This is a genomic window from Aeromonas sp. SrichE-2G, from assembly GCF_017939565.1.
Lineage (GTDB): Bacteria > Pseudomonadota > Gammaproteobacteria > Enterobacterales > Aeromonadaceae > Aeromonas > Aeromonas taiwanensis.
The window spans coordinates 230,687-288,357 of the sequence record NZ_JAGKRG010000049.1; the positions used below are offsets into that span (position 1 = coordinate 230,687).

38 protein-coding genes and 1 tRNA gene (2 of these 39 running past the window's edge) are annotated in these 57,671 nt (G+C 61.9%); 15 read left to right on the forward strand and 24 right to left on the reverse strand.

Annotation, left to right across the window (positions count from 1 at the left end; translation table 11 throughout):
• On the forward strand, positions 1-5,909 hold the final stretch of the coding sequence (locus J9885_RS15995; RefSeq protein WP_210550026.1) for a retention module-containing protein. 7,330 nt of this gene lie to the left of the window's left edge; 5,909 of the gene's 13,239 nt are visible here — the last part of the coding sequence; its start codon lies off the left edge, out of view; its stop codon occupies positions 5,907-5,909.
• A gap of 175 nt (positions 5,910-6,084) precedes the next feature.
• Here J9885_RS15995 and glpC read toward each other — a convergent pair whose 3' ends face one another.
• The 5 genes from glpC to J9885_RS16020 all read right to left on the reverse strand — a co-directional run bounded on the left by glpC (position 6,085) and on the right by J9885_RS16020 (position 11,803).
• Positions 6,085-7,287, reverse strand: a complete 1,203-nt coding sequence (gene glpC / locus J9885_RS16000) for an anaerobic glycerol-3-phosphate dehydrogenase subunit GlpC (RefSeq protein WP_210550027.1) — start codon at positions 7,285-7,287, stop codon at positions 6,085-6,087.
• Positions 7,288-7,338: 51 nt separating this feature from the next.
• Positions 7,339-8,619, reverse strand: a complete 1,281-nt coding sequence (glpB, locus tag J9885_RS16005; protein WP_210550028.1) for a glycerol-3-phosphate dehydrogenase subunit GlpB — start codon at positions 8,617-8,619, stop codon at positions 7,339-7,341.
• Complete coding sequence (glpA, locus tag J9885_RS16010) at positions 8,609-10,285, reverse strand: anaerobic glycerol-3-phosphate dehydrogenase subunit A (protein ID WP_210550029.1); 1,677 nt, start codon at positions 10,283-10,285, stop codon at positions 8,609-8,611. The genes glpB and glpA overlap by 11 nt, the downstream gene beginning before the upstream one ends.
• 261 nt (positions 10,286-10,546) lie before the next feature.
• The gene (locus J9885_RS16015; protein WP_210550030.1) at positions 10,547-11,296 is read right to left on the reverse strand and encodes a PilZ domain-containing protein; all 750 of its coding nucleotides are present in this window, start codon (positions 11,294-11,296) and stop codon (positions 10,547-10,549) included.
• Between the two features lie 48 nt (positions 11,297-11,344).
• Entirely contained in the window at positions 11,345-11,803 is a 459-nt protein-coding gene (locus tag J9885_RS16020; protein ID WP_210550031.1) for a YchJ family protein, read from the reverse strand.
• A gap of 125 nt (positions 11,804-11,928) precedes the next feature.
• On the opposite strand from J9885_RS16020, the gene J9885_RS16025 reads away from it, so the two are divergent.
• From J9885_RS16025 to J9885_RS16040, 4 genes are all read left to right on the forward strand, one after another.
• Entirely contained in the window at positions 11,929-13,596 is a 1,668-nt protein-coding gene (locus J9885_RS16025; RefSeq protein ID WP_134696756.1) for a methyl-accepting chemotaxis protein, read from the forward strand.
• Positions 13,597-13,700: 104 nt separating this feature from the next.
• A complete protein-coding gene (locus tag J9885_RS16030; RefSeq protein ID WP_043760095.1) occupies positions 13,701-14,912 on the forward strand; it encodes an ROK family protein in 1,212 nt (403 codons plus the stop codon).
• Positions 14,909-16,492 (forward strand): sensor histidine kinase, encoded by a 1,584-nt coding sequence (locus J9885_RS16035; protein WP_210550032.1) that lies wholly within the window; start codon positions 14,909-14,911, stop codon positions 16,490-16,492. The genes J9885_RS16030 and J9885_RS16035 overlap by 4 nt, the downstream gene beginning before the upstream one ends.
• The gene (locus J9885_RS16040) at positions 16,493-17,158 is read left to right on the forward strand and encodes a response regulator (protein WP_043760098.1); all 666 of its coding nucleotides are present in this window, start codon (positions 16,493-16,495) and stop codon (positions 17,156-17,158) included.
• A gap of 141 nt (positions 17,159-17,299) precedes the next feature.
• Here J9885_RS16040 and J9885_RS16045 read toward each other — a convergent pair whose 3' ends face one another.
• From J9885_RS16045 to J9885_RS16070, 6 genes are all read right to left on the reverse strand, one after another.
• Positions 17,300-18,829: a tripartite tricarboxylate transporter permease gene (locus tag J9885_RS16045; protein WP_043760099.1), complete on the reverse strand. Its 1,530-nt coding sequence runs from the start codon at positions 18,827-18,829 to the stop codon at positions 17,300-17,302.
• A 9-nt stretch (positions 18,830-18,838) separates the two neighbouring features.
• Positions 18,839-19,300 (reverse strand): tripartite tricarboxylate transporter TctB family protein, encoded by a 462-nt coding sequence (locus tag J9885_RS16050; RefSeq protein WP_210550033.1) that lies wholly within the window; start codon positions 19,298-19,300, stop codon positions 18,839-18,841.
• A 48-nt stretch (positions 19,301-19,348) separates the two neighbouring features.
• On the reverse strand, positions 19,349-20,314 hold the full coding sequence (locus J9885_RS16055) for a tripartite tricarboxylate transporter substrate-binding protein (protein ID WP_043760105.1): 966 nt from the start codon (positions 20,312-20,314) through the stop codon (positions 19,349-19,351).
• Positions 20,315-20,489: 175 nt separating this feature from the next.
• Entirely contained in the window at positions 20,490-22,022 is a 1,533-nt protein-coding gene (locus J9885_RS16060; RefSeq protein ID WP_210550034.1) for a lytic transglycosylase F, read from the reverse strand.
• Positions 22,023-22,200: 178 nt separating this feature from the next.
• Positions 22,201-23,886: an aspartate:alanine antiporter gene (locus J9885_RS16065; protein WP_029314601.1), complete on the reverse strand. Its 1,686-nt coding sequence runs from the start codon at positions 23,884-23,886 to the stop codon at positions 22,201-22,203.
• A 773-nt stretch (positions 23,887-24,659) separates the two neighbouring features.
• A tRNA-Asn gene (locus tag J9885_RS16070) sits at positions 24,660-24,735 on the reverse strand.
• 132 nt (positions 24,736-24,867) lie between these two features.
• Between J9885_RS16070 and uvrB the strand changes: the two genes are divergently transcribed.
• From uvrB to J9885_RS16085, 3 genes are all read left to right on the forward strand, one after another.
• The gene (gene uvrB, locus J9885_RS16075; protein WP_210550035.1) at positions 24,868-26,880 is read left to right on the forward strand and encodes an excinuclease ABC subunit UvrB; all 2,013 of its coding nucleotides are present in this window, start codon (positions 24,868-24,870) and stop codon (positions 26,878-26,880) included.
• Entirely contained in the window at positions 26,877-27,134 is a 258-nt protein-coding gene (locus J9885_RS16080) for a DUF1232 domain-containing protein (protein ID WP_210550036.1), read from the forward strand. Before uvrB ends, J9885_RS16080 begins: the two co-directional genes overlap by 4 nt.
• A 169-nt stretch (positions 27,135-27,303) precedes the next feature.
• Positions 27,304-27,957, forward strand: coding sequence for a DedA family protein (locus tag J9885_RS16085; protein WP_210550037.1), 654 nt, complete (start codon positions 27,304-27,306; stop codon positions 27,955-27,957).
• A gap of 221 nt (positions 27,958-28,178) precedes the next feature.
• Here J9885_RS16085 and dsbB read toward each other — a convergent pair whose 3' ends face one another.
• The gene (dsbB, locus tag J9885_RS16090) at positions 28,179-28,700 is read right to left on the reverse strand and encodes a disulfide bond formation protein DsbB (protein ID WP_210550038.1); all 522 of its coding nucleotides are present in this window, start codon (positions 28,698-28,700) and stop codon (positions 28,179-28,181) included.
• Positions 28,701-28,786: 86 nt separating this feature from the next.
• The gene (gene nhaB, locus J9885_RS16095) at positions 28,787-30,361 is read right to left on the reverse strand and encodes a Na(+)/H(+) antiporter NhaB (RefSeq protein ID WP_043760118.1); all 1,575 of its coding nucleotides are present in this window, start codon (positions 30,359-30,361) and stop codon (positions 28,787-28,789) included.
• A gap of 333 nt (positions 30,362-30,694) precedes the next feature.
• Between nhaB and fadR the strand changes: the two genes are divergently transcribed.
• Positions 30,695-31,408 (forward strand): fatty acid metabolism transcriptional regulator FadR, encoded by a 714-nt coding sequence (fadR, locus tag J9885_RS16100; RefSeq protein ID WP_043760120.1) that lies wholly within the window; start codon positions 30,695-30,697, stop codon positions 31,406-31,408.
• Positions 31,409-31,476: 68 nt separating this feature from the next.
• On the opposite strand, the gene J9885_RS16105 is transcribed toward fadR, so the two are convergent.
• From J9885_RS16105 to J9885_RS16120, 4 genes are all read right to left on the reverse strand, one after another.
• The gene (locus J9885_RS16105) at positions 31,477-32,997 is read right to left on the reverse strand and encodes a SpoVR family protein (protein WP_210550039.1); all 1,521 of its coding nucleotides are present in this window, start codon (positions 32,995-32,997) and stop codon (positions 31,477-31,479) included.
• 10 nt (positions 32,998-33,007) lie between these two features.
• Positions 33,008-34,279 carry a YeaH/YhbH family protein gene (locus J9885_RS16110; RefSeq protein WP_210550040.1) on the reverse strand — a complete coding sequence of 424 codons (1,272 nt, stop codon included), beginning with the start codon at positions 34,277-34,279 and terminating at the stop codon, positions 33,008-33,010.
• A 24-nt stretch (positions 34,280-34,303) separates the two neighbouring features.
• Positions 34,304-36,226: a PrkA family serine protein kinase gene (locus tag J9885_RS16115; protein ID WP_210550041.1), complete on the reverse strand. Its 1,923-nt coding sequence runs from the start codon at positions 36,224-36,226 to the stop codon at positions 34,304-34,306.
• Positions 36,227-36,782: 556 nt separating this feature from the next.
• On the reverse strand, positions 36,783-38,705 hold the full coding sequence (locus J9885_RS16120) for a RecQ family ATP-dependent DNA helicase (protein ID WP_210550042.1): 1,923 nt from the start codon (positions 38,703-38,705) through the stop codon (positions 36,783-36,785).
• A gap of 333 nt (positions 38,706-39,038) precedes the next feature.
• On the opposite strand from J9885_RS16120, the gene sstT reads away from it, so the two are divergent.
• Complete coding sequence (gene sstT / locus J9885_RS16125) at positions 39,039-40,289, forward strand: serine/threonine transporter SstT (RefSeq protein WP_210550043.1); 1,251 nt, start codon at positions 39,039-39,041, stop codon at positions 40,287-40,289.
• Positions 40,290-41,106: 817 nt separating this feature from the next.
• Here sstT and J9885_RS16130 read toward each other — a convergent pair.
• The 3 genes from J9885_RS16130 to pabB all read right to left on the reverse strand — a co-directional run bounded on the left by J9885_RS16130 (position 41,107) and on the right by pabB (position 44,608).
• Positions 41,107-42,405 (reverse strand): HAAAP family serine/threonine permease, encoded by a 1,299-nt coding sequence (locus J9885_RS16130; protein WP_043760131.1) that lies wholly within the window; start codon positions 42,403-42,405, stop codon positions 41,107-41,109.
• Positions 42,406-42,569: 164 nt separating this feature from the next.
• A complete protein-coding gene (locus J9885_RS16135) occupies positions 42,570-43,187 on the reverse strand; it encodes a CoA pyrophosphatase (RefSeq protein ID WP_210550044.1) in 618 nt (205 codons plus the stop codon).
• 50 nt (positions 43,188-43,237) lie between these two features.
• Positions 43,238-44,608, reverse strand: a complete 1,371-nt coding sequence (gene pabB / locus J9885_RS16140; RefSeq protein WP_210550045.1) for an aminodeoxychorismate synthase component I — start codon at positions 44,606-44,608, stop codon at positions 43,238-43,240.
• A 210-nt stretch (positions 44,609-44,818) separates the two neighbouring features.
• Between pabB and J9885_RS16145 the strand changes: the two genes are divergently transcribed.
• Positions 44,819-46,342: a fumarate hydratase gene (locus J9885_RS16145; protein WP_043760139.1), complete on the forward strand. Its 1,524-nt coding sequence runs from the start codon at positions 44,819-44,821 to the stop codon at positions 46,340-46,342.
• A gap of 206 nt (positions 46,343-46,548) precedes the next feature.
• Here the strand turns inward: J9885_RS16145 and J9885_RS16150 are convergent, their stop codons facing one another.
• A complete protein-coding gene (locus tag J9885_RS16150) occupies positions 46,549-47,028 on the reverse strand; it encodes a cell division inhibitor (RefSeq protein WP_210550046.1) in 480 nt (159 codons plus the stop codon).
• A gap of 233 nt (positions 47,029-47,261) precedes the next feature.
• Here J9885_RS16150 and J9885_RS16155 point away from each other — a divergent pair, with 233 nt between their 5' ends.
• On the forward strand, positions 47,262-47,459 hold the full coding sequence (locus J9885_RS16155; RefSeq protein WP_043760143.1) for a DUF4250 domain-containing protein: 198 nt from the start codon (positions 47,262-47,264) through the stop codon (positions 47,457-47,459).
• Between the two features lie 392 nt (positions 47,460-47,851).
• Positions 47,852-50,326 carry a glycogen/starch/alpha-glucan phosphorylase gene (locus J9885_RS16160; protein ID WP_210550047.1) on the forward strand — a complete coding sequence of 825 codons (2,475 nt, stop codon included), beginning with the start codon at positions 47,852-47,854 and terminating at the stop codon, positions 50,324-50,326.
• 67 nt (positions 50,327-50,393) lie between these two features.
• Here the strand turns inward: J9885_RS16160 and J9885_RS16165 are convergent, their stop codons facing one another.
• The 3 genes from J9885_RS16165 to trxC form a co-directional block, all read right to left on the reverse strand.
• Entirely contained in the window at positions 50,394-50,948 is a 555-nt protein-coding gene (locus J9885_RS16165; RefSeq protein ID WP_210550048.1) for a cytochrome b/b6 domain-containing protein, read from the reverse strand.
• Positions 50,949-51,178: 230 nt separating this feature from the next.
• Positions 51,179-52,564 (reverse strand): DASS family sodium-coupled anion symporter, encoded by a 1,386-nt coding sequence (locus J9885_RS16170; RefSeq protein ID WP_043760148.1) that lies wholly within the window; start codon positions 52,562-52,564, stop codon positions 51,179-51,181.
• Positions 52,565-52,718: 154 nt separating this feature from the next.
• Positions 52,719-53,159 (reverse strand): thioredoxin TrxC, encoded by a 441-nt coding sequence (trxC, locus tag J9885_RS16175; RefSeq protein ID WP_210550049.1) that lies wholly within the window; start codon positions 53,157-53,159, stop codon positions 52,719-52,721.
• Between the two features lie 154 nt (positions 53,160-53,313).
• Between trxC and J9885_RS16180 the strand changes: the two genes are divergently transcribed.
• Positions 53,314-56,112: a response regulator gene (locus J9885_RS16180; RefSeq protein ID WP_210550050.1), complete on the forward strand. Its 2,799-nt coding sequence runs from the start codon at positions 53,314-53,316 to the stop codon at positions 56,110-56,112.
• Positions 56,113-56,251: 139 nt separating this feature from the next.
• Positions 56,252-57,671 carry the 5' portion of an ABC transporter transmembrane domain-containing protein gene (locus J9885_RS16185; protein ID WP_210550051.1) on the forward strand. Its footprint extends 317 nt past the window's final position, so only the first 1,420 of its 1,737 coding nucleotides appear in the window; its start codon is at positions 56,252-56,254; its stop codon lies off the right edge, out of view.

A 57,671-nucleotide genomic window follows, 5' to 3' on the forward strand; every position in this document is an offset into this window, starting at 1 on the left:
CCCTGACCATCAGGGACGAGGCGGGCAAGCTCACCGTGAGCGCGGTCACCGGCCAGGAGGATGCGGGGGCGAGCGATCCGGGCCAGGGGATCCCCATCACCATGAACCTGGATGTGGGGGATTTCGATCGGGGCGAGCACGTGGAGCAGTTGCTTATCCAGGCACCCGCCAACGCCCAGGGCACCTTCTATTTCAACGGCGTCGCACTGACCACCATCACCCAGGGGGGCAAGACCTGGTATGAGGTGCCGCCTGCGGCCATGGTGGCGGTGGCCAACACCGATGACAAGTTCCAGCTCACCGGTGTCACCTTCGTGCCGAACCACGACTACTCGAGCTACAACAACGGCGGCACTCCGCTGCGCTTCCCGGTGCAGTTGCAGGTGGGGGTCACCGAGGGGAGCAAGCCCCCGGTGCTGACCGGCAATCTGGACATCACGGTGCAGGGCATTGCCGACAAACCCCTGTGGGAGTCCGGCAGCACGCACCAGCACTACAGCACGAGTGAGGACAGCAGCGGCATCGCCCTCAACGTCAAGGCGGGCCTCACTGACACGGACGGCTCCGAGACCCTGAGCTACCAGATAGAGTGGGCCTCCGGCCAGGGCACCCTGACCCTGAACGGCAAGGTGCTCACCCCGGGGGCGAACGGCCTCTATACGGTGGCCGGTGGCGACATCAACAAGGTGACGGTGGTGCCCGGCAAGGACTACAGCGGTGACATCAGGCTCATTGTGACCCCGGTGAGCACGGAGAAGACCCCGGTGGTGACCGGCAAGGAGACGGCCCTCGGCGATCCGCTGGAGGTGACTGTCAACGTAAACCCGCTGGCGGACGACGCCAAGCTGACGGTGCGCGAAATCCAGGGCAAGGAAGATACCCTGATCGATCTGGGCAGCAAGATTGGGCTCGCCCATCTGGGAGACACCACGGATGGCTCCGAGCAGCTGTTCGTGCGCATCAGCGGCCTGCCCGCCGGTGCCACCCTGCTGCTTGGCGGGGTGGCGGTCACCCTGGATGCCAACGGCTACTACGAGGTGCCCTATGACCGCATCAATGACCTCAAGCTGCTGCCGCCCAAAAACAGCAACGTCGATTTCGATCTCACCATCAAGGGGGTGGTGAAGGACACCGCCATCCTGACCGATGCCAGCGGCCAGACCCACACCGTGGTGAACGAGAAGGAGACCGGCAGCCAGAGCCTGCACGTGGATCTGGTGGGGGTGGTGGATGAACCCCATTTCGATCTCAATACCACCGACTGGACCCAGGATGGCAACGGCTACAGCATCACCATCCAGGAGGATGGCCGGGCACCGCTGGACTTCAAGCTCACCTCCGGGGAGTGGACGGATACCCCGCAGGATCACTCGGAAACCCTCAACCTGGTGCTGGAAGGGCTGCCGGAAGGGGCCAGGGTGTTCGACGGCAGTGGCAAGGAGCTGACCCTGACCTTCGCCGGGCTCGATGGCAAGGGCAATCCCCTCTATCAGGTGGATGTGACCAGCCTCGGCAACCTGCAGATCCAGCCGCCCCCCAACAGCACCGCCGATCTGCACCTGGTTGGCCACGTGGTGGTGACCGAGAATGACGGCGACCACAAGAGTTTCGACGTGCCCCTCACCATCAAGGTGGAGCCGGCCATCGACGCCACCGACTATGCCAAGACCAGCCATGGCCTGGAGGATCAGTTCACCGTCCTCGACTGGCAGCCTGACCTGACCGACGGCGCCGAGCAGGTGACCCACCTCAGCCTCTCCGGTATCGAGCCCGGGTATGAAGTCTGGATCCGCGTGGGCGGGGTCGAGACCCAGCTGACCGTGAGCGGCGGCGCCGTGGAGTTGAGCGACGCCGAGCTGCAAAGCCTGCTCGGCGGTGGCCAGCTGCTGGTGAAAGGGCCCGAGGACAGCGACAAGGACACCACACTCCAGAGCCATGTCACGGTGACGCAGGTGGATGTGGACTCCAGTGCCACTGCCCAGAAGGTGATCGACGGCACCCTGCATGTGGATATCCAGGCGGTGGTGGAGCCCGATGGCAACCTGGTGCAGACCGGTCAGCTGGAGAGCCCGGACGGGCACGACATCCCGCTGGACGGCGTCTTCGTGTTCGAGGATCTGGACCCCAGCAGCGTCGAAACCATCGACTACCTGGTGATCAGCGATCTGCCCCCCGGCTTCGTGGTGGTGGGGGGGATCAACGACGGCCAGGGCAACTGGACCGTGCCCCATGACGCCCTCGGCAGCTACGCCTTGCGCTCGCCGGATGGCTTCACCGGTACTGTGACCTTCAAGGTGAGTGCCCTGGTGCACGACCTCAGCGATGACGGGGATGTGAGCGCCAGCGTTCGCAAGGAATTGAATGCCAGTGCCGACTTCCATAGCGCGACCCATTCGGGCCAGATCGCCGCCGATGTCGATTTCGACAACAGCGCTCCCATCACCGGGGTGGAGGATCACGGCGTCAACTTCGGCAGCCAGCTCAAGCAGTTGGTGACCCTGGGTACGGCGGACAGCGGGGATGACGAGCTTAGCATCGTCATCACAGGCCTGCCCCCGGGTGTCAACGTGCAGGGGCTCACCTTCGACTTCGTCAACGGCGAGTACCTCATCAAGCTGCCGGGCGGCCTCGATGATCTCGACCGCCTGACCCTGACCCTGCCACAAGACTATGCCGGCGACGGTCTGCACTTCAATGTGCGCCTGGTCAACACCGACACCGTGAGCGGCGACACCAAGACGGTGGAGAAGGACGTCACCCTCTCCATCACCCCGGAGGTGGACATCAACGGCGGGGCGGACGGCCTGCCCGAGCTGCAACTGAACGTGAAGGATATGAACGGCGACGGCCAGCCTGACAACCTGGAAGACACCGAGATCCACCTCGATCTTTCGGTGAAACTCGCCGACATCAGCCCCTCGGTGGCCGATGGCGGTCTCGAGACCGTGGAGCGGGTGGTCGTGACCGTGGATCCCCAATATGGTCACTTCCTCGACAAGCACGGCCAGCCGGTCTCCACCCTCAGGGTGAACGACCCGGCGGATCTCAAGGATCTGGTGTTCGTGCCCAATGAACACTTCAGCGGCAAGGTGCCGCTGGCGGTGACGGTGGATATTCTCGATACCGCCACTACGGGCACGGATCGGGGGAGCTGGAGCGGCAACGTGAGCTTCGAGGTGCTGCCGGTGAACGATCCGGCCAACCTCACGGTCCAGGACGTCACGGGCCAGGAAGATGGCAGCGTGAGCCTGGGGGGGCTGGGGGCCAGCCTCATCGACAACGATGGCTCCGAGCAGATCGTGGGGCTGCAGATCAAGGGGGTGCCGGATGGCTTCACCCTGTCCGCCCCGGCGGTCAACAACGGCGGCGGGGTGTGGCAGGTGCCTGTGGGCACCGACTTCTCCACCCTGACCCTGATCCCGCCTGCGGACTTCAGCGGCACCGTGGATCTGACCCTGAGCGCCTTCACCCTGGACAAGGGGCTGACCCTGCCCCTTGAAACCAGTGCTGGCTTCACCGTCACCGTCAATCCGGTGGGGGATGCGGTCATCACCGACATGCAGGATCAGGCGAGCGGCACCGAAGGGGACGTCATCACCCTGCACCTGGGGGTGGAGACCCGGGACACCCATGCCACCGGTGGCAGCGCCGGCAATGTGCAGGAAAACGGGCCCGAGCAGGTGCGCGTCACCCTGGAAGGGGTGCCGGACGGGGCAGAAATCCGCCTGCCGAGCGGGGTCAGCGGTACCGTGGTGGATCTGGGGGGCGGCCGCTGGCAGGTCACCACGGATGGGGGCAAGCTCGACGGGGTGGAGCTGGTGACCCATGACGCCAACGGCGCCATGGAGATCAAGGTGACGGCCCAGAGCCTGGACAACGGCGCCCTCGGCCCCGAAGTGAACGGCACCATCCATCTCGATGTGAGCCCGGTCAACGATGCCCCCGTCAACGTGCTGCCCGGGGATCCCCAGGTAGCTCAGGAGGACGAGCCGTTCGTCATCCAGGGTCTGCAGGTCAAGGACGTGGATGCGGGCAACGGCATCATGGAAGTGCGCCTCTCGGTGGAGCACGGCACCCTGACCCTGCCGGACGGGAGCGGCGTGACCCTGACCGGCAACGGCACCGGCGATGTGGTGCTGACCGGCACCCTGGCGGATCTCAATGCCCTGCTCTCGGGCGGGGTCACCTATCAGGGCAACCCGGACTTCCACGGCAATGACGCCTTGACCATGGTGACGGACGATCGGGGCAATACCGGCAGCGGTGGCGCCCTGAGTGACACCGACGTGCTGCCCATTGAGGTACAAGCGGTCAACGATGCCCCCGTCAACCAGCTGCCGACGACGCCCCAGGTGGCGCAGGAAGACCAGCCCTTCACCATTCACGGGCTGCAGGTGAGCGATGTGGATGCGGGCAACAGCCCCCTCTCGGTCACCCTCTCCGTGCTGCACGGCACCCTGGAGCTGGCGGCGGGCAGCGGCGTGACGGTGAGTGGCAGCGGCAGCAACACCCTGGTGCTGAGCGGTTCCCAGGACGCCATCAATGCCTTGCTCTCTGGCGGCGTGACCTATCAGGGTGAGCAGGACTTCAATGGCCAGGATGCCCTGACCATGGTGACCAATGATCTTGGCAGCACCGGCAGCGGTGGCCCCCTGAGCGACACCGACGTGTTGCCCATCGAGGTCGCACCGGTCAACGATGCTCCTGTCACCCAGGTGCCGGGCACCCAGCAGGTGAGAGAGGATGGCTCCCTGTCGCTCACCGGGATCAGCGTGAAGGACGTGGATGCGGGCAGTGCGCCCATCTCCATGGTGCTGCGGGTGGAGCACGGTGTGCTGACCCTGCTGGGGGCGGCGGGCGCCGTCTCGGTGCAGGGGGCGGGGACCGGCGTGGTGACCCTGGTGGGGTCGCTCGATGATCTCAACAGCCTGCTGGCCGGCAACCTGCACTACGAGCCGGCCAGGGACTTCTGGGGTCAGGACAACCTGAGCATCACTACCTCGGATCTGGGCAACACCGGCGCCGGTAGTGTCCTGACCGACAGCGCCCAGATCGCCATCCAGGTAACGGCCGAGCCGGACGATCCCCAGCTGGGGGTCGGCACCCACGATATCCTTGCGCTGCAAGGGGCCTGGGTGCCGCTCAACCTCAGTGCCAGCGTGGTCAATCCGGCACCGGGCGAGCTGTCGGTGCGGATCCAGAATCTGGGTGGTGCCCAGGTGGTGGACGAGCACGGCCAGCGTGTCGGCCACGCGGATGGCAATGACTGGCTGCTGCCCATGGACCAGTCCGTGCCCATCTACCTCAAGGATCTGCCGGCGGGGGATCATGCCCTCACCCTGAGCGCCGAATCCAGCCTGGGTGGCAGCACCCTGAGCTCGGCTACGGAGACCATCACCATCCACAGCCAGAGCGGCCACGATCTGCTGGGCTCGGATCAGGGAGACTGGCTGTTCGGCTCCACCGGCAATGACCGCCTCCTGGGCGGCATGGGGGATGATGTGCTGCGGGGGGGTCAGGGCAACGACATCCTGAGCGGTGGCGCCGGCAGCGATCTCTTCGTGTGGGGCCGTGGTGACGAGGGGACGACGGCGCAGCCTGCCATGGACACCATCACCGACTTCCGTCCCCAGGAGGGGGACAAGATAGATCTGGCGGACCTGCTCAAGGGGGTGACTGGCAACAGCGTGGATAGCCTGCTTGGTCATCTCCAGGCGTCGGTGACCAGCGTGGGCCACGGCCTGAGCGACGTGAACCTGTCGGTGTCACCGGCGGGGGATGGCCATGTCACCCAGCAGATCACCCTGAAGGACGTGGATCTGAGCGGCTGGAGCCTGAGCGGCACCTCGTCCCACGACATCCTGCAGAGCATGCTGGATCAGCACAGCCTGATCGCCCAGCACCCCTGATGGGGCGGATGTGAATGAAAAGAGCCGGCGCTTGCCGGCTCTTTTCCCATCTGGTGTTGGCTTATCGGCCCCTTTGCAGAGCGGGCCGTCTGGCCGGGCGTGGCAAGGGGATCACGCCAGGGCTCTGGCCAGCAGGTGGCTGGGGTGTTCGCAGCGAGAGATGGACGTGCTCATCTCAAGCCAGGGCTCTGGCCAGCAGGTGGATAGGGTGTTCACAGGGGAACGGCGTGCTCATCTCGATCTGCCACTTGCAGGTCTCGCAATCGGTGATGACGAGATCAGGCTTTAGGCGGTTTATCTGATCAAACAGCCCCTGGCCTATGGTCTGACTGGTCTCGTAGTTCTCCGACTTGAAGCCGTAGGTACCGGCGATGCCGCAGCACTGGGACTCCAGCACCGTCACCTTGACCCCCGGGATGGCGCGGAGCAATTCGAGTGTGTAGATGATGCCCCCCATTTTCTCCATGTGGCAGGGGGTGTGGTAGGCGATGTGCAGCCCAAGCGGCTTCATGGCCGGCTTGTTGCCCTTGTAGAACTCGTTCCACAGGAAGCGGGTCACCAGGGAGATGCGATCCCGCACCTTGTGGTTGTCCTGCTCCAGCAGGTGGGGGTATTCGTCCCGCAGGGTGAAGCCGCAGGTGGAGGAGGTGGTGAGCAGCGGCATCTCGTTGCCAAGCAGGCTGTTTTCCAGCTGCTTGATGTTGAAGGCCGCCTGCTGTTTGGCCTTGTCCATGAAGCCGTTGGCAATCAGCGGTACGCCGCAGCACTTCTCCCGCTCGAGCAGCTGCACGCCGATGTTCATGGCGTTGAGCACCTGCACCAGCTCCTTGCCGAGCTGAGGGTGGTTGTAGTTGACGTAGCAGCCGTGGAAGTAGGCGATCTGGCGTGCAAAGCGAGCCTGACTCGCCTTCTGCTTCTTGTACCAGCCGCGGAAGGTGCCTTGTGAATATTTGGGCAGATCGCGGTGGGAGGAGACCCCCAGCGCCTTGTCCAGCACCAGCTTCATCGGCTTGAGGCCGGTAGTGAAGTTGACCACCGGGGCCATCAGGGTGGACATGCTGCCCATCAGATCGGTGTGGGAGAGCACGAATTCGCGGATCCCGGGTTTGAAGCCGCTGTACTGGTGCTTGGCCTTGGCGATGATGTCGCCGATGCGCACCCCGCTCGGGCAGGCTACCTCGCAGCGCTTGCAGTTGGTGCAGTACTTGAGGGCGCTGTCAAAGAGCTCGGGGCTCTTGATGCGCAGCCGCTCCCCGTCCGGGCCCGCCTGCTTGGGGCCGGGGTAGGCGGGATTGGCCTTGGCCACCGGACAGTAGGCGGTGCAGACGGTGCATTTGATGCACTGATCGAAAGTTTGGTTGGCGTGATCCAGTAGCATGTCAGTTCTCCTCCCGTCGAGATTGAAGGCACGGGATATGGGGCGAAATCATCATTGGGCTGAACTCAAAATGTGGCCGGCGGCCTGCCAGCCGGTGGCAACCGCGACGCCTGAGCCTGAGCCTTCTTTTATGGGGTCATAGTGGGCCAGTACGCTGCCCGCCCCATAGAGGTTGGCGAGCGGCTTGCCGCCACGCAGCACTCTGAGCTTGTCGTCGGTTTTGACCCCGAAGCCCATGAAGGGGTGGTGGTCGAACAGGCGGCGACCGGCCCAGGCATCGCGCTCGGGCAGGCTCAGGACGTCGGCATCGAAGATGGGCTCGCGAATGCCGCGCAGGCGCGACTCCAGCCCGCGGCTGAAGAAGCTGCCGGAGGAGAGCACGAAGTTGTCCGCCTCGAACAGCTGATCATCGCCGTTCTGACTGTGCACGCCGACGACACGGTTGCCTTCGTAGCGGGCGCCCAGCACCCGCTCGCTGGTGAGGAAGGTGCCGCCAAGGGCGATCAAGCGGCGTTTGAGGGCCTCTTGCATCCGCATGCCGATGAGTGAGGGCGGCATGGTCGCCACCTCCTTGATGGTGCAGCCGGTGCGTTTTTCCAGTTCCGCCAGACGGGGGCCGACCAGCCCCAGTGACAGGCAGGCGGGCAGCACGATATGGCGGCAGCCGGGTTCGCCGTACTCCATCACCATGCGGCTGATCTCCCGGGCCAGATCCGCCATCAGGGAGTGGTTGCCGCCTCCCTGCTTGTCAAACAGGCGGGCGATGTCGGCGGAGCGAAACTCGTGGGGATTGCGGCTGAACTCGGCAAGCTGGGGAATGCGAATGTCACCGGTCAGGATGCGGCAGTGGGCGAAGCGGGGGTGGGTCGCGAGATTTGCTGCCGCAAGCCGTGGGTGAAAGTCGCGAAAGCCCTCCAGGGTGGCCAGCAGCAGGGTATCCGGCACGGGGGCATCGGTGACGCAGGCGCAAGTCTCGGGGGAGATCCAGGTGGATTTCAGGGTGCCGATGGGGGTCAGGCGCTGGTGGTTCTGCTCCTGGCGAAACAGCGACAATCCCTCTTCTGCGCAGTGACGCTGCAGATCGGCGAGGCTCGCCTCGATATGGGTCATCCCCACCTTGTTGTAGGGGTGCTCGGGGTTGGCAGCCATGAAGGCGGGCAGGGCGGCGCGGGGATCTCCTTCGCTCTCCAGCAGATCCACCGAGCCGGAGGAAAAGTGCAGGGCACTCTGGCCGGAAGCCATCAGCAGGGTCTTCTGGCCCGCTTCGGCCAGGCGCAGGGCCGCCGAGAGGCCCGCCATGCCGCCGCCAATCACTATGGTGTCAAATTTCATGGGGCGTCTCCTCGTGTGTCTCTGTGGCATGGCGCTGGGAAGAGGCGGTCTCGCTCACAAGGCGGGGGGCCGTCCACTCACCCAGGCCAAACAGGCCTTCATAGATCCAGTAGGTAAATTCCGCCTCGCGCAGGGCATCACCCCAGAGCACGGGGCGGGTACCCTTGTAGCGCTCCTCCAGGAACTGGCGCAGCATGACGCAGGCCTGGCGGCCATCGGCCTTGCCGTACTCCTGCATCAGACCGGCGGCGCGATAGGCGCACAATTCTCCCTGACAGGGGCCCATGCCGAGGCGAGTGCGGCGGCGCAGATCCACCAGGTTGTCCACGTCGAGCTCGCGCAGGGCGTACTCGATTTCGCCGGCGGTCACCATCTCGCATTCGCAGATGAGGGCGTTGGCCTTGGGATTATCCCGAAAGAAGGCGATGACCCGCTCCCCGTGGCGATACTGGGCAGATCCTTCGACCGGTGCCGAGAGGCCGGGGGCGGAGACCTTCTCCGGATCCCGCGAGCCTGGCAGGCTCAGCTCGGCGGTGCGGCACGGTTTGCTGTTGCCGAGCTTCCTGGCCAGCAGATCGGTGGCCCACTCCGCCATCAGGCGATAGGTCATCAGCTTGCCGCCGGTGATGGTGTTGAAGCCCTTGAGACCGTCCCGCTCGGCGTGATCCAGCAGCACGATACCGCGGCTGATGTTGCGGCCCGACTCGTCACCATCCACCGCCACCAAAGGGCGCACCCCGGCGTAGGCCCGCAGCAAGCGGGTGCGCGCCATGATGGGGGCAAGTTTTATCCCCTCGCGCAGCAGCACTTCCACCTCGTCCGGCTCCACGGTGAGCTGATCAATCTTGTTGTAATCGATGCGGCTTGAGGTGGTGCCGATGAGGGAGATGGTATCGCCCGGCACCAGGATGTCCGCGTCTGCCGGCTTGCGGCAGCGGTTGAGCACCAGCTGGTTGATGCGGTAATCCATGATGAGCAGGGAACCCTTGGCCGGGAACATGCGGATACCGAGATCGGCGTACTCGCAGATCTGCTGGCCCCAGATGCCGGCGGCGTTGATCACCTCCTGGCACTCTACCTCGAACGCCTCGCCGGTGCGGGTGTTGATGGCCTTGACCCCGTGCACTCTGTCATGGGTGCGCAGCAGCCCCAGCACCTTGCTGTGAGTGAAGATGCGGGCACCGTGCTCCTTGGCGTCCAAGACGTTTGCGGCGGCCAGGCGGAAGGGGTCGACCGTGCCGTCCGGCACCTGAACCGCGCCTATCATGGCCGGGTTGGCATTGGGTTCGAGCTGCAGCGCCTCGCGGGGATCGAGCTGACGGGTCTCGATGCCGGCCAGGGCGCAGGCGTCCATGAAGGTCTTTTGAAAGCCGATGTCATCTTCCGGCAGGGTCAGGAACAGGCCGCCGGTGTCTTCCACGCAGTGGCTGGCGATCCGCTTGAGGATGCGGTTCTCCTGAATGCACTCGCGAGCGGACTCCTGATCCGTCACCGCGTAGCGGGCGCCGGAGTGGAGCAGACCGTGATTGCGGCCCGTGGTGCCGGCGGCGATGTCGTCCCGCTCAAGGAGGATGCAGTCGATGCCGCGCAGCGCACAATCGCGCATGATGCCGGCACCGGTGGCGCCACCGCCTATGATGACGACTTGTGTGGTTATTCTTTTCATTGTGCCCGTCTCATCTCTTCCAGATGGGCTCAGTGTGGCGCCTCTCTGGTTGAAAATGTTTGATATGGGCCAAGTTAATGAGCGTAAACGAGCATTTAGTGATGGTTGGTGAGAGTTATGTGACAGAGGTCACGGGAGATCAGATGGCAAGAAGGGCCGGATCCCGGCGAGGGAAAAGAGCAGGCGTGACCACGGGAGGGCGGGCATCCGTGCCCGGGAAGAGGCCCGCACTGGGGGAGGCAAGCTGCGGGCCTGTGCGGATTAACGCAGTGCGTCTGTGTCTGGGGTCTTTGAGACCATCATTTGCCCGTTGAATTCGAGGTTCATGAAGAGAGCGTTGCTGTTGCGCTGCCCGTCCTGGTCGAATTTCACCCCGTAGAGGATGTTGTCGAGCAATTTACCCTGATTGCAGATGATGCCGCTGAGGAGCAGGGGATCCTGGCCATCCTCCAGGGGCTGAAAACGCAGGACGATGGGGTGCTGCATCTTGAGGGGCGGGGCGAGGTAGCTGGTCTTGAACGCACATCCCTCAAAGGAGATGTCGGTGAGCTGGATGGGGATCTTGGTGTCGCCGTTGGTGGTCCAGCCGGTCAGGTTCACCGGGTAGCGCGTCTCTCTGCGGATCTTGTTGATGGTCACCTGCTTGGGCACCCGGGTGGTGATCAGGAGTGGCGTCTCTCCTGCCAGCTCGATCACGCTGTCGAAATGCACCATGGCCCCCAGGCCGCGCTCGCAGATGACGGAGACATGCACCCGGTAGCCGGGTTTGCAGTATGACAGCAGGTCCTCCCGGTTGATGGCGTGGAAGGTGAAATAGAGGTAGGGCTGGCGATCCAGGCCGACGAGTACCGCAGGCAGGCGTTTCGTCTTGCCGGTGGGCAGGTTGACCTGGATGCCTGCCTGGCTGGCCGGTTGCAGGTATAACAGGACGTCGGAGCCCTGTATTGCCTGACCGCTTCCTTTGATGGCGGCAAGGCGCTGTTGAATGGATTCTGCAAGACGTTCATCCATGGCTGTATTCCTGTCCCGATTAAATAACGTCAGTTTAAAAAGCCTGTTTTATTCGAAGCAACATTTTTTGAATTTCTTGCCGCTGCCACAGGGGCAGGGATCGTTGCGGCCCACCCGCAGCGGCGCCGGATCCTGTTCGCCGTCAGTGTAGACCCAACGCCCCTGATACCGCACGAAGCGGGAGCGCTCGTGCAGGCAGTGGCGCGCATCCCCTTCCACAAACCAGGCCTTGAACTCCACCATGCCGGTCTCGTCATGGGGGCCGCCCCGGCTTGCGAGGATCTCGAGACCGTCCCAGCGGGTATCGCTTCGGGAGAGCTCGTCTGCGGTCAGTGTCCCCAGATGGTCGGGATGCCAGCTGTGCACCAGGTAGTCACCCAGCCCCAGCACGAAGGCACTGTAACGGGAACGCATCAGCTGCTCCGCGCTGGTGGCGGCCTGGCCGCTGTGGAGAGCGCCGCAGCACAGGGAGAGGGGAAGGGAAGAACCGCAAGGACATTGGCTCATGGGTCAGCTCATCGGGTCGATAATGGAAGGTGGCGGGATTGTAGCGAATGCCATCCCCCCTCGGCCAGCAGGTCGAGCCGGTAGGAACGGAACACCCACATAAAAATCGCTAAAGGAAGTGCATGATGACGCTGAAACAGAAGATCCTGTTGCTGGGCGCGGTCCCCATCCTGTTGATGGCCCTGGTGGTCAATCTCAGCAATTATCTGATGTCCAGGAGCGATCTGGAGTCAGAGCTGGTGATGGCAAGGGAGAAGGCGGTCAAGGAGCGCAAGGCGCTGCTCAGCAGCTATCTGATGCTCGCCAAAACCGCCATCGAGCAGGCCTATGCGGGGCCGGACAGCCCCGAGACCCGCCAGCAGGTGCTCGAGACATTACGGCCATTGCGCTATGGCAGCGACGGCTACTTCTTCGTCTATGACTATCAGGGCAACACCCTGCTGCTGCCGACCCGCCCCGAGGTGGAGGGCAAGAACCGCTGGCAGGACAAGGACACCAAGGGCACCTTCCTCATCCAGGGGATCATCAAGTCGGCGCGGGAGGGGGACGGGTTCTCCGAGTACTGGACCAACAAGCCATCCCTCGGACGGGATGCCCCCAAGCTCTCCTTCAACCTGGTGCTCGACAAGTATAAGTGGGTGGTGGGCACGGGCTTTTACATCGACGACATCGACAGCGAGCTGGCGACCCTGCGCACCGAGCGTGAGGAGGCGATGCATGGCTCCCTGCAGAGCAGCGTGCTGATCATTCTGGTGATCCTGGGGGTGACTCTGGCCGCCACCGTGGTGATCGGCAACCGGGCAACCCGGCCGCTGGCGGAGGCGGTGGCTGCCCTCAACGACATCGCCGACGGGGAGGGGGATCTGACCCGGCGCCTCAAGGTGCAGGGCAAGGACGAGGTGGGCCAGCTGGCCACGGCGTTCAACCGTTTTGTCGAGCGGATCCAGTCGGTGGTGAGCCAGGTGGGGGAGACCAGCCATCAGCTGCTTGGCGCCGTGCACAGGCTGCACAGCCTGAGCGAGCACGCCGACAGGCAGATGCAGGGGCATGGCAGGGAGACGGATCAGGTTGTCACTGCGGTGACCGAGATGAGCTCCACCGCCCAGGAAGTGGCGGCGAGCGCTTCCAATGCGGCCAGCGCCACCAGCGACGCGGCGCGCGAATCGGATGCCGCACGCGGGGTGGTGAGCAGCGCCATCGGCAGCATCAACCGGCTGGTGGAGGAGGTGCACGTGGCCGCCGGGGTCATCGAGCAACTGGCTCAGGAGACCGGCAAGATAGGATCCGTGGTGGAGGTCATTCGCGGCATTGCCGAACAGACCAACCTGCTGGCACTCAATGCCGCCATCGAGGCGGCCCGGGCAGGTGAACAGGGACGGGGCTTTGCGGTAGTGGCAGACGAGGTGCGATCCCTCGCTGGCCGCACCCAGCAAAGCACCAAGGAGATCAACGAGATGCTGCAGCGGCTGCAGGGCGGCGTCAGGCAGGCGGTGGAGGTGATGCAGGCGAGCGAATCCCGTAGCCAGGAGACGGTGCAGGAGGCGAGCCACATCGCCAGCTCCCTCGACAGCATGGTGACGGCGGTCGGCACCATCAACGACATGAACATCCAGATCGCCACGGCGGCCGAGGAGCAGCACGCGGTCTCCGAGGAGATCAACAAGAATCTGGTGGCCATCCAGCAGATCGTCAACGAGCTGACCGAGGCCGCCGGGGAGTCCAGCACCACCACCCGCACCCTGGCCGACACGGGTGACAAATTGCGTCAACTCGTCTCCCGCTTCCGTTACTAGTCACATATTTGCCGTCTGGGCGTGATTTCCAGACGGCAAATTTGGGGTTCGGCGCAGAATGTGGGAAAATCGCGTCATTCGTTCCTTTCGTTAGCCCCTACCCTATGAATGAGATCGTGAAAGGCAGTATCGATTTGATCCGTCAGCTCAACTACGGCCTGGTCTACGCCAGCCTGGAGGAGCACAAGGAGCTGTCCCGTACCGATCTGTCCCGCCTGACCGGTCTCTCTCCTGCCAGCATCACCAAGATCACCCGCGAGCTGCTCGACGGGGGGCTGGTGGTCACCTGCGGCGAGAGCTCGGTGGGGCGCGGCCGCCGTCAGACCCTGCTGCGCATCAACGAGCGTCGCTTCCAGTTTCTCTCCATGCGTCTGGGCCGTGGTTATGTGGACATGGCCCTGTTCGATCTGGCAGGCCGCTCCCTGGCGCGCCATCGCCATCTCTTCAGCGAGGCGGAGCGCGCGGATCTGCTGGCCAGCCTGGTGCATGCCATCGAGGGCTTCCTGCCCAAGAAGGCACTGCGTCTGGCCTGTATCGCCCTCTGCCTGCCGGGGCAGGTGGAGCGTCACTCCGGCATGGTCAAGCACTTCCCCTATTACGATCTGCGCAACTGGCCCCTCGGCCCCACCCTGCAGGCGGCGTTCGAGGTCCCCGTGCTGGTGAGCGGTGATGTGCGCACCTGGATCCAGGCCGAACGCGAATGGGGAGCCGCCAAGAACTGCGCCGATGCGGTGCTGGTGTTCGTGCACAACGACATCGGGGTCGGCATGGTGGTCAACGGCCAGCTCATCGAGAGCGAGTCGGCCCTGCTCGGGGATCTCAGCCACCTGCAGCTCGAACCCTATGGCCAGCGCTGTTACTGCGGCGGCTTCGGCTGCGCCTGCACGCTCGTGACCAATCAGGCCCTGGAGGCCCAGTACCGGGATCTGCGCGAGCGGATGCAGGAACACGATCTGCCCGAGAGCGTCAACATCCGCGAGCTGTGCGAGCTGGCGCTGGCGGGCAACAGCCTCTGTCAGGATATCCTCCATCAGGCGGCGGGGCGGCTCTCCCGGGTGCTCTCCAACCTCATCTGCCTGCTCAACCCGGGCAAGTTGCTGCTGGGGGGGGAGATCACCCGGGCCGATCGGCTGCTGTTCCCCATGCTGCACCAGTCCCTGGCGAGCCAGTTGCCGGCCGAGTACCTGGTGCGCCTGCAGATCGAATCCACCCATTTCTACGAAGATCCCACCAAGCCCACCTCGGTGCAGGTGCACAAGGCCCTGCGTGACGGCAGCCTGCTGCTCGAACTGTTGCGAGGGGACAAGGAGGCATGAAACTCGGGTTGCAGGGACGCATCCTCTTCATGCTCTGTCTGGTCAGTCTGTTGCAGCTGGTGCTGCTGAGCGGGGCCAGCTACTACTATGTCGCCGAGCAGCGCTATCAGGATGTGGGGGATCAGGCCCTCGACGTGGCGCGGCTGGTGGCCCGGGAGCCCGGCGTCATCGCCGGGGTGAAACGGGCCGACACCGTCCGCCTCAACGTGCTGGTGGAGCGGATGCGGGGGGAGGTTGGTGCGAGCTATATCGTCATCGGCGACGTCGATGCCAGGCGTCTGGTTCACCCCAACGCAGACAGGCTTGGCAAACCCATGGTGGGAGATGATCCTGCCCGGGCCCTGGCGGGGGAGTTCTACATCTCGAGGGCAGAGGGCTCCCTTGGCAGCGCGGTGCGGGGCAAGGGGCCCATTCGCGACGAGATGGGCAGGGTGATAGGGGTCGTCTCGGTCGGTTATCTGGTGCGGGACATTGACGCCGATCTGCGCGGTTTCCTGCGCTTTGGCCTGCTCTGCACCCTGCTCATCGTGATCCTCAACAGCGCCGCCGCCGCCTGGCTGGCCCGGCGCTACAAGAAGGCCATCTTCGGTTTCGAACCCGAGCAGATAGGGCGTCTCTATGCCGAACTCGACTGTACCCTGCGCACGGTGCGCGAAGGGATCCTCACCATCGACGAGCAGGGCAGGCTCACCTCCATCAATCCCAACGGCATCCGGTTGCTGCGTCTGGATGAAACCGTTGCCAGGGCCGCCATTGGCCGGCCCATTGGCCAGCTGCTGCCGGGCAGCCGCATGCTCTCCATCTTGCAGGAGCAGAGCCCCCAGTTTGACGAGGAGATAGTCCTGAATGGCCAGCCCCTCATCGTCAACCGCCTGCCCCTGGTTCAGGAAGGACGCCTCATCGGCGCCGTGTCGAGCTTTCGGCGCAAGGACGAGCTGGCCGAGCTCAGTGCCCAGCTCTCCCAGGTGCAGGCCTACAGCGATCTGCTGCGGGTGCAGACCCACGAACACAACAATCAGCTCGGCACCATCGCCGGACTCATCGAGCTGGGGGCCACCCGGGAGGCGCTGGCCTTCATCGGGCGGGAGGCGGACACCGAGCAGACCCTGCTCAGCTTCCTGATGGGCGCCATTGCCAAGCCCAAGGTGGCCGGGCTGCTGCTTGGCAAGTACCACAGGGCCCACGAGCTGGGTTTGGTGCTGGAAGTTGACCCTGATTCCCGCCTGCACGACATCCCCCATCGCGTGAGCGGTTCCCAGCTGGTGACCCTGCTTGGCAACCTCATCGACAATGCCTTCGACGCGACCCGTCGCCACGGCGCACCCTATCAGCCAATCCGGGTCGCCTTAAGCGATCTGGGGCAGGATCTCATCCTCGAGGTAGAGGACGGGGCCGGCGGGGTGGATCCCGCCCTGGCGGACACCTTGTTCGAGCGAGGCGTGAGCAGCAAGGCGGAGCCCGGCCACGGCATCGGCCTCGCCCTGGTGCGCAAGACCCTGGATTCCCTGCAGGGGCAGATCACCATAGAAGCCACGGCGCAGGGAAGTTGCGTCGTCTGTTACATTCCAAAGGAGGTGTGAGTGATCAAGATCCTGATCGTCGAAGACGATCCGGCCATCGCCGAAATCCACCGCCGCTTCGTGCAGCGGCTGCCCGGGTTTGACGTGCTGGGGGTGGCGCTCACCCTGTTCGACGCGAGGGAGCAGATCGCCATCCTGAAACCCGATCTGGTGTTGCTGGATGTGTGGCTGCCGGACGGAGAGGGCTTTTGCCTGCTGCGCGAATTGCGCCAGGCGGGGGCCAGCCTGGACGTCATCCTGCTCACCGCCGCCCGGGAGGCGAGCGCCCTGCAGGAGGCGATGCGCCTCGGGGTGGTGGATTTCATCTTGAAACCCGTGGTGTTCGAGCGGCTGCGCGACACCCTGGAGAAGTACCGTCAGAGCATTGCCGCCCTGGCGGCTCTCGCGGACATCGATCAGCAGGCGGTGGACGCCCTGCTGGGCACGCCCTTGCAACAGGTGGCGGCCGCCGGGCTGCCCAAGGGCATCGACGGCATCACCCTGCAACGGGTATTGGCCGTCCTGGCCGCGGAGGGGGCCAGTGCCGAGGAGATAGGTACCCGGATCGGGGTGAGCCGCACCACGGCGCGCCGCTATCTGGAGTTTCTGGTGGGGCAGCAGCTGGCGAGTCCGGAACTCGAATACGGTACCGTGGGGCGGCCGGAGCGGCGTTATCGCAAGCAGTGACCCCGAAGCCAGGGTCGTTGCGTCCAGACAAAGAAAAGAGCGCCTTTCGGCGCTCTTTTTATGATCAGGTTTGCTCCCAATGGGGCATCAAGGGCTCTGCTCGTTATGAGCAGGGCACAGAGGTGGCAGAGGCTCATTGATTCAGTGGCTGATGGCCGGCTCTCCCTTGGGAGCCCGGCGGGCTTGCCACCACTGCCAGGCTGGCAGCAGCAACATCACCAGGGTCACCAGGGTGAAGCCCAGGGTGATGGGGCGCTCCCACAGGAAGCTCAGGGAGCCGTCGTTGATCACCAGGGCGCGGCGCAGATTGTCCTCCAGCATGCCCCCCAGGATGAAGCCGAGCAGCATGGGTGCCATGGGGAAGTCCAGCAGACGCAGGCCGATGGCGATAAGGGCCACCAGTGACATGACATAGATATCCATGGTGTTGAACGAGACCAGATAGACCCCGATCAGCGAGAACAGCAACACCATGGGGATGAGCACGGGGCGCGGCACTTGCAGGATCTTGGCCAGATAGGGGATGAGCGGCAGGTTCAGGATCAAGAGCACCACGTTGCCCAGGTACATGGAGATGATCACCGACCAGAACACGTCCGGATGCTCCATGAACAGACGTGGACCCGGCTGGATGCCATAGGCGATGAGGGCGCCCAGCATCAGGGCCGTGGTGCCGGAACCCGGGATCCCCAGGGTCAGCAGGGGGACGAAGGCACCGCTGGAGGCGGCGTTGTTGGCCGCTTCCGGCGCGGCGACACCGGTCAGGCTGCCCTTGCCAAATTCATCCCTCTTCTCCTTGCGGGCCAGATTGCGCTCGGCGCCGTAGGCCATGAAGGAGGCGATGGTGGCACCGGCTCCCGGCAGCACGCCGATGAAGAAGCCGAGTACCGAGGAGCGGGTGACCGGGGTTGCTATCTCCTTGACCTCCTCCTTGCTGAGCTTGAGGGAGCCGAGTTTCTGGATCTGCTCCGCCTCTTCGGCGCGGGAATCCTTGCCCGGGCGCAGCACCGTCATCAGGATCTCCGCCAGGGCGAAGGTGGCCATGGCCAGCAGCAGGAAGGAGAAACCGTCCCGCAAGTCCGGCAGACCGAAGGTGAACCTGTCCACTCCGACGCTGCGATCGATACCGACGGTGGAGATCATGATGCCGAACAGCGCCATGATCAGCGCCTTGAGCACCTGTCCCTTGCCGGCAAAGGCCGCCACCGCCGACAGCCCCAGCACCATGAGGGCGAAGTAGTCCGCCGACTGGAAGGAGAGGGAGACCTTGGCGAGCAGGGGGGCCGCCACCATCAGGAAGATGGCCGACAGGGTGCCGCCGACGAAGGAGGCATAGGCCGCGATGGCCAGCGCCTTGCCCGCATAGCCCTTGCGTGCCAGGGGATAGCCGTCGATGGCGGTGATCATGCTGGCGGAGCAGCCCGGGGTATTGATGAGGATGGAGGCGGTGGAACCGCCAAACATGGAGCCGTAATAGACCCCGGCCATCAGAATGATGCCGGAGGCCGGATCCAGCCCGTAGGTGATGGGGATCATCAGGGCGATGGCGGTGACGGGCCCGAGGCCCGGCAGCATGCCGATGAAGGTGCCGACAAAGCAGCCGACCACCACCATGAAGAGGTTGATGGGCATCATGGCGGTGCCGAGCCCTTGCAGAATGCCGTCTAACATGGATTCTCCTTATCCCAGCAACTGGGTGAACAGCCGACCCGGCTCGAGATAGACATTGAGCCCCTTGGTCAGCAGGGCCCAGAAAATGAGGGTAAATGGCACGCTCACCTTGCAGGCGAAGGCGAGACTGGGTTCGCCCATCAGCCGGATCCCGACGATGAGGAACAGGGTGGTGGCGACGAGGAAACCGAGCCAGGTCAGGGCCACGCCGTAGATGATCATCAGGACGAGAAAGGCGAACACCAGCCGCCAGTTGCCGGACTCTTTCTGCAGCCGCTCGCCCCCCGGGGAGGCCATCAGCAGCAGGGAGAGCGCTATGCCGACGCCAGCCAGGGCATAGGGCAGGGTGCTGGCGGTAAAGGGTTCATATTCGTCCCCCGGGTAGCCCGGGATCTGGGTGGCATGGTAGCCATAGGCGAGGGAGAGCAGCAAAAACAGCAGCCCCCCGAACCGCTCCTTGGTCAGGTGCATAGGAATGACTCCAATGGGGCGGGCCGGGCCCGCCACGGGGTTGTGGGATTACTTGATGAAGCCGAGCTCGCGCATCAGGCCGCCGATCTCTTGCTCCTGGCTGTTGAGGAAGGCGGTGAACTCGGGACCGGCCTGATAGCGATTGGTCCAGCTGTTGCGGGCACGAACCGTCTCCCACTCCGGCTTGTCATACATCTGCTTGAGCAGGGCGGCGAATTCGGCCGACTTCTCGGCGCTCACGCTGGGGGAAGCGAAATAGCCGCGCCAGTTGGCAAACACCGTGGGGTTGCCCTGTTCGCTGAAGGTGGGGATGTCTTTCGCATCCGGCATGCGTTCGGAGGCTGTCATGCCGAGGATCCGCATCTGGCCGGACTTGACCGCTTCCATCGCCTCGCCAAAACCGGTAGAGAGCACCTGGGTCTCTCCCGCGAGCACTGCGGCCATGGCACTGCCGCCGGCATCATAGGCCACGTAACGCAGCTTGCTGGCGTCGGCACCGGCGTTCTTGAAGGTCATGGCGGCCACCAGGTGATCCAGGCTGCCGCGGGCGGAGCCCCCGGCGATCTTCACCTTGGCGGGGTTGGCCTCATAGGCGGCCAGCAGCTGGGGCCAGCTCTGGTAGGGAGAGTCCAGCGGCACGGCCAGCGCCTGGTAGTCGGCGATGATGGCCGCGACCGGGGTGAGATCCCGGAACGATTGCGGCAGCTCCTTGGAGAGGGATTTGACGATGATGGGGGTGGAGTTGACCATCAGGGTCTTGTCGGACTGGGCCGAGGTCTCGATGAGATGGGCGATGGCCTTGGCGCCGCCACCGGCCGAGATGTTCTGGTAGGAGGCGGTCTGGATCAGGCCGGACTTGGTCAGAGCCTCGCCGGTACCGCGGGCTGTGTTGTCCCAGCCGCCGCCGGCACCGCCCGGGATGAGGAAGTGGATCTCGTCGATCTGGGCGTGGGCGCCAAAGCTCAGTGCGAGCAGGCCGCCTATCAGGGTGCGCTTGAAGGTTCCTTGCAACATGGTGCTCTCCTTGTGATTGTTGCGGGAAGGTTAATTAATCGTGTCTGGCTGGAAAACAATCTGACCGTAATGGCTATTAAGGCTGTTGTGGCCATTGTGTTCATTCTGGTCACGGCAAGATGAGGGGAAATGCGCATAGAAACGAGGCGCCCGTGAGCGCCTCGTCCGCTAAGGATCACTGGGTCGGTTTCGCCGCCGATGTGCTGACGTCTTCCTTCGCCTCCTGCTTCAGGGCCTCGCTGGCCTGCTGGCGCAGCTTCATCTGCTCCACCACCAGCTTGTAGGCGATGTAGTACTTGTAGATGTTGCCCACGTAGGTGACGGTCTCTGGCCCTATCTTCTCGGCCGCTACGTACTCGACGTTGTGGAACCAGACGTTGGGATCCAGCCCTCGCTTCCTGGTCTCGGCACGGAGCCTGGCCACCCTCGCGGGGCCGGCATTGTAGGAGGCGAAGGTGAAGAGTGCCTTGTCGAGGGCGGTCATGGGCTCGTCCGCATAGTAGTGGTCGATCATCCAGCGCATGTATTTGACGCCGCCGTGGATGTTGGGCTCGAGCTGGCGGATGTCGCCCACCTTGAGCCCCTTGCCGGTGGCGGGCATGATCTGCATGACGCCGATGGCGCCGACGTGGCTGCGCGCTTTCTGGTTGAGGGCGGACTCCTGGTAGCCCTGGGCCGCCATCAGCAACCAGTCCACGTCGTATTTCTCGCCGTATTCACGAAACAGCTCCACCACCTGCAGGAATTTCTTGCGGTCGGCCTCGGCGGCGGCACTCCTGACGTACTTGTTCTGCTTGAGATAGCGGGCGAGGAGTTCGTCCCCGGTCGCCTTGCCACGCAGCGCCTTGATCTGCTCGTTGAGCATGGCGAGCAGCTGGGTACTCTCCTTGCGCACCGCCCAGGCGATGATGCCCCCCTCCCGGAACACGGGGTCGTCGTGGATGGTGACCTTGGGGAAGATCTTCTGCCAGAAACGGGCCTTGTGCTCGTCCATGACGATGAAGGGCAGGAGACCCGCATTGACCATCTCCACCAGATCTTCATCTTCCAGCACTTCGGAGGCGGGCTGGATGTCGATGAGGGGCTCTCCCGCCGCCTTGCGGGCCTGGTTGTAAGCCATGAGGCTCTCGAAATAGCTGGAGGAGGGGCGCACGTAGATGCGTTTGCCCCCCAGATCGGCGGCGCTCTCCACTTTGGGCGAGTAGGGGCCGGAGACGAGCAGCTCCCGCACGCCTTGCAGCAGGGGATCGGTGAAGGCCACGCCCTGCTCCTTGCGCTTGTCCGTGATGGTGAGATTGGCGGCGGCGATGTCCCCCTTGCCGGCGATGAGGGCGCTCAGCAGGGCTTCTCGGGCCACGGGAATGAAGACGAAGTGCACCTTGAGGTGGCGCTTGATGGCTTTGTTCTTGCGCAGTTGCTCGTTGAGCCGCTTCTCGACCTGGACGAAGGCGTCGTAGGTGACGCCCCGTTGCACGCCCTTGTTGATGAAGTAGCCGGTCTTGTTGTAGGTCGTCAGTACCCGGATGGACCGGCGCTCCAGCATGGCGTCGAGGTCACCCAGCATGGGTTTGGCAAGCTCGTTGCCCTCGAAGCTCAGGGCGCTTTTTTGTGTTTCCTCATCGGTGGCCGCCTGCTTGTCGGATTCGGCCCCCCAGGCTGGCGTCAGGGAGCAGAACAGCCAGATCACGACAATCCATAAGCATTTCATAACGTACACCTCACTCGTTTTATTGAGTGTAAGTGGCGCCTTGCGGGTGATTTAGCTTATTGGGTTTGATAGAGAAGGCCCCATAGCACGATTTCCACTATTCAACCCCCTGGCCGTCTACCCATGAAAAAAGGAGCCCCGAGGCTCCTCTTTTTCTGCGTGTTGCGGGCCCGCCTGGCTAGAACCAGAAGCCGATGATGAAGGAGCCCGCCAGGGTCAGCATCACGTTGGCCACCGCATAGGTGCCGGCGTAACCGAGCGCCGGGATGGAGCTGTTGGCGGCCTCGTTCACCACGTCCATGGCCGGGGCGCAGGTTCGGGCGCCGGTGATGGCGCCGAGCAGCAGGGCGGGGTTCATTTTGAGCACCCAGACCCCGAACAGGTAGCCGACCAGCACCGGCAAGGTGGTGACCAGCATGCCGGAGAAGAGCACCACCATCCCCACCTCGCTCAGGTGATCCAGGATGCCACCCCCGGCCTTGAGGCCGGTGCTCACCATGAAGACGGCAAGGCCGAGATCCTTGGCCAGACGCAGGGCGCCAGGCGGCACATAGCCCACCGTCGGGTGGTTGGCCCGCAGGTAGCCCATCAGGATCCCCGCCAGCAGCAGGCCGACGGCGTTGCCGAGGCCGAACTCGATCTGGCCGAACACCAGGGAGACGGAGCCGATGAGCAGCCCCAGCACGAAGAAGGTGGCAAAGGCCACCAGATCCGTGGTCTGGCTGTGGATGCTGATGAAGCCGATCTTGTTGGCCAGCAGCTTGACCCGCTGCTTCTCGCCGCTGATCTGCAGCACGTCACCCTTTTGCAGCATGATATTGCGATCGAACGGCATCTCGATCTGGGAGCGCACCACCCGGTTCAGGAAGCACCCCTTCTCGGTGAGGTTGAGCTCCACCAGGTGGCGACCCACCACGGCATCGTTCTTCACCACGATCTCTTCGGTGACGATCTGGAGGTCAAGCAGGTTGCGATCGAACACCTCTTTGCCGTTGCGGTAGTTGACGTCGAGCTTCTCGTGGCTCTCGGGGTAGCCCACCAGGGCGATCTCGTCCCCTTCCTGAATGACGGCATCACCGTCGGGGCTCGCCAGGATGCCGTTGCGGCGAATGCGCTCCACATAGCAGCCGGTGTGGGGATAGATGCCGGTCTCCCGCAGGGTACGCCCCCCGATCCAGGCGGCGAGCTCCGGGCCGACCCGATAGGCGCGGATGATGGGCAGATAGGTCTTGCGGCTCTCGCTGTCGGACAGCCCCCGCTCGCGGGCGATCTTCTGGGCTTCAGTGTTGAGATCCAGCCTGGCCAGGGAGGGGAGGTAGCGCACCACCAGCATCAGCCCCACCAGCCCCACCAGGTAGGTCAGGGCGTAGCCGATGCCCATGTTGTCCAGCACCGACTGCATGTCGGTCTGGTGGGGCAGGTTGAGCAGGCCGCTGCGCAGGGCATCCTGGGCGCCGACCAGGGCCGGGGTCGAGGTGAGCGAGCCCGCCAGAATGCCCGCCGCCATGCCGGGCCCCAGATTGAAGAACTTGGCGAGCCCCACGGTCAGCAGCAGGGCGCTCAGCAGGATCACCAGAGTCAGGGTGATGTAGTGGATGCCGTCGCGCAGGAAGACGCTGAAGAAGTGGGGGCCCGCCTCTATGCCCACACAGAAGATGAACAGCATGAAGCCGACGTTTTCGGTGGAGGTGGAGAACTGAAATCCCATCTGGCCGAACAGCAGGGCGGTGAAGAGCACGCCGATGGTATTGCCTATCTGGAAGTTGCCGATGCGGACCTTGCCCAGCAGCAGGCCGAAGGCCAATACCACGAACAGCAGCAGGGAGTCGCTTTGATGTAGCAGTGTCACGAAATCTATGGTCATGCCCGGAAAAACCGAGGAAAAAAGTGGGGCCGACATTGTGCCGGATCCCTTGGCAAGAAAGAAGCGTCAAAGCGGATCGGCAGCCAGTTAAGTGGTGTGCTCTCGGGGCAGAGGGAGAATGCGTGAGCCCTTTGGGGTAAATGGCTCTATTTTACCCTGCCATCCACGGTGTCAATGAGTGATTTGTGCTGTCGGGCGAAGAGGCGGCACTCCCCCTGTGGACAATTTATTACCTGCTGCATGGGGAGCAATTGAGCATGGTTTTCAGCATTTTTCACTGGGGGGAAGGTTGGGTGACAAAGGAATCCTTAGCATCATTCGGCGAGTGCTGACCCGTGGCACGGGGGATGGCGAAAAAATACTGCGCCAGGGCGAGGGCATTGCCCTGGTTGACCCCATTTAGGGGGGAGAGCAAAAACAGCAGAAAATGGGGATGGAGGCATGGTGGCACCGACGAGGGGAGGCAATCGTCGCTAACCTAGACGAGGCCTGGCTTTGGCCAAGTTACCCACAGAAACTGTGGATAACCCTGTTTATGAAACTTGGCGATCAGGCTGTATCCCGCGCCAATACTGGGCTGCAAGGGCTGTTCAAAAAATACCTGCAAAAAATTGTTTCTTTAAAAATCAAATAGTTATACGCAGCAGAACAAAACGCTGCTGGTCGGGAATGGGGGATCAAAAGGGGAGTGCGCCGCAAGCGAGGGCTTGTGCATTAAAATTGGCAGAGGAAAGCACTAAAGTGGATAACTTGCACCGAGATGGTGAGTAGATTGGCTCCCCCGACTGGACTTGAACCAGTGACATACGGATTAACAGTCCGCCGTTCTACCGACTGAACTACGGGGGAACATCAGGCAAGGAGGTGCATCATACAGAGGTCGTATTTCGGGGTCAATAGCCATCAGGGCAGGTAGACGGATACCCAGGGCTGTCGACTCGGGGTACACTGCTCCCTTGCCGTTTTTTGCCGGGAGTCGTCATGAGCAAGTTATTCCAGTTGGCCAGCCAGTTCCAACCCGCCGGGGATCAGCCGAGGGCCATCGCCCAGCTGCTCGACGGCATCGAGTCGGGTCTCGCGCACCAGACCCTGCTCGGGGTGACCGGCTCGGGCAAGACCTTCACCATGGCCAACGTCATCGCGACCCTCAACCGCCCCACCATGATCCTGGCCCCCAACAAGACCCTGGCGGCCCAGCTCTACGGGGAGATGAAGGAGTTCTTCCCCGACAACGCGGTGGAGTACTTCGTCTCTTATTACGACTACTACCAGCCCGAGGCCTATGTGCCGACCACGGACACCTTCATCGAGAAGGATGCCTCCATCAACGATCACATCGAGCAGATGCGGTTGTCGGCCACCAAGGCGCTGCTGGAGCGGCGCGACGTGGTGATCGTCGCCTCGGTGTCGGCTATCTATGGCCTCGGAGATCCCCAGGCCTACCTCAGCATGATGCTGCACCTCAAAGTGGGGGACGTGATCAACCAGCGGGATATCCTGCGCCGCCTCGCCGAGCTGCAGTACACCCGCAACGACATGGCCTTCCAGCGCGGCACCTTCCGGGTGCGGGGGGAGGTGATGGACATCTACCCCGCCGAGTCGGACAAGCTGGCCCTGCGGGTGGAGCTGTTTGACGAAGAGGTGGAGCGCCTCTCCCTGTTCGACCCGCTGACCGGCGCCATCGAGCAGACGGTGGTGCGCTACACCATCTACCCCAAGACCCACTACGCCACTCCGCGGGAGACCATTCTGGGGGCCATCGAGCACATCAAGGAGGAGCTCAAGGGGCGGCGCGAGCAGCTGTTGTCCCTCAACAAGCTGGTGGAGGAGCAGCGCATCAGCCAGCGCACCCAGTTCGACATGGAGATGATGCAGGAGCTGGGCTACTGCTCCGGCATCGAGAACTACAGCCGCTACCTCTCCGGCCGTGCGCCGGGGGAGCCGCCGCCCACCCTGTTCGACTATCTGCCGGGGGACGGTCTGCTCATCATCGACGAATCCCACGTCACTGTGCCCCAGATCGGCGCCATGTTCAAAGGGGACAGATCCCGCAAGGAGACCCTGGTGGAGTACGGTTTCCGGTTGCCATCGGCGCTGGACAACCGGCCCCTCAAGTTCGACGAATTCGAGGCCCTGATGCCGCAGACGGTGTTCGTGTCGGCGACCCCCGGTCCCTACGAGCTGGAGAAGTCCGGCGGCGACGTGGTGCAGCAGGTGGTGCGCCCCACCGGCCTGCTGGATCCCGAAGTGGAAGTGCGGCCGGTCAGCACCCAGGTGGACGATCTGCTCTCCGAGATCCGCAAGCGGGTGGCGGTGGAGGAGCGGGTGCTGGTGACGACGCTCACCAAGCGGATGGCGGAGGACTTGACCGAATACCTGGCGGATCACGAGGTGCGGGTGCGTTACCTGCACTCCGACATCGACACCGTGGAGCGGGTGGAGATCATCCGCGATCTGCGTCTGGGCAAGTTCGATGTGCTGGTGGGCATCAACCTGCTGCGCGAAGGCCTCGACATGCCGGAAGTCTCCCTGGTGGCGATCCTGGATGCGGATAAAGAGGGCTTTCTGCGCTCTACCCGCTCCCTCATCCAGACCATAGGCCGGGCGGCGCGCAACCTCAACGGCAAGGTCATCCTCTACGGGGACACCATCACCAACTCCATGAAAGTGGCCATCGAGGAGACTGAGCGGCGCCGCGCCCTGCAACACGCCCACAACCTGGAACACGGCATCACGCCGAAGGGGCTCAACAAGTCCATCGGCGATGTGATGGACATGGGGAGCAGCCGCACGGCGGGCAAGGCCGGCAAGGGGAGCCGCAAGGCCGCCGAGCCCCAAGGGGAGTACCATGCCCGCTCCGCCAGCGAGATCGCCAAGGAGATCAAGCGGATGGAGGAGCAGATGTTCCAGCATGCGCGGGATCTGGAGTTCGAACAGGCGGCGGCGCTGCGGGATCAGATCCAGCGGCTGCGCGGCGAGCTGATCGAATCATGAGCGCCAGACGCTGGCTCATCTGGCGGCGCCTGCGTCGCCTCTACCTCGGCTTTCGCCATCCTGCCACTCCCTGGTGGGCGAAGGGGCTGGTGATCCTCATCCTGATCTACGGCATCAGCCCGGTGGATCTGGTGCCGGACCTGGTGCCTCTCGTCGGCTGGCTCGATGATGCGACCCTGCTGATGCTCCTGTTGTGGGGCTGGGAGAAATGCCTACCTAGCGCCGTGGTGGCCGCACTGGACAAGCTCGATTGAGGTCGCTTGGCCCAGTGCCTGGGCGGTGCTGGAGCGGCAGCGGACGGGGCAGGACTGGGGGAATGGAGGGCGCCCTCTGATGCTGGATGAAAAAGGGGGCCTGGAGGCGATTGTGAGCCAGGTCTCATTGGCGTAGACTCCACGCCGTTCACTTCATGGGTACCAAAAAATGGAACTGATCCTCTTTGTCATCGACTTTATCCTGCACGTCGACGTGCATCTGAAAGAGTTGTTCGAACACTACGGCGTCTGGGTGTACGCCATCCTGTTTATCATCATCTTCTGCGAGACGGGTCTGGTGGTGACGCCCTTCCTGCCCGGTGATTCCCTGCTGTTTGCCGCCGGCGCCCTGACCGTGGACAGCGCACTCAATGTGCACACCCTGGCCGGGGTGCTGATCATCGCCGCCGTGCTTGGCAACGTGGTGAATTACACCATAGGCCACTTCTTCGGGGAGCAGCTGTTTCGCAATCCTGACTCGAAGATCTTCCGCCGTGACCATCTGGTCAAGACGCACGCCTTCTATGCCAAGCACGGGGGGAAGACCATCATCATCACCCGCTTCCTGCCCATAGTACGTACCTTCGCGCCTTTCGTGGCCGGCATGGGCGCCATGACCTATCCCCGTTTCCTGGCGTTCAACCTGGTGGGTGGCCTCCTGTGGGTGCTCTCCTTCGTCTACGCGGGCCACTTCTTCGGCAATCTGCCTGTGGTGCGCCACAATTTCACCCTGCTCATCTTCGGCATCATCGGCATTTCGCTGTTGCCCATGGTGATCGGCATGGCGAAGGCCAGGATGAATGCCAACAAGACGGCGGTCTGAACCGGACAAGGTTGATTGCAACAAAGGGGCCATGGGCCCCTTTTTGTATTTGTGATTGGCCCATTGTGAAGGCAACCACTCAGCAGACCAGCTGGTCGCTGGCGAGGGTGACGACCGCTCTCTGATGGCGTCAGGGAGAAGGTGCTGGTGGTCCAGAACGAACCGCGGGGCAGAGTAAAAAGGGAGCCTTCGGCTCCCCTTTTGGATACAACGAGCTGCGTTTAGTTGCAGCAGCGGCCCTTGATAAGGTTGCCGATGGCGACCACCACGAAGACCAGCAGGTAGGCGGCAAAGATGACCACCAGCCACTGCGGCATGGAGAAGCTGAGGAACTGCCAGCTGATCTCGCTGCAGTCGCCATCCGGGAAGAACAACCAGGGGATCCACTGATCGAGCGGTGCCCAGCTGGGGAAGTCGACGAACCCTTCGCACACGTTGAAGGGGGAGGGGTTCATCTGGTAATCCACGTGCTTGAGGGCCAGTTTCAGGCCCCAGAAGGCGCTGTAACCCCACAGCAGCATGGCGCTCCAGCGTAGGTACCATTTGTGGGGAGCCACCATCCCGAGCAGACCGGCGGCCAGCACGCCGAGAATGGCGATCCGCTCGTAGATGCACATCACGCAGGGGTGCAGACCCAGTACGTGCTGGAAGAAGAGGGCACACAGCTCGAGGAAGAGCGCCGACGCAGCCAGCAACCCCCAGGCCAGGCGATGGCTGGCAATACGGCGAAGAAACTCGATCATCTGATTGATCTCACGGAGAAAAAGAGTGGCTGAATTAGAGCAGAGCCCCATCTAAAAAGAAAGGGGCCGAACAGCCCCTCTCATCATCAATGTGCGGCCGGGGTCGGCAGCGGTACGGCGGCGTGATCGACCAGCCAGCCTGCGTGGTAGAACCACTCGGTGGCAGGGCCGAGCAGCAGCTCCACGGCAAAGAAACCGACCAGGCCCAGCACCAGGGTATAGGGCAGGGCCATCCACACCATGCGGCCGTACGAGAGGCGCAGCAGCGGTGCCAGTGCCGAGGTCAGCATGAACAGGAACGCGGCCTGGCCGTTGGGGGTGGCGACCGATGGCAGGTTGGTACCGGTGTTGATGGCCACCGCCAGCAGGTCAAAGTGATCGCGGCTGATGGCACCGTTGATCAGCGCCGTCTTCACCTCGTTGATGTAGACGGTGCCGACGAAGACGTTGTCACTGACCATGGAGAGCAGGCCGTTGGCCAGATAGAAGAGGGCGAGCTGATCCTCCGGCTTGGCCGCCAGTACCCACTGGATCACTGGCTTGAACAGCTGTTGGTCGATGATCACCGCCACCACGCTGAAGAAGACGGTGAGCAGGGCGGTGAAGGGGAGCGCCTCCTGGAACGCCTTGCCAAGCGCGTGCTCTTCGGTGACGCCGGTGAAGGCGGTCGCGAGCACGATGACCGTCAGGCCGATCAGCCCGACTGCGGCAAGGTGCAGGGCCAGACCCGTGATGAGCCAGACGGCGATCACCGCCTGGACGATCAGCTTGGCCTTGTCCTGGGGGGAGCGCTGTGCATCCTCCTCGCGCTCATAGGCTTCCATGATGTGACGCACGGGGTCGGGCAGCCGGGTGCCGTAACCAAACAGGCGGAACTTTTCGACCAGGATGCAGGTGAGCAGGCCACAGAGGAACACGGGGATGGTGACGGGCGCCATGCGCACGGCAAATTCGCCGAAATGCCAGCCCGCCTGTTCACCGATGATGAGGTTCTGGGGCTCACCGACCAGAGTGCAAACGCCCCCCAGTGCGGTACCGATGGCCGCGTGCATCATGAGGCTTCGCAAGAAGGCGCGGAACTCGTTCAGATGCTGGCGGGAAAGCTCGTCAATCTCCTCGTCGTCGTGGTGCAAGTTGCCGGACTCGTCCCGTGAGGCCACCTTGTGGTAGATGGCGTAGAAGCCGGTGGCAACGCTGATCACCACGGCGATCACGGTCAGGGCGTCGAGGAAGGCGGACAAGAAAGCCGATACCAGGCAGAAGGCGAGGGAGAGCCAGGTCTTGGAGCGGATGCGCACCAGCATCTTGGTGAAGACATAGAGCAGCAACTGCTTCATGAAATAGATGCCAGCCACCATGAAGACCAGCAGTAGCAGCACCTCTATATTGGCCACCAGCTCATGCTTGATCTGGTTGGCCGAGGTCATGCCGATGAGTACCGCCTCGATGGCCAGAAGACCACCTGGCTGCAGCGGATAGCATTTGAGCGCCATCGCCAGGGTGAAGATGAACTCGACAACCAGCAACCAGCCGGCTAGGAAGGGATCAAAGTAGAAGATGATCGGGTTGATCAGCAGGAATAAAACGATGGCAATTTTGTACCATCGGGGGGCATTGCCCAAAAAATTCTTTGTAAAAGCGCGCCCTAGGCTGATTGGCATAATGATGATTCTCTGTTCTGTTGTTGATATCTGAGTCTATGCAGCCGAGCCCGACTCGACCCGAACATCCGGATATTCACCTGTATCAGATTGATTGCACATGATTTTAATCAAGGGAGCGATAACTATAAATAAGGTGGAGAGACTTGCCCAGTGATGAAGTGCTCATCACGGCATCATTTGGTGTTGCTTGGCTCCTGAGTTGTTGCGCATCACATATTTTTAACAAAAAGATTGGCTTAATGTGAGCAGAGGACTGACCTTCTGCTTGCCAGCATGACCGGCTTTGCTATTATTCGTGAGCCTTTTTACGCACTACAACAGAGTCATTACATGGTCATAAAAGCGCAAAGCCCTGCCGGGTTTGCCGAGGAATACATCATCGAGTCCATCTGGAACAATCGCTTTCCTCCTGGATCCATTCTGCCGGCGGAGCGTGAACTGTCCGAGCTGATTGGCGTGACTCGCACTACCTTGCGCGAAGTGTTGCAGCGCCTTGCCCGCGATGGCTGGCTCACCATCCAGCATGGCAAACCGACCAAGGTGAACAATTTCTGGGAAACCTCGGGCCTCAATATCCTGGAGACCCTGGCTCGTCTCGATCAGGACAAGGTGCCGGATCTGGTGGCTCAGCTGCTGTCGGCCCGCACCAACATCTGCACCATCTTCATACGGGGCGCCATTCGCAACAACCCGGAGCAGGCCGCCGAGATCCTCCGTGGGGCCGACGAGGTGGAGAACACGGCCGAGGCCTATGCGGAGTTCGATTATCGCCTCCATCACCAGCTCTCGTTTGCTTCCGGCAACCCCATCTATGCCCTGATCCTCAACGGCTTCAAGGGGCTGTATAGCCGCGTCGGGCGTTACTACTTCTCCGACAAGCAGGCGCGCGAAACTGCGGATGCCTACTACAAGACGCTGCGCAAGCTGGCCGAGACCAAGGATCACGAAGCCGTGTTCATGACGGTACGCCAGTACGGCATCGAGTCGGGCAAGTTGTGGACCCGGTTGCGTCAGGACATGCCGAGCAACCTGTGTGACAACTGATTGCTGCGACGCAAGAGAAACGCGCCTGAAGGCGCGTTTTTTTATGCTCGATCTTCTGCTGTTGCCCGTCAGGTCACGCTCTTGCGCTCCGGGCAGCGGCCTATGATGTCCGCCGCAAGCTCGCCGTTGTCCTGCTCCAGTATCACGTCGAATCCCCACAGCTGGTGCAGATGCTTGAGCACCTCGTGGCGTGACTCGCCAAGAGGGATGCGATTGTGGGGCACGTAGCGCAGGGTGAGGGAGCGATCGCCCTTCACCGCCACGTTGTATACCTGAATGTTGGGCTCCAGATTGCTCAGGTTGTACTGGGCTGACAGGGTATTGCGCACCAGCCGGTAACCCTCCTCGTTGTGGATGGCGGAGACCTTGAGGTAGTTCTTCAGGTCGTCGTCGTCGATGGCAAACAGCTTCATGTCGCGCATCACCTTGGGACTGAGGAACTGGCTGATGAAGCTCTCGTCCTTGAAGTTCTGCATGGCAAAATGCAGGGTTTCGACCCAGTTCGTGCCGGCGTAGTCCGGGAACCAGTGTCTGTCCTCCTCGGTCGGGTGCTCGCAGATGCGGCGCAGGTCCGTGAACATGGCGAAGCCGAGGGCGTAGGGGTTGATGCCGGAGTAGTAGCGGCTGTTGTAGGGGGGCTGATACACCACATTGGTGTGGCTGTGCAGCACCTCCAGCATGAAGCGATCGCTTATCTTCCCCTCGTCGTAGAGGTGGTTGAGGATGGTGTAGTGCCAGAAGGTGGCCCACCCTTCGTTCATCACCTGGGTCTGCTTCTGGGGATAGAAGTATTGGCTGATCTTGCGCACGATGCGCACGATTTCGCGCTGCCAGGGTTCGAGCAGGGGGGCATTCTTCTCGATGAAATAGAGGATGTTCTCCTGGGGCTCCGCCGGGTAGCGCCTGTCTTCGACCCCGGAGATCTTGTGCTGCTTGGGCAGGGTGCGCCACAGCTCGTTGACCTGGGTCTGCAGGTAGTCTTCCCGCGCCTTCTGGCGCCGCTTTTCCTCCGCCAGCGAGATCTTCTGTGGCCGCTTGTAGCGATCCACCCCGAAGTTCATCAGGGCATGGCAGGAGTCGAGCAGCCGCTCGACGGCATCGATGCCGTGTTTCTCCTCGCATTCGGTGATGTAGTTCTTGGCGAACAGCAGGTAGTCGATGATGGAGGAGGCATCGGTCCAGGCCTTGAACAGGTAGTTGTTCTTGAAGAAGGAGTTGTGGCCATAACAGGCGTGCGCCATCACCAGGGCCTGCATCGGCATGGTGTTCTCCTCCATCAGGTAGGCGATGCAGGGATCCGAGTTGATGACGATCTCGTAGGCCAGCCCCATCTGGCCGCGCTTGTAGTTGCGCTCGGTATGGATGAAGCGTTTGCCGAATGACCAGTGCTGGTAGCCGATGGGCATGCCGACGCTGGAGTAGGCATCCATCATCTGTTCCGCCGTGATCACCTCGATCTGGTTGGGGTAGGTGTCCAGCCGATAGAACTTGGCCACCCGGGAGATCTCCTGATGATAAGTCTCCAGCAGATCGAAGTTCCAGTCAGGGCCATCGTCCAGCGGTGCTATTTTTCTCGCGGTTTCTGCCATAGGGGGTCCCTCAAGCCGCTTGCTTCTTGAACAGCTCCCGGAAGACCGGATAGATGTCCTCTACCTTGCGAATGTGCTCCATCGCGAAGTGGGCGTACTGCTCTGCCACCGATTCGTACTCGTGCCACAGGGTCTGGTGGGCTCGGGTGGTGATCTCGATGTAGGAGTAGTAACGCACCCGCGGCATGATGTCGCGCATCAGGATCTCCCGGCACTGAGGGGAATCATCCGCCCAGTTGTCCCCATCGGACGCCTGTGCCGCGTAGATGTTCCACTGGTTGGCGGGATAACGCTCGTTGATGATGTCGCTCATCATCTTGAGGGCGCTGGAGACGATGGTGCCACCGGTCTCCTGGGAGTAGAAGAACTCGTGCTCGTCCACCTCCTTGGCCTGGGTATGGTGGCGGATGTAGACCACCTCGACATTCTTGTAGGTCCGGCTCAGGAAGAGGTAGAGCAGGATATAGAAACGCTTGGCCATCTCTTTGGTGGCCTGATCCATGGAGCCGGAGACGTCCATCAGGCAGAACATTACCGCCTGGCTGGAAGGAACCGGCCGTTTGACGAAGTTGTTGAACTTGAGATCGAAGGTGTCGATGAAGGGCACCGCTTCGATCCGTCGTTTCAGCTCGCGGATCTCCTTCTCGAGTTGCGCCATCTCGGCGAAATGGTCGTTGGGCTCGCTGGCCAGCTCGGTCAACCGGGCTTCCAGTTCATGCAGCTGGCGTTTCTTGCCGGCCTGCAGCGCCATGCGGCGTGCCAGCGAGTTTTGCAAGGATCTCACCACGTTGATGTTGGCGGGCACCCCGTTGGAGGTGTAGCCCGCCCGGAAGGTTTTCATCTCCATCAGCTGGTTGAGCTGGGTCTTCTGCAGCCGTGGCAGCTCGAGATCCTCGAACAGCAGATCGAGGTATTCATCCTTGGAGATCTGGAAGACGAAGTCATCCACCCCTTCACCCTGATCCGATGCCTGGCCTTCGCCGCTCCCCTGACCGCCGGCCCCTCCCTTGGGACGGTCAATCTTGTCGCCGGAGACGAACTGATCATTGCCCGGGTGCACCATCTCCCGTTTGCCCCCCTGTCCCTGATGGAAGTGGGGCTCGCCAATGTCCTTGGTCGGGATGCTGATGCTCTCGCCCTTGTCCACGTCCTGGATGCTGCGCTTGGAGACAGCATCCGAGACCGCTTGTTTTATCTGCTTCTTGTAACGGCGGATGAAGCGCTGCCGATTGACAGCGCTTTTGTTTTTGCCGTTGAGCCTGCGGTCGATAAAATGCGCCATAACTCCCCCTTGAACAGGTCAGGGTCAGGATGACTTGCGGACCCTGAGATACCACTCGGAGAGCAGGCGCACCTGTTTGCGGGTGTAGCCCTTCTCCATCATCCGTTCGACAAAGTTATCGTGCTTCTTCTGCTCCTCGGCCGAGGTTTTGCTGTTGAAGGAGATAACCGGCAGCAGCTCTTCCGTGTTGGAGAACATCTTCTTCTCGATCACGGTACGCAGCTTCTCGTAACTGGTCCAGTTGGGGTTACGGCCTGCATTGTTGGCCCGGGCACGCAGCACGAAGTTGACGATTTCGTTGCGGAAATCCTTCGGGTTGCTGATCCCGGCGGGTTTTTCGATCTTCTCCAGCTCGCTGTTGAGAGACGCCCGGTCAAACAGCTGGCCGGTCTCGGGGTCACGGTACTCCTGATCCTGGATCCAGAAGTCGGCGTAGGTGACGTAGCGATCGAAGATGTTCTGGCCGTACTCGGAGTACGACTCGAGATAGGCGGTCTGGATCTCTTTTCCGATGAACTCCACGTAGCGCGGGGTCAGATAGCCTTTGATGAACTCCAGATAGCGATCGTGCAGCTCTTGCGGGAACTGCTCGCGCTCTATTTGTTGTTCCAGCACATAGAAGAGGTGTACCGGGTTGGCGGCCACTTCCGCGTGGTCGAAGTTAAAGACGCGGGAGAGGATCTTGAACGCGAAACGGGTCGACAGACCGTTCATCCCCTCGTCAACACCGGCGTAGTCGCGGTACTCCTGGTAGCTCTTCGCTTTGGGGTCCGTGTCCTTGAGGCTCTCGCCGTCATAGACCCGCATCTTGGAGTAGAGGCTGGAGTTTTCCGGCTCCTTGAGGCGCGACAGGACCGAGAACTGGCCCAGCAGCTCAAGGGTGCCCGGGGCGCACTTGGCGTCGGTCAATTCGCTGTTGAACAACAGTTTTTCGTAGATCTTCACCTCTTCCGAGACGCGCAGGCAGTAGGGCACCTTGACGATGTAAACCCGGTCGAGGAAGGCCTCGTTGTTCTTGTTGTTGCGGAACTGCTGCCACTCGGATTCGTTGGAGTGGGCCAGCAGGATGCCGTCGAAGGGGAGGGCGGAGAGCCCTTCGGTCCCGTTGTAGTTCCCCTCTTGCGTTGCGGTCAGCAGCGGGTGCAGCACCTTGATGGGGGCCTTGAACATCTCCACGAATTCCATCATCCCCTGGTTCGCCTTGCACAGGGCGCCGGAGTAGGAGTAGGCGTCGGCGTCATCCTGGGCATAGTGTTCCAGCATGCGGATATCGACCTTGCCCACCAGGGAGGAGATGTCCTGGTTGTTGTCATCGCCCGGTTCGGTCTTGGCGATGGCGATCTGGTCGAGAATGGAGGGGTTGACCTTCTCCACCTTGAACTTGGTGATGTCGCCGCCAAATTCGTGCAGGCGCTTGGCAACCCAGGGGGACATGATGGGTCTCAGGTAGCGGCGAGGAATGCCGTACTCCTTCTCCAGGATCTCGCCATCCTCCTCGATGTCGAACAGGCAGAAGGGGTGGTCGTTGACCGGTGAACCCTTGATGCGATAGATGGACACCTTTTGCATCAGGGACTTGAGCTTCTCTGCCAGCGAGGATTTACCACCGCCAACCGGCCCCAGCAGATAGAGGATCTGTTTCTTCTCTTCCAGACCCTGAGCCGAATGTTTGAGATAGGAGACGATCTGTTCGATGGCATCTTCCATGCCATAGAAGTCTTTGAAAGCGGGGTAGCGCGCAACGACGCGGTTGGAAAAGAGGCGGCTGAGGCGCGGATTGGTCGAGGTATCGATCATTTCCGGCTCGCCGATGGCTGTCAGCAGACGTTCGGCGGCGGAGGCGTAGCAGGATTTATCCTGTTTGCACATGTCCAGAAACTCCTGGATGCTGTACTCCTCCTCTCTGGCCTTCTCATACCGCTGTTGATAGTGCTCGAAGATGCCCATAACTTAGCCCTCGTTATAGTCGCTTGCCCTGAAAAAGAGTGGATCACTACTTTTGTTCTGTTTACGTCTTAAGCCTAGTCAACAGCCCCCAGTAATCCATCGCCATCATTGGTTTAAGTTTGTACGGGAGCTTCCCGATCAAGATGCGGGAAGGTACAGCCAATGACATACCTATGTTACTGACTGTTAAATTATTTCTGCCACGACAGTGATGTAAATGTCAAAGACATAAAAAATAAATGTTTGCGTGGCAGGGGGGAGAATAGAGGGTTTACCGCTCCCGTGCAGCCGCAGTGCAGGCGGTGCAAGGGATGCGAAGAAAAGAGGGTAAAAACATATTCCGCTTACGTTAACGTAATGGTTCTTGTTTGGTGTTTTAGCTCTAATTTTTACATTGACGCTACATTCTGGCTGCTCTAGATTGGCCCTGTGTCGAGCAGTCATCGCTTTAGCAAGAGAGTGGGTGATTGTGCAGATACTAAGCTCTGTTTAAGCACGTTTCCGTTGGCTTGACCCTCGCAACCGCGAGGGTCTTATTTTTCTAGCGTCCGGCGATTCAGGTCTCGTCGGAATAAAGCGCGGAGACCGCGCACAGCACGTCGGCGAAGGGGTGCGCCGCGAGTTGTCCAAAGCCCGCCAGCTGCCTGGCCTTGAGGCGGGTGGTGAGCGGGGTGGCGATGCCGCACAGGAAGCGCGTCAGTACCCGGGGCGAGCGCTGGTGGCTCAGGGCGACAAAGGGATCGCACCAGGCGCGCAGACCGTATTCGTTTGGCAAGGGCGCAATGGGCTCAGGGGGCAGCTGGGCGACCTCTCCCCGGCAGACGGAACAGTGCCCGCACAGCTCGGGCGCCGCGTCGTCGGCAAAATAGCGGGCCAGTGCGTGGCTCAGGCAAGCTGTCGACGAGAAGAACGCCAGCAGGGCCTGCAGACGGCCCAGCTCGCTCTGCTCTTTCTTTTCAAACAGCCCATGGAGCTCTTCAGCCAGTGTCACCGTATCGATATGCTGGCGCAGCACCCGATAGACCTCGGTCATCTGTTTGCTCTCCAGCTCGATCCAGCCCTGCTGTTGCAAATAATCCAGCGCCGCCGCGGCCCGCTGGCGTTCCCCCTGATATCCCTGCCACAGCGCATCGAAGTCCATGGTGCACCAGGTTCGCGCCTGGGGGGCGCACGCAAACAGCTGCTCCAGAAACTGGCGTCGATCGGGATTGAAACGGGCGAGGATCTCCCGCTTTTCCAGCACGAACTTGAAACGGTACTCGGCAAAGTAGCTGTAGGCTGGCGCTATGATGCCCGCCATCTCCAGATAGACCAGCAGGGTCTTGAGGGGTAGCTGGCGGATGTTGGTCTCGTTGGAGAGGCGCAGCAGACTGAACTCCCACTCGCTGCCGCTTTGCAGCAGGATTTCGAGCAGCGTGACGATGGCCGAGCGATCCGGGGTGTCACCATAGACAAAATTCTCCAGCACCGGCAGCTGGGTACGGCTGGCCAGGACGGTACAGCGTGAGGGGAGGCCGTCGCGCCCGGCACGGCCGATCTCCTGGCTGTAGTTCTCGATGGACTTGGGCAGATCGTAATGAATGACCCGGCGAATGTCGGCCTTGTCGATACCCATGCCAAAGGCGATGGTGGCGACGATGCAATCGAGGCGACCGGTCATGAAGTCGTGCTGGATCTGGCTGCGCAGGGCGGGATCCAGCCCTGCATGGTAGGCGCACGCCCGGATGCCGCTGGCCTGCAACTGCGCGGCGCACTGCTCTGCACTGTGTTGCAGGGTGACATAGACGATGGTGGGGGCACCGGGATCCCGGTGCAGCTCCTCGCGCAGCCAGTTATCCCGTGCGCGCCCGGCCAGCGGGAGCACGGCCAGGTCCAGGTTGGGGCGATAGAAGCCGGTTACGACCAGATCCTCCCCGTCGATAGCGAACTTCTCCTGCATGTCGGCCATGACTGCCGGGGTGGCGGTGGCGGTCAGCAGCAGTACCTGAGGAATGCCGAGCTCGCGGCGATGCTCCGGCAGCTTCAGGTAGTCGGGGCGAAAGTTGTGGCCCCATTCCGAGATGCAGTGGGCTTCGTCCACCACCAGCAGGGAGAGGGGGACCTGGGCGATGAAGCGGCGAAAGCGTTCGTTCTTGAGGCGCTCTACCGAGATCATCAGGATCTTGAGCTGGCCATCGCTGGCCTGCTGCATCACGCGCCGGCTCTCTTCCACCGTCTGGCTGGAGTCCAGAGTGGCGGCGGCGATCCCCTTGCGCTGCAAGAAGGCGAGCTGATCGTGCATCAGCGCCAGCAGGGGGGAGATGACCAGGGTCAGGTGCGGCAGTGCCAGAGCGGGCAACTGGTAGCAGAGGGATTTGCCAGCCCCGGTCGGGAAGATGGCCGCCGCACTCTTGCCCGCCAGCAGACGGCTGATCACCGCCTCCTGACCCGGGCGCAATTGATCGAAGCCGAAGTGTCGTGTCAGCAGAGAGGTGATCATGGCAAGGCTCCTTGACAAAGGGCGCCATCATACCACTCCTGGGCCCCCCGTGACCGAGGATCGGACTGGTTTGGTGACATTTCAACCGGCGTTGATATTGTGTTATCACATTGTTGTAGATTTTTTGTGAGGTAACCCTGATATTTTTCAGTGATTATGTGGAAAAAAACGATGGCAGATGGGATATTCCTTGTCCGCAACCCCACGCGAACGGGACAGCTCCACCAGAAGAGCTGCCCACGGCGCCACCGTCATCGGACCGGTACCAATGCGCGGGGCTGGTTGCCAACAGGACTAATGATTCACGCACCATGAGTGCACAGGGACTACTTGATGACACAACAACACCCCCTCATTCGACTGGTCAACAGCACCAGTCTGGTTAGCCAGATCCTGGTCGGTCTGGTATTCGGTATCCTCCTTGCCATGTTCATGCCCGAGTGGGCCAAGGCGGCGGGCCTGCTTGGCAGCCTGTTCGTCGGCGCCCTGAAGGCCGTTGCGCCGCTGCTGGTCTTCGTGCTGGTGATGTCGGCGATCATCGGCCACAAGCAGGGTCAGAAGACCAACATGAAACCTATTCTGCTGCTCTATGTGCTGGGTACCTTCCTGGCGGCAGCGGTGGCCGTGGTCGCAAGCTTCCTCTTCCCTTCCGACCTGCACCTGGTGGCCGGCAACGCCGAGATCACGCCGCCTGGCGGCATAACGGAAGTGCTGCAGACCCTGCTGTTCAACGTGGTGACCAACCCGGTGAAAGCGCTGCTGGACGCCAACTACATCGGCATCCTGGCCTGGGCCATCGGCCTTGGCATCGCCATGCGTCACGCTAACGAGAGCACCAAGGCGCTGATTTCCGATCTGTCCCACGGGGTTTCCGCCATCGTCAAGGCCGTGATCCGTTGCGCCCCGCTCGGCATTCTGGGTCTGGTCGCATCCACCCTGGCCGAGACCGGCTTCGACGCACTGTTCGGCTATGCCCAGCTGCTGGTGGTGCTGATCGGCTGCATGCTGTTCATCGCCTTCGTGGTCAATCCGCTCATCGTGTTCTGGAAGATCAAGCGCAATCCCTATCCGCTGGTGCTGACCTGCCTGAAAGAGAGCGGCGTGACCGCCTTCTTCACCCGCAGCTCCGCGGCCAACATCCCGGTCAACATGGCCCTGGCCGAGAGGCTGCGCCTGCCGGAAGATACCTATGCGGTCTCCATCCCGCTGGGGGCCACTATCAACATGGCGGGCGCCGCCATCACCATCACCGTGCTCTCCATGGCGGCGGTGCACACTCTGGGCATGGAAGTGGATCTGGCGACGGCCATTCTGCTCTCCGTGGTCGCCACCATCAGCGCCTGCGGCGCCTCCGGTGTGGCTGGCGGCTCCCTGCTGCTGATCCCGCTGGCGTGCAGCCTGTTTGGCATCAGCAACGACATCGCCATGCAGGTGGTGGCCGTTGGCTTCATCATCGGGGTGTTGCAGGATTCCGCCGAAACGGCCCTCAACAGCTCCACCGACGTGCTGTTCACCGCAGCCGCCTGCATGGCCGAGGATGAGAGCCTGCTGGACGCCGCTCCGGTCCCCAGCCGCGAAGTCTGATCTTCTCGTTTTAAACGAGATGCTGGCGCCCTCCTCGGAGGGCGCTTATTATTGCCTGCTATCTGCTATCTGCTATCTGCTATCTGCTATCTGCTATCTGCTATCTGCTATCTGCTATCTGCCCTCTGCCCTCTGCCCTCTGCCCTCTGCCCTCTGCCATGTGTCATCAACAATCTGCCTTCAACCACAGCACGGTCAGTCCCTGACCGCCTCGTAGAATGTGCTCCCGGATCTTTCCTGCATCGCCCCGGTGTTGGCTATGGGGCTGATCACGCCGCCTGGTCGAGGGGCTTGCCAGGGGGCGAGGGCCTGGGTTCGTGAACCCAAGAGGCTCCATGCCACAGACCCGAAAAGCGATTTGACCTGGACTGTCGTGAGGACAGACGGTTTGCCGATGCCTGAGGGCCTGCCCACTCTTCTATCAGATCCGTCGACCTGAATCGGTGGTGACGGCAAGCGCCACTGGAGCGATCCGTGCTGGCGGGAGGCGTCCGCGATCTAGTGTCTTCCGCCAGTTCTCTTTGCCCGGTCACGCCTCTTTGTGAAAACGTCCGGCGCTTGCACTTAGGTAGAAGACGTGATGGCCGCGTGGCGGCGAGAGGAAGATGCGAACAGATGGGATAGGCAAGGGAAGATGGCAAGGGTCTTCGCTGCCTGTGATGGTGTCAGGAGGGGCAGTGGCTGGAATGGGTTGGAAAAGGGGGGCGGGAAGGCTTGCCTTGACAGGCGCTGTAATAAACACAGCCCGGCAGACTGAGCCTGCCGGGCTGCGGGGGATGAGTCGGGCCAGGTTGGCCCGACGCTATCGAGGGCGGGATTAGCCGACCAGCTGATAGAGGATGGCGGAGATGGCGATAAGACCCATGACTGCCACGAAGACGTTGCTGATCTGACCCTGGTATTTCGCCATGGCCGGTACGCGCTTGATGGCGTACATGGGCATGAGGAACAGGATGGTGGCGATGATGGGGCCACCCAGGGACTCGATCATCCCGAGAATGGAGGGGTTGATCACGGCCACGCCCCACAGGGTCAGGATGAAGAAGGCGATGATGAACAGCTCGATCTTCTTGTGGTTCGGCTCTTTGCCAGAGTTGCGCATGTTCTGGACGATCATCCCTTTCAGGCCTTCACGGGCACCCAGATAGTGACCGAAGAAGGAGGAGACGATGGCCACGAAGGCAACCAGCGGACCGAAGTAGGAGATGATGGGGCTGGCATGCTGGTTGGCCAGGTAGGAGAGCACGGCGATGTTCTGGGACTTGGCTTCTGCCAGCTGGGCTGGTGTCAGGCTCATCACGCAGGAGAAGACGAAGAACATCACGAAACCCAGCAGGATGACGGCGGTGCGCTTGAGGATGGCGTCGGACTTGGCGACGGCATTGTCACCGTGATCGCGACGCTGGGCCAGGGCGAAGCTGGAGATGGCCGGGCTGTGGTTGAAGGAGAACACCAGCACGGGAATGGTCAGCCACAGGGTGGTGGCAAAGTCCTTGGCGCTCGGCACTTCGCTCAGGGCCGCGCCGGTCCAGTCCGGAATGAGGTAGAGGGAGATACCGGCCAGAATGGCGATGAGCGGGTAGACCAGGAATTCGGTGACCTTCAGCATCAGCTTCTCGCCAGCCAGCATCACGGACATCATGGCCATGATCAGCACGATGGAGAGGATCCAGCGCGGTGGCGGCGTCATCTGCAGCTGGTTGACCAGGAAGCTTTCCACCGTGTTGGTGATGCCCACCCCGTAGATCAGCACGATGGGGTAGATGGCGAAGAAGTAGAGCAGGGTGATGAGCTTGCCGGCACCGATGCCGAAGTGCTCTTCCACCACCTCGGTGATGTCTGCGTTGGGCTGCTTGGAGGAAAGCACGAAACGGGCCAGGCCGCGGTGAGCCAGGTAGGTCATGGGGCCGACCAGCAGCGCCATCACGACCAGCGGCCAGAAGCCACCCATGCCGGCGTTGATGGGCAGGAACAGGATGCCAGCACCGACTGCGGTACCGAACAGGCTGATCACCCAGGTGGAGTCTTGCTTGCTCCAACCACGAGCTTGGGTAGAGCGGGTTCCTTGCTCCTGTACGGCTGCAACATCCTGTGCGCCAGTGACTGTATTGGACATGTGTCTCACCCCGAATGTGTGGTTTTAATTAGTCGGCGCAAGAATACTGTCTTTTTAATCAAAAATGTTGATCAAATTCACCTTTATCAGGTCGAAACCCGTACTTTCTTGTAGAAATGTGATCAAAAGAATAAAAAATCAAAATTTATTTATCATATGCAATGTTATTTGAGTGTTAATTGGATAATTTCTCGCCCACATAAGTTATCAATATGTTGCTCTGACAGGTGCTGGGCCAACTGGCGGATCATGCTGGCGGTGGCGCCCCAGATGAAGGAGTTGCCCCAGGGGATCCAGTAGATAGTGTGGTGTCTGCCCGAGCGCGGCAGGGTCAGGGCGATGTGATGGGCCGGGTTCAGCACGTGGCTCAAGGGCACCTCGAAGGCCTGCGCGACCTCATCCTGGCTCAGGGTCAGGCGATAGCCGGGGTCGAGCATGGCCAGCACCGGCAGCACGTCGTAGCGCGAGATGGTATTGAGGGGGGTGAGACTGCCGATAACCCGGATATGGGCGGCGGGGATGCCGAGCTCCTCCTCGGTCTCCCGCAGTGCCGTGTGGATCAGACTCTCGTCCTCCGGATCCTGGCGTCCGCCGGGAAAGCTGATCTGACCCGGGTGGTGGCGCAGGGCCGGGCTGCGCCGGGTCAACAGCAGGTGGAGGCCCCGGGGGCGCTCCACCAGGGGCATCAAGACCGCCGCTGGCTTGAGCCCCCCCAGCGCCAGGCGATGGGCGGGGGCAGGGCGTTGCAGCAGGAAGCGGGTCAGCAGCTCGGTGCGCGTCATCTGAATGTGGTCCTCCTCTGCTCTTGGGTCTGCGGTGCCGCATGCCAGATTCATAGCGTGTCCAGCAGCGGCAGGATGCGGGCCACCTTGTCGTAGGTCTCCTGATACTCGGCGTCCGGGTCGGAGTCGGCAATGATGCCGCCCCCCGCCCAGCAGTGGAGGTGGCCGGTTTCGGCGATCAGGGTGCGAATGCAGATGCTGGTGTCCATCCGCCCATGCTGGCTCAGGTAGCCGATGCTGCCGCAGTAGGCGTTGCGTCTGTGGGGCTCCAGCTCCTCGATGATCTCCATCGCCCGGATTTTGGGGGCGCCCGTGATGGAGCCGCCGGGGAAACAGGCACGCAACAGATCCACGCCCTGCCAGCGGGCATCCAGCTCACCGTGAATGGTGGAGACCAGGTGGTGCACCGCAGGGAAGGACTCCACGGCAAAGAGGTGTGGCACGGTAACGGTGCCCGGGCGGCTCACCCGGCCGATGTCATTGCGCAGCAGATCCACGATCATCAGGTTCTCCGACCTGTCCTTGTCCGCGTGGGCTAGCTCGTCCGCCACCCCGGCGTCTAGCTCGGGATCCGGATGGCGGGGGCGGGTGCCCTTGATGGGTTTGGTTTCGATATGGCGATCGTCGAGCAGCAGAAAGCGCTCTGGGGAGAGGCTCAAAATGGCGCTCTGCGGCAGGCGGAAAAAGGCGGAGAACGGCGCCTTGTTGGCGGCACTGAGGATGCAATAGGCGGACCACTCGTCTCCCTCATAGGGGGCGCTGAAACGCTGGGTCAGGTTGATCTGGTAGCAGTCCCCCGCCGCCAGATAGGCCTGGATGCGGGCAAACTTGTCGCCATACTCGGCCCGGCTCATGTTGCTCCGCCAGGGGCCCAACAAGCCAAAGGGGGGCGCCTCCCGAGCGGTTTGTGCCATCAGCCACGCCAGCCGGCGGTCGAATCCGGTCTCGTCCCCCCAGTGCACCAGCTGCCAGCGGTCGGTCGCCACGTCCCGCAGCAGGGCCCAATCGTAGATGCCCACCGCCATGTCGGGGACCTGGATGTCCCTTTGGGCCCGAGTGGGCAGACGCTCGAATCGCCGCCCCAGATCGTAGCCGAACAACCCCAGGGCTCCCCCGATGAACGGCAGGCCAGAGTTCTCCTCCACCTGATCACCGAGCAGGGCCTGCTGGGTATCGGCGAGCAGGGCGAGGGGATCCTCGTGGTGGTGGCTCAGGTGTCCAGCCTGGGTGAGGCTGGTGCTCTCACCCCGGGTCTCCAGGGTGGCCAGAGGATCGGCACTGATGATGTCAAAGCGGTTGTCGGCCCCCTGGGGGCCGGCGGATTCCAGCAGGATGGCCCAGGGCTGGTGTTGCAAGCGGGCAAACCAGGTGTGGAGCGAGGCTTGCGGGTCGAAATGGTGGATATGCAGTCTTGGTTTCATTTTTTGTTACATAGGCAACAGTTTGCACCCGGCTCCCTAGCCGGTTCGGGTGGTCAAGCGTATCATGGCCGCCGGCATTTTTAAGAAAAACACCGTTATAAAAACACGCCGTAGTCTGCCGGCTCCAGGTGCATTTGCCGCCTGCCGAAGGCCCGGCTCATATGGAAGCCCTTGCTCGCGCTAGCGATAACAAGGACCAGTGAGGATGATATGAGCATCATTAAAAAACAGGACTTTATCGATTCCATTGCTGACGCCCTGCAGTACATCTCCTTCTACCACCCCCTCGATTTCGTGCAGGCCGCCAAGGCCGCCTACGACCGCGAGATCAACCCGGCCGCCAAGGATGCCCTGGCCCAGATCCTGATCAACTCCCGCATGTCTGCCGAAGGTCATCGCCCGCTCTGTCAGGACACCGGCATCGTCACCTGCTTCGTCAAGATCGGCATGCAGGTGCAGTGGGACAGCGACATGACGGTCCAGGAGATGGTGGACGAAGGCACCCGCCGTGCCTACACCAATCCGGACAACCCGCTGCGTGCCAGCGTGCTGGCCGATCCGGCCGGCAGCCGCAAGAACACCAAAGACAACGCCCCGGCCGTGGTGCACATCGACATGATCCCCGGTGACAAGGTGGAGGTGAGCATTGCGGCCAAGGGGGGCGGCTCCGAGAACAAGTCCAAGATGGTGATGCTCAACCCCTCCGACGACGTCGTCGAGTGGGTGCTGAAAACCGTGCCGACCATGGGCGCCGGCTGGTGCCCGCCGGGCATGTTGGGTATCGGCATCGGCGGTACTGCCGAGAAGGCGGCCGTGCTCGCCAAGGAGGCCCTGATGGAGCACATCGACATCCAGGAGCTGATCGCCCGTGGTCCGCAAACCACCGAAGAGAAGCTGCGGGTCGAACTCTATGACAAGGTCAACCGGCTGGGGATAGGCGCCCAGGGCCTCGGCGGTCTCACCACCGTGCTGGATGTGAAGGTGAAATCCGCGCCGACCCACGCCGCCTCCAAGCCCGTGGTGATGATCCCCAACTGCGCCGCCACCCGTCACGTGCACTTCGAGCTGGACGGCTCGGGCCCGGCGGAGCTGACGCCGCCCAAGCTGGAAGACTGGCCGGAGATCACCCGCGAGTCCGGCGGCAACGTGCGCCGTGTCAACGTGGATGGCATCACCAAGGCCGAGCTCGCCAGCTGGAAGAGTGGCGATACCGTGCTGCTCTCCGGTAAGATCCTGACCGGTCGTGATGCTGCCCACAAGCGCATCGCCGACATGCTCAAGAATGGCGAAGGGCTGCCGGAAGGGGTCGATTTCACCAACCGCTTCATCTATTACGTGGGCCCGGTCGACGCGGTCCGTGACGAAGTGGTCGGCCCGGCCGGCCCCACCACCTCCACCCGGATGGACAAGTTCACCGACATGATGCTGGGGGAAACCGGCCTCATCGGCATGATCGGCAAGTCCGAGCGCGGTCCCAAGACGGTCGAGAGCATCAAGCAGCACCAGGCCGTCTATCTGATGGCGGTGGGCGGCGCCGCCTACCTGGTGGCGAAAGCCATCAAGAAGGCGCGCGTGGTGGCCTTTGCCGATCTGGGGATGGAAGCCATCTACGAGTTCGAGGTGGAAGACATGCCGGTCACCGTGGCGGTCGATTCCCAGGGCAACAACATCCACGAAACCGGGCCGGCCTACTGGTCTGCCAAGATTGCCGAGCTGGATACCAAGCTGGCGTGATGCCTTTCAACCCCGCTGGTCGGGGGCCGGGCTGGATGCCCGGCACAGCATGACCATGACAAAAGGCGACCCTTGGGTCGCCTTTTTTGTGCTCCACGTTTGCCTGCTGCAGCGCTCAGACCATGACGAGATAACGAGATAACGAGATAACAGGTATAAGTGCAGCGGATCACCCCTGAGGCTGTTCTGTGGCTTCGGAGGTGTGATCAGTGGTTCAGGTAGACATCCTGGCCGCTGTAGCTCATGGCGCTCCCCTGGGAGGGGGCGGGCTCGAAGAAACGGGTCAGGACGCCGGCCCGCTGGCCCAGGGTGTTCAATCTGCCGCGATCCAGGGCAACCTGCTCCGGCAGCCAGGTCAGTACGGCGGCGCAGTGGCCATTGATCAGGCTCTGCTCCAGCAGGCGCTGCCAGTTCTTGATCTTGCGACCGTGCACGACCAGCACCCTGGCAGGGTTGATCCCTCGTGCTTGCAGCTGTTCGGCCACGGGCAGGCCGGGCGGCGCGATGAGCAGGATCCAGCCGCTGTCGCTCTGGCTCAGGCGTCCCAGGGCATCCAGCAGCGGCGTCTCCTGCAGGTGTACGCCAGGCCGGTGATCATGCCCCATCTTGCTCTGATGGCGGGTGGGCCAGGTGGTGATCACACCGGCAGAGGAGGAGAGAGGGCGATGACTCAGGGGCTGGCTCATATGTCGTTCCTGTATGAATAACCATGCTGTATGTGCATACAGTAGTTCCATCCAGTGGAAGTGACAAGTTGTTTATGGCTAAAAATGTGAGCCGAATAACAAGGATTATAATTAAGTGATTGAATATAAATGATATTCATATCTTTGCTGGCGCGTATATTTTTTGACCTGTAGACAAAGCACGACGCGGCGCTCATGGTTATACAGTCTGTATGACCAGAGGAGGGGGAAAGATGGACATCAGTACCTTGCAGCGGCTGGATGCCAATATTCTGCTCGGGATCATCAACGAGAAGCTGCGGCTGGAGTGCGATGGTCTGGAAGAGCTGCTGGCTTACTACGACATGACGGAGGATCAGCTGGCGACCCGTCTGCAGCAGATTGGGTATCACTACGATCCCATGAGCAACCAGTTCAAGGCTCATGGTTAATTGAGATGGCAGGGTGCTCCGTCTGGGGCACCCTCCTTTTTTGTCGCTTGTGAGTGGCTGGCAATGAAAGCGCTTTCATCCACCACCATTTCGTCCGTTATTTTCACGTATTTTCAGCCGCTGGCAAACATTGAAAACCTATTCATAGAAATATCTTTTTGGTGTTTTTCTATGTTGTTGATTTTATTGTGTATTTGTATTTTGTTCAGGCGGTTTTAAGGAAAGGGTTTTCATGGTGAAACTGTCATTTTTATGCGTTAAAGTGTGACTCACGTTAACTTTTAAACCCCAGCCTTTAGCTAGTATGCCCACGCCGGAGCATATTCAGAGATAACAACAGCACCGGTCCCCAATGGGATGACATTTTTATTTGTAACGAAGGAAAATGGTTTATGGCTACCAAGAAGAAGACAGACCAGGATCTCCAACTGGATAAAGATCAGCTCAAGGCGAGTATCGTGCGTCACCTGCGTTCTACCTTGGGTACAAGCGAACAGAAAGCCTCTCCCGAAGCATGGTGGAAAGCCACCGCTGCGGCCGTCAACGAACAGGTGTACGAGCGCCTGACCCGCACTCAGCAGACTCACTTCAAGAAAGATACTCGTGCGATTCACTATCTCTCTGCTGAATTCCTGATGGGACGTTTGACCTCCAACAACCTGCACAACCTATCCCTGTACAAGATCTGCGAAGAAGCGCTGGGTGAGCTGGGTCTGGAACTGACCGATCTGTGTGAGCAAGAGCCCGACATGGCCCTCGGCAACGGTGGTCTGGGCCGTCTGGCAGCCTGCTTCATCGACTCCCTGGCCACCCTCAACTACCCGGCGGTGGGCTATGGCATTCACTACGAGCACGGCCTGTTCCGTCAGGAGATCCAGGATGGTCGCCAGATCGAGCGTCCGGACTCCTGGCGCGAATATGGCAACCCCTGGGAGATCTGCCGCCCGGAATCGGTGCAGGAGATCCCCCTCTACGGCTACGTGGAAACCGTGTTTGGTGACAAGGGTGGCCTGAAGAAGGTGTGGCACGCCGGTCGCAAGATCAAAGGGGTACCCTGGGACATTCCTGTGGTCGGCTTCGGTGGTCACACCGTCAATATCCTGCGTCTGTGGGAATCCCGTGCCTCCGAGTTCTTCGACTGGGACGTGTTCAACGCCGGTGGTTACATCGACTCCCAGGCCGAGAAGGCCCAGGCCGAGACCATCTCCAAGGTGCTCTACCCGAACGACGAGACCGACGCGGGCAAGGAGCTGCGCCTGATCCAGCAGTACTTCTTCTGCGCCTGCTCCATCAAGGACATCCTGCGCCGCTACAAGCGGGTACACGGTGCCGATTTCAGCAACTTTGCCGCACAGATCGCCATCCAGCTCAACGATACCCACCCGACCGTGGCCATCCCCGAGCTGATGCGCGTGCTGGTGGACGAAGAGGGGCTGAACTGGGATACCGCCTGGGGCATCTGCTACCAGGTCTTCTCCTACACCAACCACACCCTGCTGCCAGAGGCGCTGGAGAAGTGGTCCGTCAGCCTGTTCGAGAAGGTGCTGCCCCGCCATCTGGAAATCATTTACGAAATCAACGCCCGCTTCCTGAACGAGCTGGTGGAGCCCAAGTGGCCGGGCAACGACGCCATCAAGGCCAAGCTCTCCATCATCGAAGAGGGTGACGTGCGCAAGGTGCGCATGGGCAACCTGTGCGTCATCGGCTCCTCCAAGGTGAACGGTGTGGCCGAGATCCACTCCAAGCTGGTGAAAGAAGACCTCTTCCCCGAGTATGCCGAGCTGTGGCCGGAGAAGATGTGCAACGTCACCAACGGCGTGACTCCCCGTCGCTGGCTGCTGGCCTGCAACCCCGAGCTGGCCGGGCTCTACAACGAGGTGGTGGGCAAGGAGTGGCCGCTGCAACTGGACAAGCTGCGCAGCGTGGTGAAGTTTGCCGATGACAAGGCCTTCCAGCAGCAGTTCATGAGCATCAAGCGCCACAACAAGGAGAAGCTGGTCAAGGTCATCAAGGCCGAAACCGGCATCGACGTGAGCGCCGAGGCGATCTTCGACGTCCAGATCAAGCGTCTGCACGAATACAAGCGCCAGCAGCTGAACCTCATCCACATCATGGCGCTCTACCGTCGCCTGCTGGCGAACCCGGATTATGACATGCATCCGCGCGTGTTCATCTTCGGCTCCAAAGCGGCGCCCGGTTACAAACTGGCCAAGGACATCATCTACGCCATCAACAAGCTGGCTGAGCGGGTCAACAACGATGCCCGTATCCAGGGCAAGCTGAAAGTGGTGTTCATGCCGAACTACCGCGTGAGCCTGGCCGAGAAGCTGATCCCGGCGGCGGACGTCTCCGAGCAGATCTCCACCGCAGGTTACGAGGCATCCGGTACCGGCAACATGAAAATGGCACTGAACGGCGCCATCACCATAGGTACCCTGGACGGTGCCAACATCGAGATCGCCGAAGAGGCAGGCGCCGAGAACTGCGCCATCTTCGGTCTGAACGTGGACGAGGTGAAATCCCTGAAGGCGCGTGGCTACAACCCGTACGACTTCTACTACGCCAACTCCGAGCTCAAGGCTGTACTGGACTGGTTCGATACCGACTACTTCACGCCGGGCCGCCCGGGGGAGCTCTCCTCCATCAAGCGTTCTCTGCTGGAAGGGGGGGATCCCTACCTGACCCTGGCGGACTTCGAGTCCTACTCCGAGGCTCACAAGCTGATCGACGCCTGGTACCGGGATCCGGCTCTGTGGGCGAAGAAGGCTATCATCAACTCCGCCACCATGGGCAAGTTCAACTCCGACCGCTCCATCCAGGACTATGTGGACCGGATCTGGAAGCTGACAAGCTGCAGCGTTGGTTAAGTGCCATCCCTGATGAAAAACCCCGCATGGCGGGGTTTTTTTATGTCACATGAATGGGGCTGTGCCATCAGGGATTGTCGACCACCCGGGTGCCCGCGGGGACCCGTTTCCTGCCGGTGATCATCCCCCTGACGAGATCCCCCCGCACCAGGCGATCTAGGGCGATGACCGCCAGCACATGGACGAAGATGGCGACCTGCAGCGTCTTGGCAAAGAACTCGTGCACCTCCTCCATGAGGTGGCTGCCTGATAGAGGCCCGAACTCGGTCAGGATCCCGCTGACAGCCGTGCCTACCAGGCAGGTCAACAGCAGCAACACCATCAGGGAGCCCAGGGGATTGTGGCCGGCATAATAGGGATGCCGCCCCTTGAGCGTCTCCTTGAGATAGGTGATGACGCCGGCCGGTGTCGGCAGCCAGTGGGCAAAGCGGGCGTGGTAGGAGCCGATGAATCCCCACAAAATGCGCAGCCCCAGCAGTCCGGCAAGCGCGTATCCCGCATAGCGGTGGTTGCGCGCACCCTCCTCGAGAATGAACAGATTCAGTACGCACAGAGCGACGGTGGCCCAGTGAAAGATCCTGACCACACCGTCCCACACCTTGATCTCGTTGCTGCTTTGCATCGCTTTCTCCATGGCATTTCCCTCTCGTCGTGATGGGTTGGTGCCATCCGCCTCACGGAGGGCACCCTTGTCGTTGCCTGCATCATGGGAGGGATTTCTTAAGGACGTGTTAATGCAGGAGGGAGTGATTGCCTTGTCAGGTCTCACGTGACGCACGCAAAACAAAGCCCCGACATTGCGGGGCTTTGAGGTCATTCGGTCAGGTCGCCGGTATCAAGAGGCGGTGGGGTTCAATGGAGAATATCTCCCATGAAATAGGCCAGCATGGTCAGGATGACGGTGAACACCAGATTCAGCACCAGGCCCGCCCGCATCATCTCCCGCTGCTGGATATGGCCGCTCGCGAAGACGATGGCGTTGGGCGGTGTGGCCACCGGCAACATGAAGGCGCAGGAGGCACCGACCGCGATCAGCACGGACACGACGATGGGGGAGACCCCCAGCGCTTCGGCCACCCCGGCGAACAGCGGCACCAGGAGTGCGGCGGTGGCGGTGTTGGAGACCAGTTCGGTCAGGAACACCACGAAGGCGGCCAGGCAGAGCAGGATCACGAAGATCGGCATGGTGGCGAGGCCGCTGGAGAGGTGCTCCGCCAGGAAGGCATTGGCCCCGGTCTGTTTCAGGATGGCGCTTAAGGTGAGGCCACCTCCGAACAGCAGCAGCACGCCCCAGTCGGTGTTCTGGTTGATGTCATCCCAGTTGGCCACCCGGCTGACGGCGATGGCCAGGATGGCGCCCATGGCGATCAGGGTATCGAACTGGGGAATGCCGCCCAGCGCCTTGGCAAGAGGCTGGGAGCCGATCCACAGCAGTACAGTGGTGAGGAAGATGAGCAGGGTCACCTTGCGCTGGCCCGTCCACTCGATGGTGACCTTCTCTGTGCTGACCTGATGGGAGAGGTCGGGACGGGTCACCAGATAGAGCAGGCCGATGCCCACCGGCATGAAGATGAGTACCACGGGAATGCCGAATTTCAACCAGTCGGTGAAGCCCAGTCCCATCTGGGCGGCTGCGATGGCATTGGGGGGGCTGCCCACCAGGGTGCCGATACCGCCGATGCTGGCGCTGTAGGCGACACCAAGCAGAACGAAGACCAGGGTACGGCGCTCCTTGTGGACATCCAGCCCCTTGAGCATACCGAGGGCCAGCGGCATCATCATGGCGGCGGTGGCGGTGTTGCTGATCCACATGGAGAGGGCTGCCGTGATGGTGAAGAGCACGATGGCAGCCCAGCCGAGGTGCCCCTTGGCGAGTTGCATCACCTTGGCGGCGATCTGGGTGTCCAGTCCCTGCTTGGAGAGCGCCGCCGCCAGGGCAAAGCCACCAAAGAAGAGGAACAGGACGGGGTTGGCGAAGTCGGTCAGCGACTTGCTCATGTCGAATACCCCGAGCAGGGTAGCGAGCACGGGAATGGAGATGGCGGTGATGGTGATGTTGACCGCCTCGGTCAGCCAGAGGATGGCGATGAAGATCAGGATGGCGAGCCCCTTGTTGACCATGGGATCAAAGGGTAGCCAGGCCAGCATGGCACAGAGCAGGAGCAGATCCAGGATGACGATCCCGGACTTGATGTCCAGCCAGCGCGAGGGGGTGGAGGGTAGTGCTGAGGTATGCATGTTGTTCTCTCGGTTAATTTATGGTTGTTGTTGTGTTGCCGAGATTACATTCAAGCCCCTGTTTGAAACAGGGGCTTGTGGTCAAACCATGTGGCGACTCACAGAGTCAAGTGAAAATGGATCCTCTATTAAACAAAAATTAAACATCTTGTTTTCATTTGGCTGCGTTAACAAAGGAGAGCAGCCACTCCCTGAACATCCCCTTGGGCAGAGCCCCGCTGCGCTGGGCCAGGATCTTCCCCCCCTGGAAGATCATCAGGGTCGGAATGCTGCGGATGGCGTAGCGGCTGGCCACGGCGGCCTCCTGCTCTGTGTCGAGCTTCACGAAACGCAGGCGGGGTTCAAGCTCCCGGGCGACCTCCTGGAAGACGGGGGCGAACTGCATGCAGGGACCGCACCAGCTGGCCCAGAAATCGACGACCACCGGAATATCGGACTGGATCAGGGCATCGAAGTACGCCAGTCGACCCACTACCGGGCTCTGGGCGAAGAGGGGATCGTGACAGCGACCGCACTTTGCATTTGAGTCTGCTTTTTCGGCTGGCAGGCGGTTGCGGGTAAAGCATTGGCTACAATAGGTGGTGACAAGTGACATAATTGCTTCCTTATTTCATGGCCCGGCAACATCTTTATTGCATTCAGAGCGCCGACTAACGGTAACATAGCACTCAGGTGTTTTTCACAGTGGGCCCTCCGGTCGTGACCCTTCGTCACCGGGTGGCCGACCATGACATGAGAATCGAGACGGGATGAAGAGTGTTGCACGGGTGAATCGTGTTGTCTTTGGCCTTATCATCGTATCGCTGCTGGCGTTTTCTGCCTATTGCTGGCAATTGCTCAGCCAGCAGCAACGCGCCTTTGATCTGAGCGTGGCTGCGGAGCTGGTTCTGAATCGGGTCAATACCGACACCGTGTATCTGCTTGGGCGCGAGAAGGCCAGCGATGGCAGTGTGCAGCAGCGCCTCAGCCTGCTGTCCAGCAATCTGGACCGCTTCGTGAGCAAGGTGCGCGAAGACCCGGATTCGGCCGGAGATCCCGGCTCCCAGACACTGCAGCGGGACATCGACGGCTATCTGCTGGATCTCGCCAAGCTCTACACCATAGAGATGACCATAGAGTACCTGGCGCCCCGCTTCGAAGGGCAGATCCGGGCGCTGCAGGGGAGCTTGCCGGCTGGTGAGGGGCAATATCGCGATCTCACCGAGCTGCAGCGTCTGAGTCACTTTCTCAGGCGCAGCTGGGACACGAGTGAGCAGCGCCACCTGCTGGCACTGCAGCAGCGCCTGCTGGACCTCTATCAGGGGCAGCCCAGGGTGGCGGCCGCCGTCCGGCTGAGCGAGGAGCTCAACCAGCAGGTGATGGAGTACCACCGCCTGCGCAATCACATTGTCGAGATGAAGGGACTCAGTTCGCTGCCCGCGTGGAAGCAGAGCAAGCTGGAGCTGGCGTCTTCCCTCAAGAGCCGGTTCTATCTGATGGTGCTGGGGGGGGCGCTGCTCTGCTTCTCGCTGGTGGCCGCGACCCTGTGGCGCCGCAACCAGAAGCTGAGCGAGCTCTCCCGCCATGCCGGCTTGCTGGCCCAGGCCAAGAGCGATTTCCTGGCCAACATGAGCCACGAGATCCGTACCCCCATGAACGCCATCATCGGCTTCAGCGCCCTGGCCCTGCAGAGCAACCTGGATCCCCAGCAGCGGGACTATCTCAACAAGATCAAATCCTCGTCAGATACCCTGCTGCTGCTCATCAACGACATCCTGGATCTCACCAAGGTGGAGTCCGGCAAGCTGACACTGGAGGAGATCGACTTCGATCTCAGCGAGCAGCTCGACTCCCTGGCCGCCATGTTTGCCGACCTGGCGGAGCGCAAGCACATCGAGGTCATCATCAACAAGTCCCCCGCCGTACCGGATTTCCTGCGCGGGGATCCGCTGCGCCTCGGTCAGGTGCTGGTCAATCTGGTCAACAACGCCATCAAGTTCACCGAGCGGGGGGAGGTGGAGGTGGCCATCACCCTGGTCAATCAGCATCCCATGCGGGTCTGTTTCAGCGTGCGTGACACCGGCATCGGCATCGCCCCGGAGAAGGTGGCGCAGCTGTTCCAGCCCTTCACCCAGCTGGAGGCGGGCAACACCCGCAAATATGGCGGGTCCGGCCTGGGGCTCAACATCTCCCAGCGCCTGGTGGGGCTGATGGGGGGGGAGATCCGGGTGCAGAGCAAGCCCGGGGTGGGTTCCACCTTCCTGTTCGAGATCCCTATCTCCCAGGCGGTCTACGGGGTCTCCGGGCGCCGGGTCTTCTTCGATCACCAGCCCCTCATCCTGATGATGGATGACAACGAGTTGGTGCTGGATCTGGCCAAGGACATCCTGGGCCGCGCCGGTGCCACCGTGATCGCGGTCAACAGCCTCTCCCGGGCCCGCCAGGTGCTGCGGGAGGAGGGGCACCATATCCGGCTCGCCATCTTCGACTGGCGCATGGGCCAGGAGGATGGTCTGGATCTCGCGCTCGAGATGCACCAGCACAGCCAGTGGCGGCGACTGCCCGTCCTGATGACCAGCGCCTGGTCAAGGGAGGGGCTGCACGGGCGCATGGAGAGCATGGGGCTGACCCACTTCCTGGCCAAGCCGATGACAGAGAACGCCCTGCTGGCCAAGGTGGACGAGCTGCTCAATGGCAGCTCCCACGACAGCAAGGTCCGTCAGGCCGAGGTGCAGGGGGATCAGCAGCATTTTCGCGATCTGCTGCAGGGTACCCGGGTGCTGCTGGCAGAAGACAACAGGGTCAACCAGCAACTCATCATGGAGTACCTGCGCCGGGTGGATGCCAAGGTCACCGTGGTGGATAACGGGCGCGAGGCGGTGGAGCAGGTGGCGGAGCAACCGTTCGACGTCATCCTGATGGATCTGCAGATGCCGGTGCTGGACGGGCTGGATGCGACCCGCCAGATCCGCAAGATGGTGGACAAGCACGACGTCCCCATCATCGCCCTGACCGCGAGCGCCATGCCAGGGGATCGGGAGCGTTGCCTCGGGGTCGGCATGAACGGCTATGTGACCAAGCCGGTGAGCAAGCTGGATCTCTACAACAACCTGCTGCAGTGGGTGAAGAACAGCGACGGCGAGTCCAGGGTGCCCCTCGAGGTCAAGCCACCGGATCTGATGGGGGTGCTGGATCTGGACGATGCCCTGCGCCGGTTGGAACAGGACAGGGAGGCGCTGCAGATCCTGTTCAAGCTGTTCCTCTCCGAGCACAGGGACGATCTGTGGGACATACGCTCCGCCTTGCGCCGCCAGCAGCCCGAGGTAGCGTGCCGGCTGCTGCACACCCTCAAGGGGGTGTCGGCCAACATCTCCGCCTCCCGCCTGCAACAGCTGGCCGGGGAGCTGGAGTGGCGGCTTAGGCTGCAGGAGGAGCTGAGCGAGGGGGAGTTGAACCAGTTGCAACAGGTCTTCACCCAGACCCGGGAAGAGGTGTCCCACTTCCTGCTGACCGGGGAGTCTCAGGAGTCGGTCGCCTTCCCGTTCTCGCCTCAGGACAAGCGGATCTGAGAGGCCAGATAGCAATCGTTCTCAAGTCGCCCGCTTCGAGCTATGATGACCGACCCCATCGCCCCCGCCACGGGGGCGATTGTATTGGGCTTCTCTCTATGACCAGGCGGCGTCCCGTGCCGCGAGCAAGGATTTTACAGTGAGCGTATTTTTGCGGCTTGGCTGGTTCTTCAAGGATCAGTGGCGGCGTTATCTGATGGCCATCTCCCTCCTGATGCTGGTGGCCCTGTTGACCGTGATCCCCCCCAAGGTGGTGGGCTGGGTGGTGGATGGCATCACCCAGGGAGGGCTCGACAGCGCCCGGTTGACGGGCTATCTCGCGGGGCTGTTCGGCCTTGGCCTGCTCATCTATCTGCTGCGCTATGTGTGGCGGGTCATGCTGTTCGGCGCCTCCTACCGCCTCGCCTATGTGCTGCGCAACCGGCTCTTCACCCACTTCACCCGCATGAGCCCGGATTTCTACCAGCGTCATCGCACCGGCGATCTGATGGCCCACGCCACCAACGACATCCAGGCGGTGGAGATGACCGCAGGGGAGGGGGTGCTGACCCTGGTGGACTCCATGATCGTCGGCATCCTGGTGCTCTCCATCATGTGCAGCCAGTACTCCTGGCAGCTGACCCTGCTCTCCCTGCTGCCGCTGCCGGTGATGGCGTTCTTCATGAACCGCTTCGGCACCCAGATCTACAAGGAGTTCAAGGCGGCGCAGGGGGCCTTCTCCCGCCTCAACAACAAGACCCAGGAGGCCCTCTCCGGGGTGCGTGTGCTCAAGTCCTATGCGGTGGAGTCCCTCGAAGACAAGGGCTTTGCCGAGCTGACCCGCCAGGCGGGGGAGCGCAACATGGCGGTGGCGCGCATCGACGCCAAGTTCGACCCCGTCATCTATCTGTGCATCGGCTGCTCCTACTTCCTCGCGGTCGCCGGCGGCAGCGCCCTGGTGCTACGCGATGAACTGACCCTGGGGGAGCTCACCAGCTTCACCATGTACCTGGGGCAGCTGATCTGGCCCATGTTCGCCATCGCCTGGCTGTTCAACATCATAGAGCGGGGCAGCGCCGCCTATTCGCGCATCGAGAGCCTGCTGGCCGAGCGTAGCGACATCGAGGATCCCGCCTCGCCGCAGCCGCTCACCTCGCCCTTCCCCCTGGCAATGAAGGGGGTGGCCTACCGGCTCGAGTCGCGCACCCTGCTGCAGGGCATCGATCTCACCCTGTCCGGGGGGGGCATGCTCGGCATCGTGGGGCGTACCGGCGCGGGCAAGAGCTCCCTGCTCAAGCTCCTGATGCGCCTGGCCAACCCGAGCGCCGGGCAGATCACCATGGGGGGCGTGATCATCGAACGGCTGGCCCTTGGCGAGCTGCGCAGCCAGTTTGCCTACGTGCCCCAGGAGCCCTTCCTGTTTTCCACCACCATCGCCGCCAACATCGCCCTCGGCCGGCCGGATGCCAGCCAGGAAGAGATAGAGCGGGTGGCGCGCATCGCCTGCGTGCACGATGACATCGTCCGTTTCCCCAGGGGGTACGAAACCGAGGTGGGGGAGAAGGGGGTGACCCTCTCCG

What these genes read in the sequence shown, in the direction of transcription:
- glpC (WP_210550027.1), bottom strand. Translation starts at nt 7,287, where the DNA reads ATGCTACTGGATCACGCCAACCAAACTTTCGATCAGTGCATCAAATGC.
- glpB (WP_210550028.1), bottom strand. Translation starts at nt 8,619, where the DNA reads ATGAAATTTGACACCATAGTGATTGGCGGCGGCATGGCGGGCCTCTCG.
- glpA (WP_210550029.1), bottom strand. Translation starts at nt 10,285, where the DNA reads ATGAAAAGAATAACCACACAAGTCGTCATCATAGGCGGTGGCGCCACC.
- J9885_RS16015 (WP_210550030.1), bottom strand. Translation starts at nt 11,296, where the DNA reads ATGGATGAACGTCTTGCAGAATCCATTCAACAGCGCCTTGCCGCCATC.
- J9885_RS16020 (WP_210550031.1), bottom strand. Translation starts at nt 11,803, where the DNA reads ATGAGCCAATGTCCTTGCGGTTCTTCCCTTCCCCTCTCCCTGTGCTGC.
- J9885_RS16025 (WP_134696756.1), top strand. Translation starts at nt 11,929, where the DNA reads ATGACGCTGAAACAGAAGATCCTGTTGCTGGGCGCGGTCCCCATCCTG.
- J9885_RS16030 (WP_043760095.1), top strand. Translation starts at nt 13,701, where the DNA reads ATGAATGAGATCGTGAAAGGCAGTATCGATTTGATCCGTCAGCTCAAC.
- J9885_RS16035 (WP_210550032.1), top strand. Translation starts at nt 14,909, where the DNA reads ATGAAACTCGGGTTGCAGGGACGCATCCTCTTCATGCTCTGTCTGGTC.
- J9885_RS16045 (WP_043760099.1), bottom strand. Translation starts at nt 18,829, where the DNA reads ATGTTAGACGGCATTCTGCAAGGGCTCGGCACCGCCATGATGCCCATC.
- J9885_RS16050 (WP_210550033.1), bottom strand. Translation starts at nt 19,300, where the DNA reads ATGCACCTGACCAAGGAGCGGTTCGGGGGGCTGCTGTTTTTGCTGCTC.
- J9885_RS16055 (WP_043760105.1), bottom strand. Translation starts at nt 20,314, where the DNA reads ATGTTGCAAGGAACCTTCAAGCGCACCCTGATAGGCGGCCTGCTCGCA.
- J9885_RS16060 (WP_210550034.1), bottom strand. Translation starts at nt 22,022, where the DNA reads ATGAAATGCTTATGGATTGTCGTGATCTGGCTGTTCTGCTCCCTGACG.
- J9885_RS16065 (WP_029314601.1), bottom strand. Translation starts at nt 23,886, where the DNA reads ATGACCATAGATTTCGTGACACTGCTACATCAAAGCGACTCCCTGCTG.
- uvrB (WP_210550035.1), top strand. Translation starts at nt 24,868, where the DNA reads ATGAGCAAGTTATTCCAGTTGGCCAGCCAGTTCCAACCCGCCGGGGAT.
- J9885_RS16080 (WP_210550036.1), top strand. Translation starts at nt 26,877, where the DNA reads ATGAGCGCCAGACGCTGGCTCATCTGGCGGCGCCTGCGTCGCCTCTAC.
- J9885_RS16085 (WP_210550037.1), top strand. Translation starts at nt 27,304, where the DNA reads ATGGAACTGATCCTCTTTGTCATCGACTTTATCCTGCACGTCGACGTG.
- dsbB (WP_210550038.1), bottom strand. Translation starts at nt 28,700, where the DNA reads ATGATCGAGTTTCTTCGCCGTATTGCCAGCCATCGCCTGGCCTGGGGG.
- nhaB (WP_043760118.1), bottom strand. Translation starts at nt 30,361, where the DNA reads ATGCCAATCAGCCTAGGGCGCGCTTTTACAAAGAATTTTTTGGGCAAT.
- fadR (WP_043760120.1), top strand. Translation starts at nt 30,695, where the DNA reads ATGGTCATAAAAGCGCAAAGCCCTGCCGGGTTTGCCGAGGAATACATC.
- J9885_RS16105 (WP_210550039.1), bottom strand. Translation starts at nt 32,997, where the DNA reads ATGGCAGAAACCGCGAGAAAAATAGCACCGCTGGACGATGGCCCTGAC.
- J9885_RS16110 (WP_210550040.1), bottom strand. Translation starts at nt 34,279, where the DNA reads ATGGCGCATTTTATCGACCGCAGGCTCAACGGCAAAAACAAAAGCGCT.
- J9885_RS16115 (WP_210550041.1), bottom strand. Translation starts at nt 36,226, where the DNA reads ATGGGCATCTTCGAGCACTATCAACAGCGGTATGAGAAGGCCAGAGAG.
- J9885_RS16120 (WP_210550042.1), bottom strand. Translation starts at nt 38,705, where the DNA reads ATGATCACCTCTCTGCTGACACGACACTTCGGCTTCGATCAATTGCGC.
- sstT (WP_210550043.1), top strand. Translation starts at nt 39,039, where the DNA reads ATGACACAACAACACCCCCTCATTCGACTGGTCAACAGCACCAGTCTG.
- J9885_RS16130 (WP_043760131.1), bottom strand. Translation starts at nt 42,405, where the DNA reads ATGTCCAATACAGTCACTGGCGCACAGGATGTTGCAGCCGTACAGGAG.
- J9885_RS16135 (WP_210550044.1), bottom strand. Translation starts at nt 43,187, where the DNA reads ATGACGCGCACCGAGCTGCTGACCCGCTTCCTGCTGCAACGCCCTGCC.
- pabB (WP_210550045.1), bottom strand. Translation starts at nt 44,608, where the DNA reads ATGAAACCAAGACTGCATATCCACCATTTCGACCCGCAAGCCTCGCTC.
- J9885_RS16145 (WP_043760139.1), top strand. Translation starts at nt 44,819, where the DNA reads ATGAGCATCATTAAAAAACAGGACTTTATCGATTCCATTGCTGACGCC.
- J9885_RS16150 (WP_210550046.1), bottom strand. Translation starts at nt 47,028, where the DNA reads ATGAGCCAGCCCCTGAGTCATCGCCCTCTCTCCTCCTCTGCCGGTGTG.
- J9885_RS16155 (WP_043760143.1), top strand. Translation starts at nt 47,262, where the DNA reads ATGGACATCAGTACCTTGCAGCGGCTGGATGCCAATATTCTGCTCGGG.
- J9885_RS16160 (WP_210550047.1), top strand. Translation starts at nt 47,852, where the DNA reads ATGGCTACCAAGAAGAAGACAGACCAGGATCTCCAACTGGATAAAGAT.
- J9885_RS16165 (WP_210550048.1), bottom strand. Translation starts at nt 50,948, where the DNA reads ATGCAAAGCAGCAACGAGATCAAGGTGTGGGACGGTGTGGTCAGGATC.
- J9885_RS16170 (WP_043760148.1), bottom strand. Translation starts at nt 52,564, where the DNA reads ATGCATACCTCAGCACTACCCTCCACCCCCTCGCGCTGGCTGGACATC.
- trxC (WP_210550049.1), bottom strand. Translation starts at nt 53,159, where the DNA reads ATGTCACTTGTCACCACCTATTGTAGCCAATGCTTTACCCGCAACCGC.
- J9885_RS16180 (WP_210550050.1), top strand. Translation starts at nt 53,314, where the DNA reads ATGAAGAGTGTTGCACGGGTGAATCGTGTTGTCTTTGGCCTTATCATC.